We start from the raw sequence: 57671 nt of genomic DNA on the forward strand, positions 1-57671 counted from the left end.
CTGGGGACTGGGGAATAGATAGAAAATTATGCTCCCCTGCTCCCCTGCTCCCCTGCTCCCCTGCTCCCCTGCTCCTCTGCTCCTCTGCTCCCCTGCTCCTCTGCTCCTCTGCTCCCCTGCTCCTCTGCTCCCCTGCTCCTCTGCTCCTCTGCTCCCCTGCTCCCCTACCTGTTCCCTATTTCTGTGCCATTGACAACATCAAATCAATAACACGGTTGGAATAACCCCACTCGTTGTCATACCAAGAGACAACCTTAAAGAAATTGGAGTTTAATTCAATTCCTGCACCAGCGTCGAAAATGCTAGAGTGGGCATCACCTTGAAAATCAGTAGATACCACTTCTTGATCGGTGTAACCCAAAATGCCCGCTAACTCACCCTCAGCAGCTTTTTTCATTGCTGCACAAATTTCTTTGTAACTGGTAGCTTTGGCAGTTTTGAAAGTCAAGTCAACCACAGAGACATCAGGTGTAGGCACACGGAAAGCCATACCAGTTAACTTACCTTTCAACTCCGGTAACACCAAAGCCACAGCTTTAGCCGCACCTGTGGAAGAAGGAATAATATTTTGAGCCGCACCTCGTCCACCGCGCCAGTCTTTTTTACTTGGGCCATCTACCGTGGGTTGGGTAGCTGTCATCGCGTGAACTGTAGTCATCAACCCTTCGGTTAAACCAAAGTTGTCATTGATAACTTTAGCAATCGGGGCTAAACAATTTGTAGTGCAACTAGCATTGGAAACAATTAAATCCTTTGCTGGATCAAACAAGTGATGATTTACACCCATCACCATTGTTTTAACCTTGTCTGGTTCTTTGGTAGGTGCAGAAATCACAACTCGCTTTGCACCTGCTTTTAGATGATTTTCTGCCCCTGCATAGTCAGTGAAAAGTCCCGTAGATTCAACAACATAATCTACACCCAGTTTACCCCAAGGTAATTCCACCGGATTTCTTACCGACACACAAGGGATAAAATGACCATCAATCACCATGCCATCTTCTCTAGCTTCTACCTTACCTTTTAACCTACCGTGTGTAGAGTCGTACTTTAAAAGATAAGCAAGATTATCGGGTGGTACTAGGTCATTAATACCCACAAACTCTATGTTAGGGTTATTAATGCCTGCCCGCAGTACAAGTCTGCCGATACGACCAAATCCATTGATACCAACTTTCAACTTCGCCAAAATTTAACCTCCTGCTGTTTGTAGAGATGCAACCAAGGATAATTGGCCGGGTTAATTCTAATCTGACTTAGCTGATTCTTACAGTTACAAAAGACATAAAGCCGATTTAACTGGCATATTTTAAGGTTTTGTTATGACTCATTAGTCATTTATCATGAGTTAGGGCTTACCCAAAACATCTCTCAAGTTGTCATTTCTCCGTATCGCACTATTCGCTTCAATCTGGGAAACCCTTCTACAGCTAGGCTTCCCAGCCTACGCAATTTACTTAAATTTTATTTTACAGCATTAGTCAAAATTCCCATAATTTTAGGGACATCATTTAAAAAATACTCAGCTAAATCAACCTGCACCCGTTCACCCGATAACTTTAAAAATTTCCAAATTTCCCCAGTAGTCACTACACCATAAATTTCTGTAATTTCATTTTCTTCTCGTTCATTAAATAACTTAGCGGCATACATTTCCGCTATACATTGCCCTAAACCACCTTTAATATTTTCCTTCTTGGCTTCAACAATGAAAATTACAGGTGCGTTAATCAATAAAAACTCAGGAGAACGAGTAATAATAAAATCGCAATTTCCGCTTAAACCCTGACTAGGATCAATATTAAATTCTACACCAGAAAATAAACTAATCTCTTGAGATTTCTTTTTGGTTAACTCTAATAAAATTGGTGTAATAATCATCTCAGAACGAGATTTTTCTGTATTACTAGCCAAAGCAAAAGGAACATTATAAGCTAAAGTTTCCTGTAAATAATCACTAACTAGTAATGGTTCAACATCAGCAAAAATATTATCTCTCGCAAAAATATTGAGATGCAGGTTTTTTTTGACAGTTTCTAAAGTAAAATCACTGTAAGACATTTAAGACTCCTATTTGATTTTTACAGCTTCAGAATCAGATAATCATCACATATAGCAGAAGTCACCGAGTCAGGATAAAAATTAATTATTCCCAATTCCCAGTCCCCAATCCCCAGTCCCCAATCCCTGATAAAATTTTCAAGCACTACAGCCCTTTCATCCCTATGCTAACTGACTGGAAAACTGTTAAATCTTACGAAGATATTCTGTATCAAAAAATCGACGGTATCGCTAAAATCACCATCAACCGTCCCCATAAACGCAACGCATTCCGCCCGAAAACTGTCTTTGAGTTATATGAAGCTTTTTGTAATGCCCGTGAAGATACAAATATTGGTGTAGTGCTGTTTACGGGTGCAGGACCCCACACAGATGGTAAATATGCTTTTTGTTCGGGAGGTGATCAAAGTGTACGCGGACAAGCTGGATATGTTGATGATGCTGGTATACCTCGCTTGAATGTTTTAGACTTGCAACGTCTGATTCGTTCTATGCCCAAGGTAGTAATTGCCTTGGTAGCTGGTTACGCTATTGGTGGAGGTCATGTTTTACATTTAATTTGTGACCTAACTATAGCTGCGGATAACGCCATTTTTGGACAAACAGGCCCTAAAGTTGGCAGTTTTGACGGTGGTTTTGGCGCAAGTTACCTAGCGCGGATAGTCGGACAAAAAAAAGCGCGAGAAATTTGGTTTCTCTGTCGTCAATATAATGCCCAACAAGCTTTAGAAATGGGATTAGTTAATACGGTAGTTCCTGTGGAAGAACTGGAAGCCGAGGGGATAAAATGGGCGCAAGAAATATTAGAAAAAAGTCCTATTGCAATACGTTGTTTAAAGGCTGCATTTAACGCTGACTGTGATGGACAAGCAGGTTTACAAGAACTTGCTGGCAACGCCACCCTACTCTACTACATGACAGAAGAAGGTTCTGAAGGCAAACAAGCATTTCTAGAAAAACGTCCCCCGAATTTTCGGGACTTTCCCTGGTTGCCTTAACTATCCTCAAAAGCGCACCTTGACTAAAGGTGCGATGTTTGTCATATCTTCAAACTTACAGCACCAACAAATTTTAAAGGCAAATTTTATGTTTAGTGGTCTTAACGCGGAAAAAAAAACTTATTAAAGTAATAACAGGCAGTTAAATAACTAAGGCTTTGGTTTTTATCTCTGGTAATGAGGAGGCCGATATTTCTTCAACTGGCGTAAGTGTGAGATTATCTAAATCGGAATTTAAGGTAGCAGCAACAGGTAAAATTGGTTTTGCTACTGGTAAACTCCAAGCATCTTCTAAAGATTCCCATGAAGGTGCAAAGGCAGGGATCGCTAAAGAGCAAGCTTTCCAACCCGCTTGTACTGGTGCGCTCAACTGTTTACACATACCACCACGACGACCCTCTGGTTGGTAATGACGGCAGTATCTACAGGCAGATGTTACAGGGTTAATTGGTTTCATGAGCGTTCATCTTGAGTGCGATTTAGGGCTACTTATCACACTTATATTTTGCTTCTATGACAAAATAGGTATAAAAGCCAAAAAGTTATTATCTTATCAGGGTTCTAGCTATTTTTTATTAAAAAAATTTTTATGATGTCTTTATAATTCTGTTATATATGTAAATGATTCCTAGAGTAACTACATACTTGTTTTTGCCTAAAACGTATTGGGGATCAAGGTTAAGCATCTAGTTTTAGATTTACTCAATGTTTACAACTCATTCTTTACATACCCGAAGTTACTGTTTATGGTAACAAGTTACATGGGCAGAGAGCAGGGGAGCAGGGGAGAAAATTACAAATTACGTTGGCGTAGCCTGCCGGAGGCACTATTACGAATTACGAATTATGAAAGTTGCACAGGGAGAACAAACACCCCAGCGTTGGAGTTCACCGGGTGGGGAGGGAGATTGACACTGGGGACAAAGGGGCAAGTTGTGCGATCGCTTTTGTCTAGTTCTCACCCAATCTTCAAAAGCCGTTTTCGCATTCTCGGTAGTGGGTTTAACTTCAGAGTTAGATATATCCTCACCCAAGTAACTGGGGTGTTCTTGGGGTGAGAGAGTTGGTTGCTGGTTGTCTGGTAATGCTGTTTGCTTCCATTGGGCAGTGGAAAACCGAATATCTATCAAAGGCGTAGGTAGCTTTTGATTTAACTTTAAAAGTAGGGCTTTACGTCCAAAAGTCAAATTTTGCGCCCAAGCTGCACTAGAAGTTGCTACCCACAAAACATCACGCTGAATCGACAACGGGCGAGTTTGTGCGGACACCTTAGCCCCAACAACTTCTCCCCAACAGTTAAGCAGGCGTTGAAAAGGTTGTTCCTGCCTTATGGCTTCCAATTTGAGAATTCCTAAAATATCATTAACTGATTTAAATGACATCTTTTCCAATAAAGCAAAAATTTAGCTGGGATCTGGAACTTATAATACAAGGTAATAAAATTCATTCAGCAGTATCACGTTTAAGGCATTGTGGCAATGAGTCAAAATCCCATCATCGATTCTGGTACTCAGTCTTCTAAAATCTCTGGACTAAAGCCAGCACTAGCCACAGCACTAGGAAATTTGGAAGTGCAGCTAGATCAAGAGTTAACTCGATACCGACGCGCACGCAATGGAGTGAGGCAACAAAAAAAAGTTAGTGTACAAAGTTACATTCCTAATCCACCCCAAAAGTTACAGAGTATGACTGGGACATTGGGAAAAACTCAGCCAGCGGTGGCAGAAGTTAACATTAACTCCATTCCTCCAGAAAATCCAGCCTTAGAAATAGTAGAAAAACAGGAAGAAATAAATCCTTTGCAACTGTCTTCTGCCCAACAGTCTACCAAAACACAAACCCCACCACCACCCCCCAAGTCCATCAGTAGTATAGTAACCACAAAACCCAGGGCTGCTGAAACTAAAACTCTCGTCCCAGCAGATGAAATTCCCAAACACCCAGATGATTATTTAGAATCGAGTGAAGCACTGCTGCGAAGTCTCCAAGAAGAACAACCACAAACCAAGAAATCAGGTAATTCCAGCGACACTCTGCTGTCACCTTTGGGTATTGGTTCTATACTGCTGCTACTATTGGCGAGTCTGACTTTAGGCTATGTAGTATTTAATCCCCAAACTTTGCCACAGTTGGATTTAGGCAAATTATTTAACCGTAGTTCCTCAACAACTAAGGAAAATTCTGGAATCGCTGAGAGTAATCCTTCACCTATAGCCCAACCAGAAATCACGCCTATCCCCAAATATCCTAACTTAGCTGCTCGCGAGTTTCCACAGGTTAGAGATCCTAATGATGTGGTGGGTTTAAAACCTAAAGTCAAGCCAACCCCGACAGCTATTCCCAAACCCATAGCCATCGAAACACCAATAAATCCAGTAGTTCTGCCAACTTTACTTCCTAATGTTTCAACGATACCAAAGTCGCAGAAAACCTTACCAGGACTAAATGCAGAAATCAAACCATCAGCCGATGGGTACTATTATTTAGTGGCTGATAATCAAGGCGATGGTGTTTTAGCAGCGGCGCGGCAAGTTGTTCCTGATGCTTATTTATCAGAGGGACAAAAGTATATTTATCTTGGTGCGTTGAAGACTAAAGAGGAAGTAAATCAAAAGTTGCAGCAGCTACAGGCAAAAGGCATTAAAGCCCGTGTACGGCAACCATGATGGGTTAATTCATAATTCATAATTCATGATTCATAATTGAAAGAATCCCAAATTTGCTGGCTGGTAAAAAGTGAATGGAGCATAGCCTAGTATGGAAGTGATGAAGCGCATTCTGCGGGTGATTCGTGCTAACGTCAATGGTTTGGTGAACGGTGTCGAAGATCCAGAAAAAATTTTGGAGCAAACTTTTTTGGAGATGCAGTCAAATTTGGTGCAGTTGCGGCAGGGGGTTGCTTGTGCGATCGCTACCCAAAAACGTACTGAACGTCAAGCACTCGCTGCCGAGTCCCAAGCCCAGGAGTGGTATCGTCGCGCTCAACTGGCTCTGCAACAAGGTAACGAAGTCTTAGCACGGGAAGCTCTCACCAAACGTCAAGGGTATCAACAAACTGCTACAGCCCTGTTTGAGCAAATAGAGCAGCAAAAACAGGTGGTAGAGAAGCTAAAACAGGACATGGGTCGTTTGGAGCTAAAAACCGCTGAGGTGAAGACCAAAAAAGATATGTACATTGCTCGCGCTCGTTCTGCTGAGGCATCCTCTAAACTTCAGGAAATGCTGGGGGGAATTTCTCCTACATCCAGTCTGGGCGCATTAGAACGAATGGAAGATAAAGTATTACAGATAGAAGCTCAATCAGCAGCCATTAGTCAACTGGGTGGTGACAATCTGGAAACAAGATTTGCTAAGTTGAATTCTATTAATGATATGGATGCTGAACTAGCAGCAATGAAAACCCAAATGTTAGATCAGGTAAATAACACCCCGCCACAGAATACACTCTCAGAACGGCAAGTACCCACAAAGCCTAAAACTCCAGAGTGTTAAATGTGATGAGTTAAGGTAGCTCAATTATAGAGTGATGATTCAGAATGGAGAGAGGATACCATTCCAGACTGAGAAGATTAAATTGAAATAGGTAGCTCTTAAACAGTAAAAAAGCTCACTGTCTAACCAAGCGCGTAAACCAAGAAAGGAAAAACAAAGTTATGGGATTATTTGATCGCATTAAAAGAGTAGTTGGTGCTAATGTTAACGATTTGATCAACAAAGCTGAAGATCCAGAAAAAATGCTGGAACAAGCCATCCTGGAGATGCAGGAAGACTTGGTACAGCTACGTCAGGGGGTGGCTCAAGCGATCGCCGCCCAGAAACGCACTGAGAAACAGTACAATGATGCTGTAAATGAAGTTAATAAATGGCAACGTAACGCCCAACTAGCTCTGCAAAAGGGTGATGAAAACCTGGCACGTCAAGCATTGGAGCGCAAGAAAAGTTTTACAGATACCTCTACAGCCCTGAAAATTAGCCTGGATCAGCAAAATGTTCAGGTAGATGGCATCAAGAAGAATTTAATCCAGCTAGAGAGCAAAATTTCTGAAGCCAAAACCAAGAAAGAAATGCTCAAAGCGCGGATTACTGCGGCTAAAGCCCAAGAGCAAATTGGATCAATGGCGCGTGGTATGAATACCAGTAGTGCAATGGCTGCTTTTGAGCGGATGGAAGAAAAGGTATTGATGCAAGAAGCCCGCGCTCAGTCTACCGCAGAATTAGTAGGTGCAGATTTGGAAAGCCAATTTGCCCAATTGGAATCTGGCAGCGATGTAGATGATGAATTGGCAGCTTTGAAAGCAAGTATGCTACCACCTGCAACTCCTGCCAATCAACCGCAATTACTCCCAGAACAACAAACCACTACTGCTAAACCTGCTGAACCTGTAGATTCTGACTTGGAAGCTCTCAAAAGACAATTAGATCAAATGTAACTTTTGCAGACAACATACTTGAGAGAATCCCACACCTCTTGGTAGTGGGATTTTGCTTCATTAGTCAGTTGTCAGTTGTACCTATTCCCTGAGAACTGACCCTCAAATTAAGATAGAGTAATCTCTGTGTCAACTTGGAACGATGCCACCTAATGGAGACTTTAATGAGTAAGGGTGTAATCACTATCACTGATGCTGATTTTGAAACTGAAGTTTTAAAAGCCGAGCAGCCTGTATTAGTTTACTTTTGGGCTTCCTGGTGTGGTCCTTGTCAATTGATGTCGCCAATGATTAATCTAGCTGCTAGTAAATACAGCGATCGCCTGAAAATTGTCAAAATGGAAATTGACCCTAACCCCCTAACTGTAAAGCAGTATCAGGTGGAAGGTGTCCCCGCACTGAGGTTAATTAAAAAAAACCAACTTTTAGAATCAACTGAGGGAGTTATCAGCAAAGATAAATTACTCAGCCTCTTGGATCAGCATTTAAATAGTAATTAGTCGATGGTCACTTGTAGGGGTTTAGCATTGCTAAACCCGTACTATCAGACTGATAACTGATGACCAATGACTAATGACCAATGACTAATGACTAAAATGCAATTTGCAAAGCGTTTACAACCCCTACAATCTAATGTATTTGCTGATATGGACCGGGCTAAGGCTGTGGCTGTAGCTGCGGGACGAGAATTAATTGATTTGTCTCTGGGGTCTTCTGATTTACCAGCAGAGAATCATGTGATTGATGCGATCGCTAAATCTCTCTATGACCCCAGCACTCACGGTTATTTGCTGTTTCGCGGAACTCAAACATTTCGTCAAGCTGCGGCTCAATGGTATGAGCAAAAATTCGGTATTAAAGTTGACCCCGAAACTGAAGTTTTACCTCTGATTGGTTCTCAAGAAGGAACGGCTCATTTACCGTTAGCAATTCTCAATCCTGGTGATTTTGCCTTATTATTAGACCCTGGTTATCCTTCTCATGTCGGAGGAGTTTATTTAGCTAGTGGGCAAATTTACACAATGCCCTTAAAGGCAGAAAATAATTTTTTACCAGTGTTGACTGATATTCCCGCTTCAGTTTTAGCTCAGTCACGGATGATGGTGTTAAGCTATCCCCATAATCCTACCAGTGCGATCGCTCCTTTATGCTTTTTCCAAGAAGCTGTAGCTTTTTGTCAAAAGCACAACATTGTTTTAGTCCATGATTTCCCTTACGTGGATTTAGTTTTTACCGAGGAAGAAACTTTTAATCCAAAATCCTTGGTTCCCTCAATTTTGCAAGCTGACCCAGAAAAAAGCGTTTCTATTGAATTTTTCACCCTGTCCAAGTCTTACAATATGGGTGGTTTCCGCATTGGTTATGCCATCGGTAATGCCCGATTAATTCAAGCTTTAAGGCAGGTAAAAGCAGCGGTTGACTTTAATCAGTATTTGGGAATTTTGAACGGGGCGATCGCGGCACTGACAGGAAATCAAGATGGTGTAAAAGTCGCTGTTGATACCTTCCGCCAACGTCGTGACGCTTTCATTAATGCCCTACATCGCATTGGTTGGAACGTCCCCACACCGGAAGCGACAATGTATATTTGGGCAAAATTGCCTGAGCCATGGTGTAATAATTCTATTAAATTCTGTACGGAGCTAGTTAAACAAACTGGTGTTGCTGCTTCCCCTGGTGCTGGTTTTGGTCAAGCTGGTGAAGGTTATGTGCGTTTTGCTTTGGTGCAAGAACCAGATGTGTTAGAAACTGCGGTAGAGAGAATTGCTGAGTTTATTAATTACAGCAGAATTCAGGAGTCAGGAGTCAGGAGTCAGTAGAGACGTTCCGGCGGAAAGTCTGTAAAGGAGTAAAAGTATGAGTGTGCCATAGCTTTGTGATATCAAATTAAATTTTTGACCTCATGTACCTGCAATATGCTGTAAATAATTAATTGTTAACTAGGGCTTGTATTGCCTACGTAATTAGACGTAGGCAATTACGCCATAATCCCTTATTTTTCTATTCAAAAAACACAGTAACTTTATGTAAATATCGCCTCTATACTTGTATAGTATATTTATGTGTTGAATTACTAAACAGGGAATAGCGGTCTGGCTTTCCCGTAACCCTATCACCAAACGACCAATATATATATTTGGTTAACTCGGCTAAAACATAGAAACAGTATTAAACTCGACTCTAAAAAAAATGAAAAACACTTTTGGGAAGATTGTAATCGGTGCTTCAATGGCTATTAGTTTAGGTGCAGTTGCAGCTAACCCAGCACAAGCAGGAACCCTCACTGGTGCAACTATCGGTGGAACAGCCGCAAATGATTATTTAGTTTATGGATCGGATGGTACTAACACATTTGTTGTACCTAATACTCTGGGAAATGTTGCAGCATCTTTAACTGGTGATGCTGGAAGCCCTACTGGTAACATTGAGTTAAGAGGCAGCACTGAAGCGGCAAGTTTTAACGCTATCGAGTTCGGCAAAAACACAACATTGTCAGGACAAATCGGTGGTAAAGATATTACCTTGAGCAGTTTAACATTTGCAGACTGGTTTAGCACTGCACCAAATATCACAAGTACAGCCTATGGCGCAAATAACCTGGCTAATAGATGGTTTAATGAATTTATCACCAGGGCTGGATATGGATTATCTGTTGGTACTACCCAAGCAGCAGGAATGTACCTTCAATTTCGGGGATTGGGAGGATTTGAACGTACTAGCGACCCTAATATCTCCTACGTTAACCAAGATGACACGACTGGCTTGATTAAAATAGGTTTAGCAGGTCACTTTGATTTGAAAGCCGCTTACTCTCAGTCTGGCTCACCATTTGCTCCATTTGCAAGCTTTCTACCTAATGGATTCCAAGCCAGTGAAGTTGTCAAATACACCTATAATGGAGTTACTGACTATCTCTACGGTTTCACGGCTACCAATTCCGGTTTAAATTCTAACGATACTACTAACTCCCACAATGGTAATTACGAAGTTACCATTCAAGGTGATCATCAAACAGTCCCCGAACCTTCTGTAATGCTGGGTTTATTTGGTGTTGCTGGTATTGTAACTGCACAACGCAAGCTGAAAAAAGTTTCTGCGTAAGACTGAAATTTCAATATTTTCAATGAAAAAATAGTCGGTTAAAACCGACTTTAGCTATAAGACAGGGAATTAATTCCCTGTCTTACCTTGACGTTCTCAATTCCGTCAGCCAATTTCCCCAAAATATTTCTTAAAATAAAGAAGGGTATTTTTGTAAAATTACCTAACTTTAGCCGTGACACTATCTTCGTCAACACTACCACTAGTTAAAAATCCAGACAAACTAGAAACCCGTTTAACAGAAATTCCTGCTGAACCGGGGGTTTATTTAATGAGAGATGGGAGCGATCGCATTATCTATATAGGTAAATCCCGCAAATTGCGATCGCGTGTCCGTTCCTATTTCCGTGATGACCGCAATAAAACGGAACGCATCAACACGATGGTTAAGTTGGTGACAGAGATTGAATTTATCGTCACTGATACGGAAGCAGAAGCATTAGCACTAGAAGCAAATTTAATCAAACAGCATCAACCATATTTTAATGTCTTACTCAAGGATGATAAAAAATATCCCTATCTCTGCATTACTTGGTCAGAAGCATATCCGCGCATTTTTATTACCCGTAAACGTCAGTTAGGTAAAGAAAAAGATAAATTTTACGGACCCTATACAGATGCGGGTTTATTGCGGGAAATTCTGCACCTATGTAAACGCATATTTCCCCAGAGACAAAGACCACAACCTTTATTTAAAGACCGTCCTTGCTTAAATTATGACATTGGTCGCTGTCCGGGTGTATGTCAAAAATTGGTTTCTCCTGAAGAATACCGTCAAATTGTGCAGAAGGTAGCGATGGTATTTCAAGGAAGAACTCAGGAACTAATTGATATTTTGACAGCACAAATGCAAGCTGCGTCTGAAGAATTGAATTTTGAAACAGCAGCAAAAATCCGTGATCAAATTGTTGGATTAAAATCTTTAACTGCACAGCAAAAAGTATCTTTACCTGATGATACTGTATCACGAGATGCCATTGCTTTAGCCGCAGATGATCAACACGCCTATATTCAATTATTTCAAATTCGTGCAGGTCAGTTAGTAGGAAGATTGGCTTTTGTTGCTAATTCTCACGCTGAACCTGGAGCTATTCTACAACGAGTGTTAGAGGAACATTATCAAACTGCGGAAAGTGTAGAAATTCCCACAGAGATTTTAGTACAGCATGAGTTACCAGATGGAGAAATTTTAGCAGATATTTTGACACAACACAAAGGTAGAAAAGTAACAATTATTGCGCCTCAACGCCAAACTAAGGCAGAATTAATAGAAATGGTGGAACGTAACGCCCAATTTGAGTTACAAAGAATGCAAAAATTGGGTGCAAGTAATCAACTTTCTCTAGAAGATTTAGCTGCTATTCTCGATTTACCAGACTTACCGAACCGCATTGAAGGTTATGATATTTCTCACATTCAAGGTAGTAATGCGGTAGCTTCTCAGGTGGTATTTATTGATGGTTTACCAGCGAAACAATATTACCGTCACTACAAAATCAAAAATCCCCATGTTACTATCGGACACTCTGATGATTTTGCCAGTTTAGCAGAAGTTATTCAAAGACGATTTAGAAAATATATTGAAGATCCAAAATTAGCAAGATTGGGAAATTCAGACTGGCCTGATTTAATTATGATTGATGGTGGTAAAGGTCAGTTATCTGCCGTTGTTAGTATTTTGCAAGAAATGAATTTGTTAGCAGACTTGCGGGTTGTAAGTTTAGCGAAAAAACGGGAAGAAATCTTTTTACCTGGAGAGTCTTTACCTTTAGAAACCAACGCAGAACAACCAGGAGTACAGTTATTGCGAAGGTTGCGGGATGAAGCACACAGGTTTGCTGTGAGTTTTCATCGTCAACAAAGAAGTGATAAATTAAAGCGATCGCGTTTAGATGAAATTCCCGGTTTAGGACACCATCGGCAAAAGTTACTATTAGCTCATTTTCGTTCAGTTGATTATATCCGTCAAGCTACACTACAACAATTAACTGAGGTTGCGGGAATTGGACCTAGATTAGCACAAGAAATTTATGATTATTTCCATCCGGGTTGAGGAATATGGTTTTATATAAGTAAGTCGGCGGGAAAAAACCGTAGACGCGTAGCGGCTTCTCGAAGAGTAGTATGTAACAAAAAGTAAATTCACCAAAACCCTCTTCCCCGTTCCCCGTTCCCTGTTCCCTTGTCATAACGACAATTTTTAACGCCCACTTACTTACACTTTATAGCTTATTTTCGTTCAGTTGATTATAAGCTGTTGTGCAGCTAGACCACAATAATTAACTGAAGTTACGGGAATTTGTTCACGGTTAGCGCAGGAGATTTATAATTATTTTTATCCTGATTTAAATGATAAGAAATAATGGGCAATTAATAATCACGAATGTCTATTACTAATTACCCATTTCTCATTACCCATTACTAATCACTAGATTAGCAAAGGTAGCTGAGGGCTGTAATATCTCATATTGGAAGTTTTGCTTAAATTATGTGCAAGTATGTGCAAGAAATCAGGAATCATGAGTCAGGGTGTCTCATCTCACAATGAAAAATCCACAGCAGTGCTGTATCAATTCTATCTTTATGAGATAATGAACCTCAAAGAAACATTAATAAAATATAAAAAAATTGTTTTTGTGACTTAAACTACAGTTTTTCTCCGTTTGTAACGATTGAATACAAATATAACTTATTTTTAAAGATGAGGATAAACAGGCTTATCTCAAAGATTACACTACAGGGATCACCACGAATAGAGACAAAAGTCACAGCTAAAGTAAATTTATATATCTAAAGCGTGACGACTAAAAATATTAACACTAAGATAATGAGTGAGAATTACAAACTTTTTTTCATTCTTAAACTTTGTTAAAAAAAATAGCCCATCATCAGGCTAAAAATATTGACAGGCTAGAGTTACACAGTTTTCCAAAAAATTATTTAATCCAGGGATTTTAAAATGCAAGTCTTACAAAAAATTCACTGCCCAAATTGCGGCAGTGCAGCTGAACGTCACTACATTGCTGATAGTCAAGTTACAAGAACACAATGCCCTACTTGTGATTATCTGATGATTACCTGTACTCGCACTGGTAAAGTAATTGAGGCTTATGCACCAGGCATTTATGCTAGAAAGTAGATGACAGGTGACAGGTAACAGGTAAAAGTTTTTACGAATCACGAATTACCTTTTACTTGTTCGGAGTTGTCCACAAGCAGCATCAGCTTCTAAACCGCGAGAATACCTGACGCTAACAGCAATGTTTTGTTGTTGAAGAACATTAACGAAGGCTTGTATTCTATCGCGGTTTGGTCTTTTATAATCTACTTCCTCGATGGGGTTGTAAGGAATTAAATTGACATGACTTTGAAAACCGCGCAGACGTTTTGATAGTTCCAAAGCGTGTTCTGGTAAGTCGTTGACTCCAGCGAGGAGGATGTATTCAAAAGTAACCCTGCGCCCTGTTATTTCTACATATTCTCGACATTCTGCGAGTAAATCTTCTATGGGGTAGGGTTTAGCACTGGGGATGAGTTGTTCTCTTAATGCTTGGTTTGGTGCGTGGAGACTGACAGCAAGAGTAATTTGTAAATGGTGTTCGGCTAGTTGACGAATGCGATCGCGGATGCCTACAGTAGAAACAGTGAGAGATCGCGCTCCTATTCCCACATCTTGATTTAAAGATTTTAGTGCCAAAAGTACATTTTCCGTATTCAACAACGGTTCACCCAAACCCATAAACACCACATTACTAACCCGTTGTTGAAAATCTTCCTGTACAGTCAAAACCTGATCTACAATTTCTGCACGGCTGAGATTACGTTTATATCCTCCCTTACCTGTCGCACAGAAATCACAAGCCATCGGACAACCGACTTGAGTAGAAACACAGACAGTTAAACGCTTATCACTGGGAATACCGACAGTTTCAATAATTTCCCCATCTGCTAATTTGAGCAGATATTTTACAGTGTCATCAGGGGCAACAGCACGGTAATGTAGAGATGAACGACCTATAGGAATATCTGTAACGTTTTCTCGCCAATTTTTCGGAAATACAGAAATATCAGAGAGCGATCGCACTCCCTTATCATATATCCAATTATGTAGCTGCTTCCCCCGATATCCAGGTTGTCCCTGCTGTTGTACCCAAGCAGTTAACTCAGCTACCGAAGCACCAAGAAGAGGGGGAACAAGTTGAGAATTTGCAGAGTTTGGTGAATCTACCGGAGATACAAGGGGTGTAGCAGACATAAAAAAACCATTAGTTGATCCTGGATCTCTATCCTACACCTGCGATCTCAACTTGTGTAGGCTTTCTGACTCAAATTAATAGGAATTTCAATGATAAATTCTGTTCCCATTCCCGGTTCAGATATACACTCGATTTTACCACCATGCTTGTCTACTACAATTTGATAACTAATAGATAATCCTAAACCTGTGCCTTCACCAACGGGTTTAGTTGTAAAAAAAGGATCAAAAATCCTTTGTTTAATCTCTGAACTCATCCCCATACCATTATCTTTAATCGAAACACTTACCCAATCATCATTGATAATAGCTGTGCAAATTTTAATTTGACTAAAATAACCTTCTCTTTCTGCTAGGGCTAAATTCTGCTCATGTTCATGTAAAGCATCAATCGCATTACTGAGAATATTCATAAACACCTGATTTAGTTGAGAAACATAACAGCTAACTAAAGGCAATTCAGCATAATCTTTAATAAGTATATTTTGTGAATATCCTAACTTTTCTTTAAACCGAGGCTGTAAAAGCATTAATGTACTTTCAATACCCTCATGGATATCTACAGGCTTCATTTCAGATTCATCAAGACGGGAAAAATTACGTAAACCCAGTACAAGCTTACGAATACGATCTGCACCTACAGACATTGAATTTAATATTTTTGGTAAGTCTTCGATGATAAAATATAAATCTATATCTGCAATCTTTTTCTGAATTAAAGATGTAGCCTGGGGATACTCCTGGTGATAAACATTGATCAAATTTATCAAGGCTTCAATATAGTTCTGAGCATGATAAACATTAGCATAGATAAAATTTACAGGATTATTAATTTCATGGGCAATACCAGCAACTAATTGTCCTAAACTAGACATTTTTTCTGTTTGAATCAGTTGCAGTTGTGTAAATTGTAATTCCCGGAGGGTTTTTTCTAGGTGCAAATTTTTTTCATTTAATTCCTGGGTTCTATCAGCAACTTTTTCTTCTAATTTACCATAAAGTTGGGCGTTTTCTAAAGAAATAGCTGCTTGGGAAGATAATAGTTTTAATATTTTCAATCTTTCAGGGGTAAACGCTCCCACAGTTAAATCATTTTCTAAATAAATAATGCCTATTAGTTGACCATGATTTAAAATAGGATTACAAAGTATAGATTTGGGTTGGCATTTAATAATATAGGGATCGATAGCAAATATTTTTTCAGCAGTAGCATCGTTAATCAGTAGATTCTTTTGGGTATTAAAGACATAGTTAATAACGCTTAATGGTAGGTCTTGACTATCATTAATTAGTGTAAATTCCAACCCGCTTTTCTGCTCTTCTAAACATTGTGCTACAATAATTAATTTACCCTCTTGCTGTAGAATCAAAACAGCCTTCTTTGCACCTATATTTTCTACAATTACGTCCAGTAAAGTATGTAGTAATTTTTCTATTTTAATTTCCGAAGAAATTGCTAGAGATGCTTTAGTAACAGTTTCTAAATCTAACATAGCTGATACACCGTTATTGCTAGAATCCGATATAATCTTACTAATCAGAGCAGGTGCTTCACTTTCTATCGCTTTTTGCTTGAGAATAGGAGCAAGTAACTGAGGATAGCATTTTTCTAAATCTTCAACTTTAGCTTTAGCACCCCAATTTACATAACAGTAATAAGCATCTATTAAATAAGTTTGGGCAATTTTAGCTTTACCACAGTCTAGATAAAATTGAGCAGCTAATTCATTAGTAAGTGCTTCTTCTTGGATATATTTATTTTCTTTGGCTCCAGCAATTGCTTGGTCATAAAGTTCCAGTGCTTGCCAATTATGCCCCAAGACTCTTGCTTTCTCCGCTTCTACTAAATCATACTTATGCTGAAAATTTTGTGGTGCATAAATAGCCCAGTTTTTCATCTGTACTTGATTGGCTAAAACCGTCTCTAAATATTGTTTTTGTGTATCTATAGATTGATGAGGATATTCAGCTAAAACCGATAGTGAATAATAAAAATTATATTGGCTAACAGTTACTTGACCGACCACAAAATCTAAATATTTCGCACCCTCAATTGAGCTATTAAGGGCTAGGTTTCTTTGGTTGAAAAAATAATAAAATATAGTTTTTGTTAAATATAGCGAAAATAAAGTTGTAGAACTTTTTGTGGCAATTAAACTGGGCAATTCTAGATATTCATTAAAGCAAGAACCACTAAATTCTTGACGACCATCATGACATTGCAGAAAATTATTAACTAGCTGTTGCCAGACCTTATGAAGAATCATAGTACCTTGCTGGTTTAAATTTTCCATGAGAATTATGTAAGATTCTAGTTGCTCATATATATAACCTAAACTTTCTCCACTCAGCATGAGATTTATAGTATAAATTGCAGAAGAATAACCGACATTTTCTAAATCTCCTACTGCCATCCCAAATCCCATCCCATTTAGTAAACTATCTATTGTTGCCCGAACATGATTTTTCCAGAAATTAATATTAGCATTCCACATCAATAATACTTTACATTTGATTGCTTTATCATCAAATTTATCTAATAAACTCAAAGCCAATTCACCATAGCGATATCCAGTATCAATATCTAAGAAAAACCCACACAATAATACACCATAATTAACATACCCATGAGCAGAACTTGAACAATTACCATATTTAACCGACAAATGGATCATTGTAAAAATAATGGCTGTAAATAATGCCGGGTCAACAAAATAACTAGCAGCAATCATGTTAGCTAATATCCGCATTACTGCAATTTTATCTGGAGCAGTCATGATCGGTAAATTTATTAAATCATCAACATTCAAGTTGACTGGTGGTTCTTTTTCTAAGTTAACTCCCAATATCTTAATGATAGTTAAACCTGTTTCAATGGCTAGTTGAATTTGCACTTGAGCCATATATATTTGCATTTGTGCTTCATAAACTTTCACTTGATCGAGTAGACTAGTTGCATTTTCTTTAACTATTTTTATATAAGTTTCTGCTTGCTCAAAGTTGATGTTTAAAAATTCTGCTTCGACAGCTTCAACATAAAGATTCAAAGTCAAATCATACCGATATTGCCAACTATCTGCTGCCAACAGTTCTAAGCCCACTTTTAAATATCTCACAGCAGCTTCATAAGCTGTAGCTAATTTAGCTTTCTGACCTGCAATTAAATTGAGTTGAGCTAGTTCATATTTTTCTGACTGACTAGTAACTAAGTCAACACCAATGTTAATCTGGTTGACTATCTCAAATATTTTTTCTTCTAATTCCAGAGAATTAGTATTTTTGAGAATTAATTGACCAATTTTTAAGTGTGTTGCTTGTTTCTCATGATCAGGAATCAAGAAATAAGCAGCTTGTTGCACTTGGTCATGGAGAAAATTATATTTAACTGTCAGCTTTTCAAAATTATTCACTTCTAAATCATAGGTAGATAAAGAAATGCTATCTGCATAAAATTTATAACCTTCATCTTGTGGTAAAATCAGCCCTTGTTTCAGCACATTCCATAAATTCGATGCTATTTCTAATTGGGATTTTTCACAGACGATAGATAAAGTATATAAATCAAATTGATTACCTACACAAGCTGCTATTTTTAATATGTTTTGTGTATCACTTGGTAATTTTTTTATTTGCGCTCCTAAAAACTGCACAATATCATCATTCTGATATATAGCCTTAGCTGCATAAATATCACACTGCCAATAACCAAGTTTAAAATTAAAACTAATAAACCCATCTTCATACATGGATTTCATTAATTGATTAGTAAAAAATGGGTTTCCTTTGGTTTTTGTTAACAATAATTCAGTTAAAGATATGGCTTGAGATTCTGGACAACATAAAGTATCTGCTATCAGCCTATTTAAGTTTGATTTATCTAAGGGTTGCAGGTTGATTTGATTGATGATCACATCGGCTTTACGAATATTATCTAAGGTGATCATCAAAGGATGTCCAGCATAAACTTCATTATCTCGATATGCACCAATCAACAACAGATATTGAGTATCTATGCCGCTGATTAATAATTGTATTAACTTCAAAGAAGCTGCATCAGCCCATTGTAAATCATCTAAGAAAATTACCAATGGATGTTCTTTGGTGGCAAATATTTGAATAAATTTACCAAATAGTAAATTGAAGCGATTTTGAGCAGCACTGCCTGTAAGTTCTGGAACTGAAGGTTGCTTACCAATAATATTTTCTAATTCAGGAATGACATCAATGATGACTTGTCCTTTGTCTGCTAGTGCTGATAAAATCTTACTTTTCCATTCTTGTAACTGGTCTGTACTTTCGGTTAAAAGTTGCTGTAATAAACTATGCAATGCTTTTAATAAAGCCGAAAAAGGAATATTGCGTTGAAATTGGTCATATTTGCCAGAAATAAAATAACCTTTTTGGCGGATAATAGGTTTATGTATTTCATTAATGACAGCAGTTTTACCAATTCCCGAAAGCCCAGCTACTAACATTAATTCTTTATTGCCATTGCTGATTCTATCAAAAGCATTTAATAAAGTTAACGCCTCAATTTCTCTACCATAAATTTTGTCAGAAATTAGAAATCTGTCGGCTATATCTCCCTGTCCTAAGTCAAAATTGCAAATCTCTACCTGACTTAATAACATCTGTTGACATATTTCTAAATCATGTCTAATTCCCCTGGCTGTTTGATATCTTTCCTCCGGGGTTTTTGCTATTAACTTCATAATCATATCTGCAACAATCTCAGGAATCAGGGGATTAAGTTCCCTGGGATTATCAGGTGTTTTCGCCAGATGGCAATGCACCAACTCTAAAGGATTATTGCTAATAAAAGGTAATTGTCCTGTGAGTAATTCATAAAATGTCACACCCAAAGAATAAAAGTCAGTCCGGTAGTCTATACCGCGATTCATTCTTCCCGTTTGTTCTGGTGACATATAGGGAAGTGTCCCTTCTAATACATTAGGGTTTTTGATTTCGGCGACTTCTTTAGGTAAAAGACAAGAAATACTAAAATCTATCAGCTTAATGTTCTTAGTTTCGGGATTAATAATAATATTTTTGGGCTTGATATCTTTATGAATAATTTTATGGCGATACAAAAACTCTAGCGCCTTAACAATAGGAATAGCGATAGTAAAAAACAAATCTAAGTCCAATGGTTGTGACTTAGCATATTGATGTAGAGATATTCCGCCAATATCCTCTAAAATTAGGGCATAACTATTACCATATAGTTCTAAACTATAGCAGGTTATAATATTGGGATGTGCTATTTGTTGGGTAATGGTGAACTGATGTTTTAAGGATATCAATTCGCGCAATTGGGGATATTGTGCGTTTAAGGTTTTGATGATGACGGGAGTCTGAGTCTTCTTTTCCTCACCACGGTATACAGTAGTTCTAGTGCTAACATGAATGACTTCAGTTATTCGATAACCAGGAATTAAGATCCCAGAAATGTTACTCTTGCTCATAAGGTTGGAAACTGGGAATTGGGGATTGGGAATACATTGGTTTCTTTGTGATGTTGCTCTAGCGCAAAATGCAACCGTTGGATTTTCACATCTTGCACCACATTGAAAATAGTGCAAGATGTTAGAAAAGTGCTTTTACTTAAAAACCTGAAGAGGATGTTTTAAAAGTCCTCTTGTGAGTAGAAAACCGTTCTATATCCCCCTCCTCTTTCAAAAGGGGAGCCAGTTCGTTGGGCAGCTTCGCCGACTTGTAATAAGTGCCTAAAATCACAGCAACCCACTTCTGAAACAACCTTAACCAAAGGTTGTACCATTCCAACCCCACATTGCACCTTTGGCATCTGCAAACTCTATATAAATTCGATTTTTAGGCACACCCAACACTTGATTGATTTGTTGACAGAAATCCTGACTCATCGCTGAAGTTTGTTCAGGCTTCATTGTGCCAACACTTTTGATTTCAATATAGCAAACTGGGTCTGTAGTTCCCGCAAAGGTCATGGGTATTTCTGGTTCAAAAGCTGTCATCACATAAGATTCTGGTTTGCCTGTATGTTTAGCTAACTTAGCTGACAATCCTTTGAGCATTGACTCAATTTCAGCTTTTTTTGGGGCAGATACAGAAGTTTGGACTTTAATTAATGGCATAATCAACAATTCAAAATAGAGCCTATGGCTTCTGTTAGGGATACAAAATTGAAAATTGAAAATTGCTAACCTAGATGGTGGCAATTATTCTATTAATTTTACCTATTTAGTGATGAGATGAACGAAACAAGTGATTATGTTCAGGATGGTATAAACGCGATCGCCCTGTTGCTGGTAAGAGTGCGGGGCTAATTATATAAAGTGTAGTCCGCAGTAATTCTTCTTGGTGTGTACAATGTGCCATTTTTTCAAGAGAAACAACCCGGATTTTTTCATCAGGCCATCCGATGCGAAAGCAAATTGCTACTTGGGTTTGTGCTGGGTAATGTTCTAAGAGTTTGGCTTGGGCATCGGCAACATGACGCGCACTCAAATACAAGCACAGACTAGCCTGATGTGCTGCTAAACTGGCTAATTCTTCTCTAGAGGGAACTTCTGTGCGTCCACTGATGCGCGTGAGGATGATAGTTTGCACCAAACCAGGGACAGTTAACTCTACTTTGAGTTTAGCGGCAGCAGCTTGAAAGGCACTGATACCAGGAATAACTTCAAAAGGGATATTTGCCGCAGCCAAAAGCTGCATCTGCTCATGGATAGCACTGTAGAGACTGGGATCACCAGAATGAAGACGCACCACAGATTTATGCGATCGCACCCCTTCAATCATTATTGGTAAAATCTCTTCTAAAGTCTTATTCGCTGTTCTGATCATCTCAGCATCTTGCCGACAGATATCTAAAATCTGTTCTGGAATTAAAGAATCAGCAAATAAAATCACATCAGCCATAGCGAGAAGTTTCTGCGCCTTAACCGTTAATAAATCTGGATCTCCAGGACCTGCTCCCACAATGTACACAGCTGATTCTAAGCGTTGCATCATAGTTGAATTGCTCCAATTTTACCCGTATTTATTTATACCTGTAGAACCCAGAATTCCGGAAAAAAATTTTTGGCATTTCTTAACTACCCTTCCGGATTAACTCCCTTTGCCTAGTAGAAAGATATGGTAGATGCACCCTGGTTAAGCCCTGGAGAACACTCTGGGGCATTTTTTATTTTTAGTCAGTTGTCAGTTGAAGAAGGCAAAAGACAAGAGAAGAAATTTCTCCCCTCCCCATCTCCCTAGTCCCCAGTCCCCATCACCCCATCACTTTTAGAGGGGGAAACGACATCAGGTAAAGGGCGTTTGAGTACATAAAGCCAAGCTAAACCAGCTAATCCTACAGTAATTCCCGTTAAACTGACTATTTGTGCAATCCTCAGTGGTCCTAGCATCAAGCTATCTGTGCGTAAGCCTTCAATCCAAAATCGTCCCAAGCTGTAGGCTACCCAGTAAACTAGAAATAACGTCCCTACCTTGAGGCGTGGCTTGCCAGATAAAGCCCGAAAAAATAAAGTCAGCAGCAAAGCAAAAACCATTAAATTCCACAGAGATTCATAAAGAAACGTGGGGTGGAAATATTCAAAATTAGCCAAGCTGGGGGGACGACGATCCGTAGGAATATAAAGCTTCCAGGGTAAATCTGTAGGTCCGCCAAAAGCTTCAGAATTGAAGAAATTACCCCAACGTCCGATTGCTTGCCCTAAAATCAGCGAAGGAGCCACTAAATCTGTTAATTGCCAAAAAGATATCTTTTTGAGTTTGGCAAAGATTAACGCCGCTGCCACACCGCCAATAATCGCCCCGTGGATGGCAATACCTCCTTGCCAAATGGCAATGATCCGCTCTGGATGTTGGGAGTATTCTGACCATTGAAATAAAACATAATATAACCGCGCGGCGGGAATAGCCCCAATTACCAGCCAAATTGACAAATCACTGATTAACTCAGGATTAACGTGACGACGCTTTGCCAGGTATTGAGAAAGGCTAACGCCAATCAAGACGGATGAGGCAATCAACAAGCCATACCAGCGGATAACTACCGGGCCTAGTTTCACTAAAATAGGTCCTGGAGAAGTAAATTGAAACCCCAAGGGCAAAGCGGAAAAATCCAGTGCCATGCAAAATTACCTAAAAGATTTGATTGACCACTGCTATATAAATCCTAGACAAGTCTAGACATTTACTTCTTACTTCAACGTGAACAAGAGAGCGGTTATCCCAGCCTTCAGGAAGGAAGCCATAACCTATAACCTGTCACCTTTTCCCAATCCCCAGCACGGAAATGCTAACTTTAAGTAAGTTTAATCAATTTCTGTCGCTATAATTACCTAAAGCAGTTTGATGTATATGAATGATCGCTATTTATCCTGGGAGCTTTGATCCTATTACTTTGGGACACCTTGACCTTATTCAGCGAGGTAGTCGGCTGTTTGATGAGGTGATAGTGGCTGTATTGCGAAATCCTAACAAAATGCCACTGTTTACGGTGCAACAACGGTTAGAACAAATTCGTCTGGCTACAAAACATCTCCCTAATGTGGAAGTAGACAGCTTTGATGGGCTGACAGTTAACTATGCCCAAATGCGACAAGCACAAGTTGTATTGCGTGGTTTACGAGCGGTTTCCGACTTTGAGATCGAGCTACAAATGGCTCACACTAATAAAACACTTTCTACTCAGATCGAGACAGTTTTTCTGGCCACCTCGAATGAATATAGTTTTTTAAGTAGTAGTGTGGTAAAAGAGATTGCAAAGTTTGGTGGCTCTGTTAATCATCTTGTTCCCCCACACATTGCCCTGGATATATACCAATGCTACAACCAAAACTCTCCAGCCCTGAATCCAATCACAACGGAAACCACGTCCCACCTCAAGAGAATCCGAATGGACAAGGAGGTGTAGACATTCTGCAAGAACTCAACCGTATAGAGGACATAGTTCTCGCTGGTCTGGAAATTCCCCTGGTAGGACGCACGCTGATCAATGAAAACAAGCTACTCGAACAGCTTGATTTTGTTCGTGTTTCTTTACCGTCGGTGTTTCAAGAAGCAGCAGAACTCCTCCAACACAAGGAAGAAATCATGCTGGAAGCGGAGGAGTATGGACAGCAGGTTGTAGAAGCAGCACAAGCCAAAAGAGCGCAAATTTTGGCTGATAGCGATATTATCAGACAGGCAGAACGGGAAGCTGAACAACTGCGTCGCAAAGTGCAGCAAGAGTGTGACACGATGATGCAAGAAACTCTGGCAGAAATAGAGCGCAAGCGACGTGCCTGTATGCAAGAATTGGAAGAAATGCGCCAAACTGCGATCGCTCAAGCTCAAGAAATTGAAGATGGTGCTGATCAATATGCCGATAATGTTCTAGAAAATATCGAGCAAGATCTTCAGGAAATGTTGCGAATTATTACTAATGGCCGCTTACAACTGCGAGGAGACATACCAAAGCAGCGTAATTCATCCCATCCTAAGAAGAGATAATTATCTGATCACTTTGTGATTTAGTGTTTCTGGTTTTTCGGGGGCTATGAACTGTTTTACAGTTAGACACTGTTACCCTAGACTGTGTTGAAAGTACCGTCATCAAGTACATCAAAAACATGAAATCTAGGGGTTTTAACATCTCTCTTTTATCTATAGGCAGCAGCCTAACAGCTTTGTTAGTTATTGCTGGCAGTTCCATGCTTCTGCCTAGTCAGGTAAACGCTGGTTCTACTCAGGGTTTAATTGCACAAATTCCAGCCAGTGCCACGGTGATTTATGTTAATCCTGTGACTGGTCAAGATCGTAGTGGTGCTGGTATTACCGCAGAAGCGCCCTACAAAACCATTACCTTCGCTCTCTCGCGGGCGCAATCAAATACAGTTATTAAACTAGCTCCTGGTAGTTATACCAAGGATACAGGGGAAACTTTCCCTTTACTGCTCAAACCAGGAGTAATACTTCTGGGTAATGAATCTACCAAAGGTCAAGGAACAGTAATCATCGGTGGTGGTTATTACACCAGTCGTACTTTTGCTAGACAGGATGTGACAATCTTAGCAGAAAATAACACCACTATTACAGGCGTAGCAATTACTAATCCCAATCAACGGGGTACTGCTGTGTGGGTAGAGTCAACTAATCCCACTATCAAAAACAATACTTTTAGCAACAGTGCCAGAGAGGGGGTTTTTATTACAGGTACAGGAAATCCCAAAATTGAAAATAACATCTTTTTCAAAAATCAAGGCAATGGGGTTTCAGTAGCTAAATCTGCTCAAGGAGAAATTCGCAATAACTCATTTGAGGATACTGGTTTTGGTTTGGCTATTGGTGGTACTTCTACACCATTAGTAGAAGGAAACCAAATTATCCAAAACCAAGATGGTCTGTTTGTCTCAGAAGCTGCCAGACCCATACTGCGTAAGAATGTCATTCAGAACAATAAGCGGGATGGTATTGTGGCCACTATCGACGCTCTCCCCAATCTTGGTACTGATGACAATCCTGGTGGTAATCTCATTCGTAATAACACTCGTTACGACTTGAATAATTCCACTAGAACTAACCGCATTGTTGCTGTTGGCAATGATATTGATCAAAAGCGGATTTTAGGTGCAGTAGATTTTGTGGCGGCAACTGTTACCCCTCCTGCTGGTAATGGTTCTACTGTATTTCAAGATGTGTCTACAGGTTATTGGGCAAAAGCCTACATTGAAGCTTTAGCTTCCCAAAATATTATTGCAGGTTTTCCTGATGGTACTTTTAGACCTAATGAGCCTGTAACTCGCGCCCAATTTGCGACTATTATCACTAAAGCTTTGACACCCCCAGCTAAACGTACAGCCATTCAGTTTAAGGATGTCAAAAGCAATTTTTGGGCTTATGGAGCAATTCAATCAGCTTACCAAAGTCAGTTTGTGGCTGGTTATCCTGATGGGACTTTTAAACCACAGCAAGAAATTCCTAGAGTGCAGGCTTTAGTGGCTTTAGCTAACGGGTTGAATCTCACTGCTAACAATAACAGTATTGTCACCGTTTACACTGATGCTGCTCAAATTCCTAATTATGCAGTTGGACCTGTTGCGGCTGCAACTGTTAGGCAATTAGTGATTAATTATCCGATAGTTCAACAGCTTGATCCTAATCGTCAGGCCACTAGAGCAGAAATTGCTGCCTTTGTCTATCAGGCACTTGTCACTATTGGTAGGGCGCAACCAATTCCTTCTCCTTATTTAGTCACTGCTCAGTAATTTGTAATTACCGCATATTGCAGGTAAATGAGGTACAAATTTTCATCACAGAGCTTGGCAATAAAAGGGTTTTACTGCTGATGCCTGAAAGCTGCTGTAATTAAAAAGGTGGGCAATAATGCCCACCTGACAATTAACTATTAACTATTACCTGTTTCCTGTCACCTGTGTTTGTCAGGAGAATTAGAAGAACAGCGGTTAAACCATTCTTCATACTTTTGCTGTTGTGACTGATTTTCTACTAAAATCGTGATTTTGACTTGGTGACAGCCGTGATTTTTTTCTTGAGCGATCGCATTTAAAAGCAAACTAGCAATTTTCGGTGAACTAAACTCTCCACTAACAATTAACCCAGTGTCAAAATTGGTAACTTTTCGTATTTCCTCTTCGATTAACTCAATACCAGAAATCTCACCCTGACCTAAATCAATTTCTGCTAGTTTTTTGTGATCGGGACTAACTTGTTCAACAATCAACTTTTCCCGTCTCACAGGAACTTGGATCATGTGAGTTTCGATTTCCTTGCGAACAATAACCTCTCCCACCTTTTGTTTGTGATTATCAACAAACAATCTTTCTTCTAAGAGAGGAATAATTGTTTCTTCCTTTGTGTTCTTTGTGTCTTCGTGGTTCATTAAATTAAATAGATAATATTTATTTCAATAGATAAGAGAGTAATTAGCCCGCTGATGCGGGCTTTTTAAAATTTATTAATTCATAATTCAAGATTCATAATTAAAAGATTCATCTGGGTCTAGAGGTTTAAATCTGTGACCAACTTTTAGAAAGTTAGTCTTATCTTACCCATGCAAATCACAATTATGAATTATGAATTATGAATTTTAAATTATCGTTCTTCAATTGGTAGATTAGGAGCATTGATATCTAACTCTTCCCGACGCACGGTGTCTTGAGTTTCAACCGTATCTTGCTCTACGACTTTTTTGATGTTCACTTGTTCCCTCACAAAAGCTTCTTTGCGAACTTCTGGAGTTTCTTCGTGGATTTCCATGCGAGCAACTTCACCTTCACGGAAGTTAGCTTCACGGGGAGAAACTGCTCTCCCTGCATTTTCAGGAGTGACACGCTCAATAACAACGTGTTCTCTTTCTACTGGTACTGATACTCGTGCAGTTTCGGTTTCTACGTGTTTACCAACTGCTACTTCTCCCACTTTGCGGCGATTTTTACTAGCAATCAGCCGTTCTTGATACAGTCTCAGAGTTTGATGATCTCGCTCATTTAAATCGAACAAATCAGGCTCATGTTCGTAGCTGTAAGTATCAGGGGTGTAAGTTGGTGTAGTTCTGGCTGTAGAGGTTCTTCTTTCTACTTCTGTGGAGTCTACAGGTGTTGGTGATTCTACTGAACCTGATGCTTCTAGAGGTGTGGTGCGGTAGTCAGATCCACGATATACTCCGCGCACCTGTTCTTCATAGTTGTAATCTGTTGTTAGACGTTCGTTAAATTCTGGTAACTCTTCTGCTTGTTCTCTTGTTAAACCAAGAGCATAAACGCGATCAGTATTATAATCGATACGACTGCGACCAATGGGTAGCAAGACTTTTTTACCAAAAATCCAGAAGCCTAAGTCAACTACTAAATAGCGAAAATTTCCTTTTTCATCAACTAAAGCATCATGGACTGTACCGATTTTTTCATCGGTTCTTTCTGTATATACTCCCAGTCCTTTAATATCTTTGCCTTCAAAACTATTTCGGTAATCAGGTTCAAAATCTTCTAATTTGTAAAGAACCATTATCTTTTTCCTCAACCTTTTATATGATTTCTTACTTTCAATGATAGTAATTTATGCTTCTTTTTCCCTCTTTCTCACGAATGAATTACAGGGAAATAATTTTATCAAAAGTCAGAGATATTGCTCAAACACAAGTAGCAGAAAGAGGTCAACATAATTCCAGATTCAACTCTCTGCATAGGAGATATATCCCCAAATTCCTGGAAAATTTGGAGATATATAGGACTCCTATTTGATTTGGGAAAAAACTCCGTGTACCTGAATTTTTTGAAACCCTTTTGCCTGCCTACGCAAATAATTATGGCTAGGCCTCCCGTAAGGGATACAGATATCAAACGGATTCCTATATATCCTATATATGGATATTATGTTTTAGAAATTTGCGCTACTTAGCAATAACAAATTCTGAATTACAAATGATTCAATCCAGTCTCATGAGCAGTTTGCAGTTAGCATGGGTAGCCAACCACAGACTTGCTTTAATTAACTCAATTTCCTAGTTAAATTCTGGGTAATTAGTATTATTGAGCCATCATTAATTCAAACAGATTCATTCATGAACTTCTACACTATTTCCCTTGACATTTAAATTACCGGAAGTATCAATATCTAATTCTTCCCGGCGAATCGTGTCTTGGGCTTCCACAATATCCCGATCTACCACTTTTCTAACTCGCACTTCTTCCCGAACAAAGGCTTCTTTATGAATTTCTGGAGTTTCTTGATAAACATCTATGTGTGCTACTTCCCCTTCTTCAAACTTGATTTCGTTGGGATCTACCACTGTACCTATCTCCGGGAGTTGAATTCTATCAATTACAACACGTTCTTTGGTAATAGGTACTGTAACCCGTGCGGTATCAGTTTCAATGTGTTTACCAAGGGCTACTTCTCCAGTTTTCACACGATGTTTATTAGCAACTAAGCGTTCCTCATAAAGTCTAAGAGTTTGATGAGATTGCTCATTTAAACCATATAAAGTTGGTTCTTGTTCGTAGTCGTAACTTTCAAGTTCATAACTTACAGCACCCAGGGTAGAACGATAAATACTGCGTACCATTTCTTCAAATTCTTGATCAACGATGGTGTTGTCCTGGTACTCTGGTAAATGTTCTACTTGCTGCTTGCTGAGTCCATCGACATAGACACGCCCAGCGGGATAATTGATGTGAGCTAGTCCAATGGGTAGTAATATTTTTTTACCAACAGAATCTAAGCTGGTATCAATAACTAGATACCGAAACCTGCCATTCTGATCAACTAAAGCATCCGCAACGGCACCAACTTCGGTTCCTCCTTCCGTATAGAGATTCAAACTCTTAATATCATCTCCTCCAAAGGTTTCTCGATAGTTTGGGTCAAATTCTTCCAGTTTATAAAGAGGCATATCCTATTTCCAAGTTGTTGAATATCAATATCTATTCACAACAGTAGAAGTAAGTTGCCTATTTTTCCTCTTGCTGATGACTGAGTTCCAGTGAGATATGCTATAGTTTTTATCTCATACTTTGAGTGAACTTTTAGTAAATAGTCAGCAGCTATATTGCTGATAGAAATATATCTAGGGATAGATACCATAAAAAACTGATTGATTAGAACATACCCAATTTCTGTAAGAGTCTTATAGCCAAAGTTCACTTTAAAGGACTGAATATATATAAGTAGGTAGACACAATTAAATATTCTCGTTCCCATACTCTGTATGGGAATGAATTTTCAAGGCTCTGCCTTAAGTGACCGCAGAGGCAGAGCCTCTATGATAGCATTCCCAGTCGGAGACTGGGAACGAGGAAAACGAGGAAATGTCAACTGTCACCTACTTCCACTCACCTTGTAAGGTAAAAGCCGCCCAATAATCTGGTTTGGAAAATTTCTCATTCTTGAACATTTCAATCTGCGCTTGTCGCAAAGCCGCAGCAGGTTTTAAACCATCTTTGAGCATTTTTTGATAAAATTTCTGCATTAATAATGATGTCGCTTCATCATCCACACTCCACAAACTTACCACAACTCTCGGACTACCTGCATACATAAATCCTCTGGTTAATCCTACTAATCCTTCGCCTTTTATTTCCTGTCCTAAACCTGTTTGGCAAGCACTCAATACTACTAATTCTGCCGACAAATTCAGGTTGAAAATATCATGTAATCGTAAAAAGCCGTTTTGCGGTTTTCCTTGTTTATCAAATAAGGATAAAACTACACCTGATAATTCTGGTTGTTCACTATTCAAAATTCCATGAGTTGCAAAGTGCAATATTCGATATTGGCTAATTTGAGAGTTAGTAATAAAATCTCGATTAGCGGCAAAATCATAAGCTGGTAATTTTTGATTTTCGGGGATTAGTTTTAAAATTGTTTCTGCTTCTTTGCGGGTGAATATTAATCTTTCAAATTTGATATCTGTGTTGATAGCTGCTCTTTTTAATGCTAGATTGTTGAGATTATTATTATTTGCACTGTTGTCTCTTGTAACTTTGAGGCGTTCATCATCTTTTGAAAATACAGGATCTGCTAATAATGCTAAAGTTTTATTTGCAGGTTTCTTTGTTAGTTGTTCTTTTCTCAGTAGTGCTATTGTTGAGGCTGATGGTAAGGTGACAATTTCGTGATTGACTATTAACGGTTGATATTCTTGGGTATTGGGTGTGGTTAAAGCTGCAAAAGGTAAATATTGCAATGCACCATCACCAACTATCGCTAAACGTTTTTTTCCTAACTGTGTTGCTACTGGAGATAACAATATTTGTGTTAAAGGTTCTGCGGCTTTGGCGACGGTTTTTTTATTTGATGTGGGTTTCACAATTTCGTTACGGAATTTTCTAACTAAAGTTTCTATTTCCGCACTTTTAGGAAGTTCGTAACTTGTCATTCCTGTTTTAGAAATTGCCCAAAGATAACTCTTTTCTTCCCCCAGAGAATATTCTAATAACAGAGTATTTTCATCTAATACTTGTCGTTGAATTTCTTTTAATGTCAGGGGTTCGGGTTGGGTAAGCGACGCATAACGGGGACTGGTGGCGCGAATTTTTGCTTGTATTTGGCGATATTGTTCTAATAGGTTTGTGGTTTCTTGTTTTAATGCTTGTTCTTGTTTGCTGCTGTCTGGTTTATTTGCTATTTCAATGCGGCGTTTTTCATTCGCATCTAGTTGTTGTTGCAGGTTGCGTTCTTGGGTGAGTAGTTGGGGATCTACTCCTGTACGAATGTCTGCGTTAGCTTCGTTAAGAATTTCTAATAAACTCCGGGCGCGGGCGCGTTCGCTGGTTTCTAATGCTAAAATATCATATCCTTTTGATGGTTGTTGTTTGTGCAGTTGCATCAACAGGTCTATGTAAAACTGGTAATACCTTTGAACTGTGGCAAAGTATGATGTGCGTAAGTCTTGACTAGTAACTTTGGTGCGGACACTTTCAACTATTTCAATTGTTTTTTCAATGGGAGTGAGTGCTGCTGAAAGGTTTCCTCGGTTGCGTTCTGTGAGGGCAATATAATAAAGTGTATCAGCTTCTCCGGTGCGATCGCCCAATTTTTGCCGCAGTTTCAATTCTTGATTATAGCTATCAATGGACTGTTGATACTGTTTTAATGAATTGTATGTTTTGGCAATATTACCAACCACATTAGCTTCGGCTACAGGAAATTCTATTTTTTGAAATCCAGATAAAGCTTGATTAGAAAAATCTAGGGCTTTTTGATATTCCCCTGATGCTAAATAAATTCTCCCTAAAAAAGCCAAAGCTGTAGCTTCATTCGAGCTATTTTTACGTTGACGTGATGACACCAATATTTTATTAGCAGCATCTAAAGCTTGAGGATAGTTTTTTAGTTCTTCGTTAACTCTAATTATACCTATTGTAATGGTAAATTCTCGATTAACATCTTCTAGCTTTTGAGCTATTGCTAATCCTTGCTGGTAATATTTCAACGATTCTGGATAATTTTTAGCTCTTCTATAAACATCTCCAATATCGTTGAAAGCTTGAGCAACACCGCTCATATCATTCATGCCTTCAAACTTTTTTAAGGCTTGTTTCAGAGTTTCAATACTTAACTGATAATTACCTAAATAATCATAAATATTAGCAATATAAATCAGAGTCTTTGCTTCTTCGGGAAGATTTTGTATTTGTCTTTGAATAGTTAATGCTTGGTTAGTAAGATCAAGTGCTTGCTGATATTCACCCATTGATTTATAAACATCAGCTATATTTACCAAAGTTCCTGCTTCGTCAGGACTCTTAATACGTCTTTGTAATTCTAACGCTTGATTGAGTAATTCAAGGGCTTTCTGCTTTTGACCTGTTTCTTCGTATATATTACTAAGATTATATAAAACTTTGGCTTCAAAAGATTCCGGTTGTAAATTAGAGTTGGTAATTTTTTTAATTAGAGAACGTGCCTCTTCAAAGGCATTTAAAGCCTTGGGATTATCATTAAAAATTTTATAGGTCGCACCTACAGTAGAAAGAATTGTTGATTGTTCCAATAAATTCAATTCTAATTCTGTACCAGAAAGCTTTTTCTGATTAGTTCTTTGGATTTCTAAAGCTTGGTTTAAAGCATTAATACTAAGTTCTGGTTGACCTACATAACCATAAAAAATTCCTAAAATTCCCAGAGTTTTAGCTTGTCCAGATAAATCTTTAAGTTGACGAGAAATTTCTAAAGCTTGATTGAAATAATTGATTCCTTGTTTTATTTCTCCTAAGTTTGCGTAATTAATTCCGATACTCTTCAAAGTTTCTGCTTCTCCAGATTTGTCATTATTAGCCCGCTGAATCGCTAATTGTTGATTATAATATTCTATGGCTGTTTTAGTGTCTCCAATACTTGCATAACTTTTAGCGATCGCATTCAACACAAAAATAATATAATCTTGCTCTTTTTCACCTTTAAGAATAGATAATGATTGTTGATAATATGCAATAGCTTTTTGTTTTTCACCTAGCTTTTCTTGACCATTACCGAGAAATAAAAGAATCGTTGCTTGACCTGTTTTGTCTTGTATTTTTTCTCGAATAGCTAATGCTTGATTATAATATTCTATAGACTTAGGAACTTGGTTTAAATCCAGATAAATCCCACCTAATCCTACAAGTGTAGCAGCTATAAAAGATTCTAGTCCTAGTTGCTGCCAAAGTTCCAAAGCAGCTTCATATTTTTTAATTGCTTGTTGTAAAGATTCTGATGTTCCTTGTTCTCGCAGTTTCCCAGCTTCTGCAAATAATTTTTTTGCCTCAGCAATGGCTTTTTGTTGTTCCGGGCTAAAAGTTGGTTGCTGGGTTATTAATAATGGATAGTTGATTTTTAAACTGTTAACAGATGCAATTACTGATAAAGGCTCTGATAATAATAGAAGAGTAATAGCTAAAATTTGACCACAGTTTTTTCCCTTCGCCATCACATCACCTTTGCTTGGTAATTTTGGGTATCAGTGGTCAATCCTAATTGTGGTTAGGTTTTTTGTCAAAATAATTTAAACAATGTTCATAACATATTCATAACATTCAGTATTACAGATCCCCGACTTCTTCAAGAAGTCGGGGATCTATGGTGGTGGTATATTTTCAACTAACCGCTATACTCCTACCAGTTGTCTAACTTGCGATTTCACAGCTTCCACAATGGCATCAGCATCAATTTTAGCAGCACGGAGTAGTTGTTCGGGAGTGCCGGAAGTGGGCATATCTCGCACTGCAAGTTTAATAATTTGTAATTGCGGGATTTTGTAGGCAGGAGTTGTACTATTACCAGCAAAGGCATCTAGCACAGCATCACCTAACCCTCCTTCTAACCAATGGTCTTCTACAACTACTAAATTACCATTAGTATCTTTTGCTGCTTGATGTAATGTTCGCACATCAATGGGCTTAACAGAATAAGCATCAATAACGCGAACTGTAATACCTTCATTTTTCAATCTGTCGTAAGCTTTGAGGGCTTCATGTAAAGTAATACCGGCGGCAATAACTGTGGCTTGATCTCTGTGGGAACGGTGTATAACTTTGCTGCCACCAATGGGAAATTGTTCTTTACCATCATAAATTACAGGAGTGCTTTCTCTGGTGGTGCGGAGGTAAACAATACCAGGTAAATCGCTCATCTGTGCTACTAGTTTAGCAGTCTGATTAGCATCACTAGGATACAATACAGTGCTATTCCACACAGCGCGAAAAGCTGCTAAATCTTCTAATCCCATTTGAGAAGCGCCATCTTGACCGATAGAGACACCCGCATGAGAACCAACTAAATTAATGTTGGCACGAGATACCGCCGCCATCCTGATAAAATCGTAAGCACGAGTTAAAAAAGCTGCAAAGGTAGAAGCAAAGGGTTTGTATTTTCGCACCTGCAAACCTACCGCAGCTGCTATCATTTGCTGTTCGGCAATGTACATTTCAAAGTAACGTTCAGGAAAGGCTTCGGCAAAATCTTCAGCATACGTGGAATTACTCACCTCAGCATCAAGGACAGCTATATCAGGTTGCGATGTCCCCAAAGCTAATAAAGCATCACCGTAAGCGCGACGGGTGGCAACTTTTTTATCTTTTTGATATGTGGGAAGTTGTAAAGGTTGAGGTACTCCTAGTGCAGCGGGTTGGCTTTGTGATTCTGGTTTATCAACTGTGATAGTAATGTCACGTTTTCCACCTAATTCTGTGATGGCTTGTTTTTCTTGTTCTGCTTTCAAAGCTTTACCATGCCAACCACCTAAATCTTCTAAAGCCTTTACTCCGCTGCCTTTTTTTGTCCTGGCAATAATAACTGTCGGACGGTCATTTATAGCTACAGCAGCACTAAAAGCTTGGTCAATCTCTGTTAAATCATGACCATCAATTTCTATTGCTTGCCAACCAAAAGCCTTAGCACGGTTAGCATAAGCTTGTGTATTCCAGCCTAATTCAGTTTGACCACGTTGTCCGAGGCGGTTGACATCAATAATGGCAATTAGATTATCTAAACTATAGTGAGAAGCGTGATCAAAAGCTTCCCAAACCGAACCTTCAGCCGTTTCACTATCCCCCAATAATACCCAAACATTGTAAGGCAATTGGTCTAAATATTTACCCGCTAAAGCCACCCCCACACCAATCGGTAAACCTTGCCCCAAGGAACCTGTAGCTACATCTACCCAAGGTAAAACGGGTGTAGGATGTCCTTCTAAACGACTACCAAACTGGCGCAGAGATAATAATTCTTGGTCAGAAATTACGCCTGCTGCTTTATACATGGAATATAGCAAAGGTGCAGCGTGTCCTTTGGAAAGAATAAAGCGATCATTATTTGGGTTATCTGGATGAGCGAAATCGTAACGGAGATATTTGCACAGTAAAACCGCCATCAAATCAGCGGGAGACATAGAAGACGTAGGATGACCGGAACCTGCAACAGTAGTAGTCCGAATACTATCGACACGCAACTGTTGAGCTAATTCTTGCCATTGGTGTAGCTGCTCTTGGGTGGTCATGGTTGTTATCCTAAATAGAAATTAAAATTATTGACTATAACTAAAAAAGTAATCTTGCAGGTAAAACTGTAAATTCTATCTTTGCTTAGATTTAATGTAGAGACTTGGTGTTATCAATACTTCTTTCTAATGGAATAACCACTTCTTCTATCTCAGGTTATATAAGAGTTAGTTGACTTCAGCTTAATTTGTATGTGTATAGCACAAAATATTATTGTATTAGATGACTTTAAAACCTAAATACCAATCAGCCCAAAATTATCAACAAGCTCAAGAAATATCACCTCATCATACACAAACTAAAGATGTATTAATAGATAAGAATTGGCAAAAGTAACAATATATTGGCATAGCAATTCTATTATTTGTAGGACTTACGCAAGATTGAACTCAAAACCTGATTCTTGCGTAGGGGTAATTCATGAATTACCCCTACTTCCGTTCTGTTTTGCGTAAGTCCTGATTTGGATTAATCGCAATCATAGGATTTTTCAGCCGTCGATTTGAATATGCTTTAATCTTTGCCCTGACCCTTAGCATGATATTAATTGTTTTCTTCCTGATTGTTTAAAAGATGATGAATCCCCCCCATTTATCAAACTGCAATTGGTAATGAGGCATAAAGCAGGGGAGTATAGGGAGAATAAGCTGTTAATTGATAGTAAAATGCAACCCAAGCATAGCCAAATCCCACAACCTCAAGATTGGGAACTTTGATATTATTTACCAGTGCATAGCCAAGCAACATAAACCCATGACCAAATATGTAGCTGCAATTGACCAAGGAACGACCAGCACCCGCTTCATCATCTTTGACAAGCAGGGTAAAATTGTTGACTATGCCCAAAAAGAACATCAGCAGATTTACCCCCAACCGGGTTGGGTAGAACATGATCCTCTGGAAATTTGGTCATGTACTCAAACTGTAATTAAAGATGCTTTATACCAAAGTAATATTACTGTAGCTGAAATTACAGCCGTTGGTATTACAAATCAGCGAGAAACAATAGTAGTTTGGGATAAGCAAACAGGCGAACCTTACTACAACGCCATTGTCTGGCAAGATACCAGAACTGACTACATCTGTAATCAACTAGCAGCAGATGGTGGGATAGACCGTTTTCGCGCCATAACAGGTTTACCACTGGCTACCTACTTCAGCGCCCCCAAAATCAAATGGTTATTGGAAAACATACCAGGATTAAAAGCCGCAGCCGCAAATGGTAATGCTCTTTTTGGCACAATTGACACTTTTTTGATTTGGCATTTAACAGGTGGTACAGAAGGCGGTTTGCATATTACTGATGTTACCAATGCCAGCCGGACTTTGCTGATGAATTTGAATTCTCTGGACTGGGAACCGGAAATTTTGGAAATTATGGGCATTCCCCGGCAAATGTTACCAGAAATTCGCCCTTCATCTGCTATTTATGGTCAAGCTACAGGTATTCTCGCAGGAGTTCCCATTGCTGCTGACTTAGGTGATCAACAAGCTGCTTTAATGGGACAAACTTGTTTTCAGGTAGGTGAAGCCAAAAATACCTATGGTACAGGTTGCTTCATGCTGCTGAATACAGGCCAGCAAAAGGTGATTTCCCAACATGGTTTATTAACAACCGTAGCTTACAAATTGGGTGATGCACCACCCGTTTATGCTTTGGAGGGGAGTATAGCTATTGCTGGTGCTTTGGTTCAATGGTTGCGTGACAATTTGGGATTAATTCAAAGCAGTGCAGAGGTAGAAGCTTTAGCCAGTACAGTTACAGATAATGGTGGTGTTTATTTTGTCCCTGCTTTTTCTGGGTTATTTGCTCCCTATTGGCGCAATGATGCTAGAGGTGTAATTGTGGGGATGACTCGCTACACAAATAAAGGTCATATTGCCCGTGCGGTGTTGGAAGCTACAGCATGGCAGACTCGTGAAGTTTTGGATGCGATGAGAGAAGACGCGCAGGTAAATTTAACGGCTTTGAAGGTAGATGGTGGGATGGTGTACAACAACCTGTTGATGCAATTTCAAAGCGATGTGTTAGGTGTGCCAGTGATTCGTCCGCAAGTAGCAGAAACTACAGCTTTGGGAGCGGCTTATGCTGCTGGGTTGGCGACTGGTTTCTGGAGTAGTTTGGAGGAATTGTCTGATAATTGGCTTTTAGATCAGACTTGGGAAGAGAAGATGGATGAGGTGGAGAGGGAAGGTTGTTATCTGTTGTGGAAGAAGGCGGTTAGTAGGACTTTTGATTGGGTATAATTAAATATTGAAAAAGAAAAAATATACACACAATGTCTATACACTCTATGCTGAGTACCTTCAATTCGATTTTGTTCGCATTAATTAGTGATCCCATTAAATCTATTGGTGCATTAGCTTCAATTGGTACGTTAATAATTGGCTGGAAAAATCTTACAAAGGATACTACAAGAGTAAGTGTAATTGTAAAACGTGCGTCCAATGGACCTGCCATACTTCAAGATCCTCAACAAGAGTTTTTGCTTTTTGAGGTATATAATCAAGGAATCTCTCCTGTTGTTATCAACGAAGTAGGAATTAAAATTTCTGGAAAGGTTTGGAGCAAAACTAAATTAATAAATTTGGTTGATTTACCTTACTCATATTTGAATATGGAAGATAACGATAGTGCAATAGGTACTTCTGAATGCGTAGGCTTACCTGGTACAGTACCAGCTAAGTCAAAAGGTATTTTTATGTTAAGTTATTCCAAAATGAGAGAAGCATCTAATAATTATCAAAAAAGGACTATTTCTTCTACCAGTCCCGAATTTGTTGGTAGTCAAAGATTAATCAAGACTTTCCAAGAATTCCAAAAGTGTGAGATGCTTCCAGGAAAAGGCTTGAAAATCACTCCATACGTTTTTACTGGTTGCGGAAAATATTATAGTGGTAAAATTGCAAATATTAAGCTTGGAAACTTAGGTGATGTAGTTACCTTTTGGGATTAAGTAAATCAAAACAACCAATTTGCTTTTAATTTTTTAACCGTTACTTCTGTCTGTTAATTATTTAGTAAAATATACGTACAATTCACGATCTTATATCAATAAGAAAATAACTAAACTAATCTTCAATTATTATGAAATACAACTTGACAGATAGCCAGAAAAACTTGCTCAAAGAACTGGTTGCACTTATCCAATCAGGTTCGGTAGATGAAGAGTTCCGGATTTTTTGGTCTGGCAATGACGCAACTGGATATTCAGCTACGTTAGTTAGCTCTAACAAACCTGGTAAGATACTAACTAATGCAACCAAAAGTGGAATAAATGCACTAGAAAGAAGTGGTTTACTTTCCTGTCAAGGAAGCTCCTCGCGTCCAATATGTGCGTTAACAGAACAAGCTTATACAGTAGTTGAAACAAACTTCAACGCTCCAGATACTTCATTTATGGAATATCTGACACCTATGAGTGGTACAAATGAGTTTGATGAAGAATTAAAAATGCGATGCTTACCACTTTTGGCAACAGGGGGTTCAGATCCTATGTTATGGGATTCTGTTGTAAGAACAGCGGGGGTCATCTTAGAAGAGCGACTAAGAGATGTGGGTTCTATATCTGACCCTAACCTAACAGGACAAGGATTAGTTAACAAAGTATTCAACAATAATGGAACATTGGCATCAAAATTTATAGTTGATTCTGAACGACAAGGCTATCGAGATTTGTATGCTGGCATTGTTGGATCTTTCCGCAACCCGTCTGCTCATAAGCTAATTGATCCAACTCCAGAAGAAGGGGGAGCATTCATAATTTTCCTCAATCTGCTGCTTAAAAAGCTTGAGGCTTTGAGATAAAAGTTAAACTACTTGTCAAAGTGCGATCGCTCACCTTTTCCCTTCTCTTTCAACAAGCGATCGCTACCGTGACATTTCTGGGTCTAATTTTGAAGACGCATAACAAATTCTAAATGTACTTTTAATGTCAAGCATTACAGGTTTATACCTAATCTTATTACAGCACAACCTTATAAAAGGTGAAATGGGAATTCGTGTGATATACGGACAATTACCATATCATAAATAATTATATGCAAGTTATATACCCGAAGCGAGTGAGAAATGGATATCCTTACGCTAAATCAACAAGATATACGCGAACTACAGAGGCAATGTCTTCATCACAACATTTTTCCCATAGACCTTTCCTGGTGTGCATTTACGAAAAGTCCTGAACCTGTATATCAGCTTCTCCAGCCTCTTCTTGATGAGTGTATAGAGAATCTTCAAATTCTTAATACAGACGAACTCCGTATCTTACTTGATGCCATGCCTCCTGGTATTCTTATGGGAATAGGTAAGATTGATACTCCACCATCACAACAACAATATAGACGCATCGCAAATCAATATATAACAATGTTAGTAGAGCGATGTTACTCACCATTACGTGATGTTATACACATTGATCCTAATTCCAGCAGTGTGCTTTTGGAATGCCCAGAACTAAAAAATTGTTTTGATGATGACGGTCTACTCATCTTAAATAAAGAGTTTACACTCCTACCCGGTGGTATCAAATATCGGGGAAAAATACTTCACTACCACCAATTCCTACGACGATCATTCTCAGCCGAACCCAATTTTGATTTCCTTGAGCGGTTTGCTGATCATTCTCGAATAACGAACAATCAATGCCGGATTGCTATAGATCATCGTAGGATTATGTCTGAAAAAGAATATCGGCGAATTATGGAGTATGATCATTGGTACGGACCTCTAGTATTTGATACTTCAAGAATTGATGATCTGAATTATGTGGGTGTCACAGTAAAAACGAGAAAACATCCATCACCATTTGATAACAATTATGTTCTTGATCATACAGAAATTTATTGGAAGTCAGATAGATCAACTTCGGTCAAAACATTGGAAATTGAAGAAATAGCTTCGAGCAAAGATAACTATGAGGGCTGGCATATCAATAGATACATACACTCAGAGCGTGATACAGCAAACAAGACTCTGCGGCACTTTGATGGTGCAGTTAAACTCTATTCTTCTGATAATTATAGGGATCGACACAACACCAATATGCCAAGCCATGCAAAAGCTAATCACTATATAAAAATGTTCCGAATTGACGGCAATATTGATCTTAACGAATGGGTAGCTCTTTTGAGCTTCTATTTTCGAGGTAATGAAATGATTACGGAGTATTTTGATCCACAAACCTTCGATCAGGAATTTCGACCAGTTATTGAGCAATATAAAAATTCTACAAACACAGCGTGCTAGATGATCCTAAAATTATATAAACTAAAGATTAAACCGCAGGAAAAATCATGAATTATCAAGACATTATTACCATTGAACCTGGAAAACGCAGTGGAAAACCTTGCATTCGCGGAATGCGTATTACTGTGTACGACATTTTAGAATATTTAGCAGGTGGGATGACAGAAGCCGAAATTCTGGAAGATTTTTCAGAACTGACATCTGAAGATATTAAAGCTTGTCTTGCTTTTGCTGCTGACCGAGAGAAAAGGTTATTTGTTGCATCTTTATGAAACTGCTATTAGACGAAAATTTATCAGATCGGATTGTTGATAAAATTCTTGATTTGTATCCTGATTCTCAACACGTTAAAACTTTAGGACTTATAAATACTGATGATGCCATTATCTGGGAATTCGCCAAAATGAATAGTTTTGTGATTATTTCCAAAGATTCTGACTTTCATCAACGTAGTTTACTTTATGGTCATCCACCCAAATTTATTTATCTGCGTATTGGTAATAGTCCCACATCAAAGATTGTGCAGATTTTGAGAGATAATTTGTCCACAATTACCCAATTTGATAGTAGTGACCTGGAAAGTATTTTGGTATTAACTTAATTACACTCCCAGATATTGGAGATTTATATTTTCTGATATACAAATCATGCGTAAAGATATTTTAACCAAAAGTCTCTGAAATATATTGTAAATGTTTCTGTACCGGAGCGATCGCTCTTTCCTTTCTCTCTGAATAAGCGATCGCACTGTATCTTGAACCAGACCCCATCGAATTAAAATCAGGAGCAATTTTGCGGGAGGTTTTGGTCGGATGACCCGCAACCGTCGCATGAATGCAGATGAAGTTGAACGTATTTTGCAGCGTTATGGATTTGAATTGATTTCTCAAAAGGGTAGTCATCGTAAGTGGAGAAATATTGATCGCCAACTACAAGTAATTGTCCCTTATCACAAGGGACACTTGCGTAAGCCCTATTTAAAGAAGTTTTAAATTTTTCATCTTCCTGAGATTAACTCTGGATGCTGATATTTTCATAACTGTATTTTTGTTAACTATTAGCTTAACAAGCTTGTATTGAATGCTACTTTCGTGTAACATTATTGATTGTTTGTGAAATAACCTTTTTTCTGGCTTTTCACTCAATTTCTAATTCCGTATCGTGCCAGGACTACTTGGTAAATTACCTGTACGTCTTATTTATTTTCTTCGCCAGGTGAAAAAATGCTATTGTTCTTAAAGCTGATTGATTATTTATTAGCAGCTGTTTTTATCAGTGCTGCCATCATCCTTTACTTTGATTCTAGCAATCAACAATATGTAATAGCTGGAGCCGGAGCTTTAGCTGTTGCCATTTTTTTGTTTCTACTCAACAGAAGCTCGGTTAACAATGCCCTTAAGGAATCACAACAGGCTGAACTACAAAAAAAAGCTGAACTCTACACCTCTTTATTAACTCATAGTAACTCTTTGGAAAACAATACAATCGTCCCTGCCAGAGCCAAAGCTTTAGAGTATTGTCAAGATTTGATTAATGATTACAGAGGCACTAGAAACTGGGCAAGAAATCTTTACTATGTCTTGCAAATTTCCACCGTTATTTTGTCTGGTGTCACACCCATTTTAGTCTTAGTAGATAAATTAGAAGCAGGACAAGCTTGGCTGAAGTGGCTCCCAGTAATTTGTCCGGCTCTTGCTTCTATTGTCGCTAGTATTGTCACCTCTTTCCCTTTTCAAAAAAATTGGGTTGCAGCTAACACAACTGTTGAATTGTTAGAAGCAGAACAAGAAAAATTTATTTTGGGTATTTCACCTGCTTATCGTTGTTATGATGTTTCTGGAGAAGCTGAACAACAACAAAGAGTAAGTCAAGCCGTCGAATCGTTTATCAACCAAGTAAATAACATTCACCTGCAACAAGTTCAACAAGCAACTGAACAACAACCGGAGAAGAAGAAAGAGACAACCACAACCGAAGAATCTAGTTCTGATAAACCCAAAACCGAACAACCTGCTTAAGGTATTACCAAAATATAATTTATTTAATCTTGTGGTGCGGGCATCTTGCCCGCTTTTTTAATTATTAGCAGATCCTGTTTCCGCAATTCTAAAAATAATTTCTTCCAATGTTCTCAACAAATCTTGTTCATTATAAGGTTTAGAAAAATAAGCTCTAGCTCCTAGTTGCATCGCTAGTTGACGATGTTTATTACTACTACGAGAAGTCAACATAGCAACAGGAATACTTTTTAAATCATCATGAGATTTCACCCGTTCTAAAAAGCTATAACCATCAAGACGCGGCATCTCAATATCACAAATTACAGCTTGCACTTTTAACCCACTCTCTAGCTTTTCCCACGCATCTTGACCATCTTTAGCCTGTTCAACCTGATACCCTCCCTTTTCCAGAGTTAGAGCTAAATAACGCCGGACATTAATCGAGTCATCGACAATCAAAATTATGCCTTTTTGATGAGTATATCTAGCTATAGGTTTAGGCTTTTGTGGTTTGAGAAAAGCTGTTTTTAATTTAGTTGTCGGTAATTTATTAGTTTTATGAGGACGTTGATTGTTTGTTGCCCAAGATACTAATTCATTAGTATTTACTAATGGCACTACCCGACCATCACCAAGCATTGTACAGTTACTAAAACCATCTGGTAAAGGTATATTTCCTTCAACTTGACGAATTGCCACTTCTTGCTCACCCCAGCAACGGTCTATTTGCACAGCTATGGGTTGATGATCATTTTTGATGATTAACACACTACTAGCGTTAATTCCTGTGGCACTTTCTATCTCTAAATGATGGTAGTGAGAACAATTAAATTCAAAGTAATTACCCAAACGCATTAAAGGTAGCATGGTATCTTGCCATTTGAGAAATTCCCCACCATCCATGGAGAAAACCTGCTCATTATCTAGTAAAAAGATTTCCGCAACTACATCTGTAGGAAATGCCAAGACCAGGCGATGGTGTGGATTGCTGCCAGTATCGCTTTCTACTAACAAAACTCGCGCTACAGACAGTGTGAATGGTACTGATAAAGTAAAAGTTGTACCAATTCCTAGCTGTGTATCAACTTTCACATCGCCCCGCACTAGTTGTAGATTATTACGAACTACATCCATTCCCACACCACGACCAGATAAAGCTGTAACTTGATCAGAAGTAGTAAACCCAGGCTCAAAAATTAGTGATAATAGTTCTTCTTCACTAGCAGTAGCTATCAATGCTGTATCCAAACCCATAGCTACAGCGCGGTGGCGAATTTTTTCTAAAGAAATACCTCTACCATCATCACTGATGGCAATGATGGTGCGATCGCTGCGATGATATCCTTTAATTTCAATCAATCCTTGTTCGGGTTTTCCTAAAGCGTAACGGGTAGCTGTATCTTCAATTCCATGATCAAAAGCATTACGTAATAAGTGCATTAAAGGCTCATTCAAAGCCTCTAAAATGCTGCGTTCAATTAAAGTTTTACCACCTTCAATTTTTAACTGAACGTTTTTGCCATACTCAACATTTAAATCCCGAATTGCTCTAGGAAAACGCTCGACTAAATCCGATAAAGGACGCATCCGCACTTGCGTTAATTTTCTCTGTACTTGCTTAGATGTTTTATTCAGCTTCCTCGCAATTTGGTCTGTATCATCAACACTGAGTTGAATATCACTAGCAACTTCTGCTACCTGAACAATAGTTTCCATTACATCCTGAGATAACAGGTTGAATTTTTGATAGCGATCTATTTCTATCCCATTCACCCCAGATTCTTTTACCATTTCTTCTGATGTTGATATTCCCGAAGAGATAGTTTGGGTAATAATTTTCTCATAGACCAAACGCACTTCTTGATTTTCTTGGTGAAGAGTTTGTACTCGTTGGCTCAGTCCCAAAACTAGTTTGCGTAATCTTTCTAATTGAGAATTTAATCCATTGCGCTGAATGAGTATTTCTCCAAATAAATCATTAATTTCCTCTAATTGCTTACTTGGAACTCGAACTGTATTTTCATGAGTTTCCTTATCTTTAGAAACTCCAATAATTTCGCCTTTGCGTTCAATATGTTTATAGTCTAGCGAGGGAAGTTGTTGAGTAAATGCTATATTTGGGTCAGGAAACTCAACAGCATTAATTTCTGGTGGTAATTCTATCTCTAAAGATTCTAAATCAGGAATTAGCTCCTCTTCTACTAAGGTAATTTCCTGATTTTTTGCTGGAATATTATTAACCTGTTGCTGATTATGGCTAACAACTACTTCAACTAATTCAATTTTTGTGGGTAATTTATCTCTTTGATTTGTCAGGACTAAAGCTTGCGATCGCCTCCATGATTGCAATGCTAACTGAGAAATTTCTACACAGCGATTAGACTGAGTTTCTAAATAATGACCAACTGACTCACAAAGTTGGGTAAAAGCAGGTAACTGAAGCATTTCTCCCAACCCACCCAACTCCGCAGCCATCACCCCCACTTCCGACTGTAAATCATTTGCAGAACTATTTGCTAATAGAGATTCTAAATGCTGCAAACATTCTTCAACTTCTGTTTCAAACAACAAAGGAATAATTTCTTGACCATCTTCTGGTGATAGCATGGTAGTAATATCCTCTGGAGAAGGATCACCCAAACGCTCATGCAGTTCATCAAAAATCGGGTAACAAAAAGTTCTCAACCATTTATCATCTAGAGATTTTCTCTCGGATAATAAATCTACAATTTGCCTTAACCAGTCAACTCCAGATAACAATAAACTCTGTAAATGAGTATCAATTTCCAGAGATTTTTTCCGAGTTTTTAAGACCTTAAAAGAATCTTCTAAACGATGAGCCAAATTACTCAACACTTTAAAACCCATCATGGCCGCACCACCTTTAATTGAATGTGCGGTTCGCATAGCGGCATTAATCTTGTCTAAATCGAGGTGTTTACTAGTATCGATTTCCAGCAAGATATTTTCTAAAGTATTCAAATAATCAGTTGCTTCTTCCAGAAACTGCATCTGAATTTCCAATTCTTTATCATTGGTCATAAATTATTATTCCTTAGTCATTAGTTACAGCAGGAGTCAGGAGTCAGTAGAGACGTTCCGGCGGAACGTCTGTACAGGAGTCAGGAGTAAAACTGGCTTTGTGTATAGGTTTCAATTTAAATTCTGTACCTCCTTGATCTGCAATCTGCTGTATTAATCATTCATTATTAGCCGAGAATAAATTACTGAATTAATTAATTTTAAAATTCTCAACCTGATTTTGTAGTCGCTGGGAAATCTCAGCAGTTTGTTGTAAAGATGCAGAAATTTGCCGGGAAGAATCGCTAGTGCGTTGTGAAATAGCAACAATATCTTTGCTCAATTGATTGACAATTTGTGATGTTTGCTCTGGAGAAACAGAAGCCGTAGAAATTGACTTGATAAAATCGTTGATTTGCTGCGAAATATCCACAAATTCACTTAAACTCTGCTGGGCATCTGCGGCGATTTGCGTACTCTCAATTACCTGATTTGTCCCCACCTCCATTGCTTTGACGACTTCAGTTGTATCTCGTTTAATTTTTTCGACAATTTGCTCAATTTCTTGAGTAGCAGAAGCACTACGTGCCGCTAACTCCCCTACCTCTTCAGCGACAACAGCAAAACCTTGACCTTCTTCTCCTGCACGCGCTGCTTCAATTCCTGCATTAATGGCCAACAAATTAGTTTGCATAGCAACTTGGTTAATTAAAGACACCACACGAGAAATTTGTTGGGAAGATTCTCCCAAATGCCTAACTTTTTTAGCAGTTTCATCCACAGTTTCTTGCAAAGATACAATATTTTTTACTGTCAAATCCATCGCTTTTACACTCCTGATAGTGGTGTATTTAGCATGATTAGCAATAGCAGTAATTCCTTGCGCGTCATTCGCTAACGCTTGCATATAATTGGTCATTTGCTCCACTGTGGCTAAAGTCCGGTTGAACTCCTCAAATTGTGTAGTTGCATCCTCTGAAAAATGATTAATAGCATTTTGATTCAAGCCAATATCTCTATTAATTTGACTTGCATTCTGTTTGACGTGGATAACAATATCCCGGAGGCTTTTTAAAATCGAATTAAACACATTGGCAATAGTACCAATTTCCCCATCTTTAACCTCAACCTGTACTGTCAAATCACCTTTAGCAGCATTTTCTACCTGACTAATTAACTGTAAAAGTTGTAAATGTAGCGTGTTTTTTGGTTGGTATTCTTGCTCAGATATCGATTCTTTTGCAACCTGAATATCCTGTTCTTTAACCCCAACAGGTAACACATCCTCTTTTTGATTTCCTAGTGTTTCTAAACTCGCATATGCAGAGAAATTTTGCTTTGTTATACTCTTAGCTAACCAAGCTGCAAGCAATGTCATCAATAATGCCATTATTGCTGTGATATGAGCAATCAGCTTCAGAAATTGTCTTTGCGGGTCTAAAGCAATTGCGCCATCTTTAGCCAGAATTAATTGCCAATTCAGCTTTGGTAAACCTTCTAATTTTTTCAATGGTGCATAACTAACCAGTTGTGGCGCTTGATAAATCGTCTCCACTCCTGTGAAAGTATCCAAATTTTCTCGGTTCAGCAAGTTAGCTAACCCAGGATATATTACTGTAGCTTCTTGACCTAATAAATCCTTCTGGAGACTGAGGAAAAACTTACCATCAGTATCAACTAAATAATAGTCATCGTTATTATCTACGTAATTTTTGATAGACTCTATTAACAGTTGTATGGATACACGTGTTCGCACTACAGCAGTAGTTTTTCCTGTCGCTACATCTTTAATAGGTGCAGCAATATAAATCACTACTGCATTATTTTTTAAGATTTCTGGTTGACTAATAACAGGAGCATTCGTTCGCAGAACCTCTTGAAAATATTTCAGGTTTTGTTCCTGACTAATAGTTCCACCTTTAGATTGGATAATCACTTTTCCATTGAGGTTAAAAACCGCCACATGGTCATAGCCTTGATAGGCTGTAATGAAACGGTTTAGCACTGCTTGTTTTTCAGCAATACTCGTACTTTTACTAAGTTCAGGATTGCTCAGAAATGGCAGAGATGAAAGGATTTGAATATCTCCATATCTGGCCAACATAAAACGGTTAATAATTTCACCTAAGCTAATTACTTCTTTTTCTTGAGTGCTGATAATTTGTTTACTAATCGATTTGCTACCCAAATTATAGGCAATCATACCAATTCCTAATACTGGTAATGTGCCGATAGCAATGGAAAAAATTATCGCTTTCGTACTTAATTTCAGTTGCCGTAAATATCTAATTACATTATTACCAGGATAATTATCAGATGTTTTTATATGAGGCTGTCCAATAATTTCCACTTTCTTATCAGTAATCGGCGCTGATGCCTTAATAGATGCTTTGTTGTTAGCATCACCAGTGTGAGCAGTATCGGTTTTATTAATCATAAATGAATACCCCTGAATGTCTGTAATAATAACAGTAAAAACTGATTTTTATGAACTTGATAAACTAATCACTACCTGCACTAGAATAATTTACAATATTACGTGCATCTAACACCAGCAATATTTCTTCTTTTTCTTCCACGCAGCCACACAAATAAGGCACTAAGCTAGTAGCCACTTGCCCCACAGGAGAATGAATATCATCAGCCCTCAATTTAGTAGTACCTTTGATTTCTTGCACAACTAAACCTAAAAGCTTTGATTCTACTTTGATAACGATAATATTATACTGTCTTAGAGGATGCTCTAGCCCTTCTAAATTAAACATTTTTGGCATATCAATTACCCAAATAACGCGACTACGCCAATTCATCAACCCTAATATACAGGAAGGCATATTAGGCATAGATGTCACAGATTCGACAGGTACAATAATCGCTTCTTGGGTGTGAGTAATGGATAAGACAGCAGTGGTTTGTTGATTTATTTGAAACTGAAGATAGCTATCTTCTAATGAGTTTTGTCCTGGTTGATAATAAAGGGTTAGTTGAGATTTTGTCATTGATTTAATTCAAGTAATTTAAAATTTATGTGTAAGAATTCAGGAGTCAGGAGTCAGGAGTCAGAATTCAGAATAGAATTAGTATAACTTGTCAGTAGTCTACTGACTTCCTCAATTTGGAGCATTAATTCTTTAGTATCGACCTATCCAAGATCAAGAGGAAGAATTAGATAGTAACGGCATTCTTCTAAGGAAGATTGTGCAATATTCATAAACCGTACTTTGTCTGCTGCTCCCTTTTTCTTGAATCCCTCTGCTATATTTGCTGCTATAGAAATTGCTGCTCTTCTAAATTGAGAAGTCAGCCCATATATTTCAGATTTGGAAAATAGTTCAGTAAATTTGTAGACATATAGAACAAAACCATGTGCTTTTTGCCAAACTATCAAATCTTCAAATGTCCGTGCTGGCTGTCTCATTTCTTCTGACTCCTGACTCCTGAATTCTTGCATTTATGTTCAGCTTAAGTATTGAAACTTTGCGAGGATACACTCTCACTAATCCTGAATAATAATACTTTCACTATTATTCAGAATCCTTCCAAAAACTATGTTTTTATTGTTGACATTTACTAAGTTCAGTAGGTGTGTGTGAAAATTTACAAATATATCATTGCGAGTGTAACGAAGCAATCACAAGGGTTTTGAATAATCCAAATTTTGTTACCTAGTGAGGTTTATTCATACCTACCTCCTTAGCTAATACCAATGTATTTAGACACCATTTTCAGCAAATCTGCTCTTGTGAAAGGCTTAGTTAAATAGCCAGATGACCTGACAATTTTAGCCTTTGCTTTATCCACAAATCCTGTTCTACCAGTTACCATAATAATGGGAGTATTTTTAAAGGATGAATGTCTACGCAATAATGAACATAGTTCATAACCATCTAAATTTGGCATTTCTACATCTAATAAAATCAAGTCTGGTTTACTTCTGATAATTTGCATTAAAGCTTTAATTGGGTCATTAATCATGACAACTGAAAAGGTCTTTTCATCTAGAAAATGTCTAATAGCATTCAGAACTGCTTGACTATCATCAATACAGGCAATTGTATACGATTTCTCACTCAAACTGGATGGCAAATTTTGTTTCAACTTCCGTTCAATTAAAGCAGCTTTTGCTGATTTATCTTCTAGTTGTTCTTCAGATGTTGTCTGAGTTTGAAAACTGCTATTAGAGGGTGTCTTTGACTGAAGATGTTGCCGATAACTTAATTGTTTTTGACAATGTTCTACTATGAATTGCAAATCCAAACTACAGAATTTTGGAAGTTCATTTAAAAAATTATCAGAACCCAGTTTATAATTACCTTCTCTTAAAGAAATAAATGACTCTAGCACCTCTTTGGCCAGTTCTTCTATCAACATCCCTGCTTGTTTAGGGGTAATATAGTTTTGATTTACTAGCCAGCAAATTGCATGATACTCAGAATTTGGTATTAACTGACTCTTATTGTCGGCCTCCGACATCAACCCCATCTGTTGATAAATTGCATTGTTGAAAGTAGGAATTTCTTGATTCAAGCGTTGTAAGTGACTTTCAAGACGTTGGAATACTTTGTCCGAATAAGTAGCGTAAGTTAGTTTACCTTCTTCTAAATAGAGTGACCAAGATATAAGTTCTGTAAATACACTTAAATGCCCTGTTACTTTCCTCGTGCTTAATTGTGCCAACAGAGAAAGTGGATGTAGTTTGTGAAACAACCTGTAGCTACCTAAAGGAGTTGTCATCATTTTGCTTTTACTTCAGCTAAATTAAAGACTTGTGATTTGAATTTGCATAGGAGATACATCACAATTACAATCAAGTATAAAACATCAATCATTTAGTAATCCTAAATACAAAGTCTGATATAGCATTTCCCAAGCTAGTGAGGTACAGAGTTTTTTAGTCTTAGGGAACAGGGAACAGGGAACAGGGAACAGTAAATAAATTAGGGTGTACCTCATGAGACTGAGAAAAGCTATATTTGATTTTGTATTAAGACTCAACCATATAGCAGGTGACAGAGTTAAAAGCTTGTTTGTGTCTAAGTTTTATCATCTGTTGATGTCCTAACTACCTTGGCCGTTGCTATAACAGCGTTAATTGAAAATTATCAAAACTTTTTTAGTCAATTTGTAGGTTTTCAATAACTTACTTACCGATACTGCAATTATTGGCCATTTTTGCTGAATCACGCCAAAAATGTCAACAAAAAATTATATTCTGTGTATTTAAATACTAAAAATTACCGGAAGCTGGATAGTACCTGGCTATTCACGGTATCAAAATATCTCTGATACTTTGATTTAGTGTCAGCTTTCGCTTGCGGTCTGATTCACCAAAGCTAGACTTATTGTGGTTATGCTGATTTGAAGATTTCGATATCAGCACACATAATATTGGCTTGTAAATGCGGATGAAAGGACTTGAACCTTCACACCTTGCGGTACTAGAACCTAAATCTAGCGCGTCTGCCAATTCCGCCACATCCGCATCAGTATTTTATAATAGCATAACAAATTATGGATGGCAATAGGTAATTGGATATTACAGCAGATTGCAGATCAATGAGGCTTCCGTGAGCGTCAGCCGATAGCTGGCGTGGCGTAGCCATACGGTACAGAATCTACATTGAAACCTATACACAAAGCCAGTTTTACTCCTGACTCCTGACTCCTGACTCCTGCTGTAGTCATTAGTCATTAGGTCATTCACCTCCACATCTTCCCAGTCAAGAGTCCCCATTCCCCAGTAAAGAGTCCGCTACATCACCGCTACACGGGGTAGACGATGCTTGAAGCCGCAAAGAATTTCCCAAGAAATCGTGTTTAATTGATTTGCCCAATCATCAGCTGTGATTTTTTCTGATCCCTGTTCTCCCAGTAAGGTGACTGTTTCCCCTTCCTGCACATCGGGAATAGAACTGACATCTAACATGATTTGGTCCATTGTAATTGTGCCTATTTGCTGCACACGCTGGCCACGGAGTAAAACTTGCATTTGGTTGGAAAGACTGCGAGGAACTCCATCTGCATAACCAATACCGACAACTGCAAGACGCATTTCTCTGGGTGCGATAAACTTATGACCATAGCTAACACCAGTTCCCGCAGCAATTGTTTTGACATGGGTAACTCTGGCTTTGAGTTGTAAAACTGGTTGTAGTTTGACTTTGTGTTGCAGGTGGGGAGCGGGATAAAGTCCGTAAATAGCTAAACCTGCACGCACCATGTCGTAGTGTAAGCTTGGATCTGCCAGGGTCGCAGCTGAGTTGGCTAAATGCAGACTGGGAATTTTAATTCCTCTGGCTTTGATTTGGGCGATCGCTTCCTCAAATCGTCTATGCTGTTCTTGCATGATTGCCGGATCATGACTATCTGCTGTGGCCAGGTGAGAATAAATGCTGGCAATATCCAAATGTGGTAATCCTTGTACTAACTGCACAAAATCACCAGCTTGCTGCCAATTTGTGCCTAATCTAGACATTCCCGTATCTAGTTTGATGTGTACAGGTATAGGAGAATTATATTTAATGGCTTCTAGTGTATTAGAAAATATTAAAGCTTGTTTAGGGCTGCAAAGTGTGGGTTGAAGTCTCCAGTGAGCGATCGCATGAATTTGTTCGGGTGTATGAGTTGCGCCTAAAATTAAAATCGGGGCTTTAATTCCACCTTCCCGCAACTGAATACCTTCGGGAACTGTAGCTACTCCCAACCAAATCGCACCTGCATCTAATGCAGTTTTAGCAACTGTTACCGCTCCATGTCCATAGGCATCTGCTTTTACCACTGCCATTAACTGGGTAGGTGATGATAAAAATCTTACTAACTGCTTGACATTATAGGACAATGCCCCTAAATCAATTTCTACCCAAGCACGTTGAGAAAACCAAGCGTAAGTATCACGCTCCTGATTATCAGCAAAACTGGGGGTTTGTTTGCTACTGAACATTGATCTTCACTCCTATCAGACCACTACCAAGCTTCCAGACTATCTAATGATTCTGGTTTGCAACCCTCAAAGCCATATCTATTTAATCAGGAAAGTTTACCTTTGATCCGGGAGTTAATATTTACAATTCAACAAGATGGTGGTGAGTGTTGAGTTTGAGTAATCCAAGTAAAAAAATGCTCATATCTGATTAAATAATCACCTATGATGAGGATATGAGTATCTTCACTCATCCTGTCACCTGTCACTAAATTATTTAGGTAGTATAAATTATTCTCATCTCCCCAGGAAGGTATATTTGTGTTAAAATATTTAAAACTAATACCTTGAGCTAATATCAATGGGGAAGGTTTTAGTCCTAAACGCCTCCTACGAACCGCTCAACATAACGAGTTGGCGACGTGCCATAGTTTTGTTGATTAAAGGCAAGGCAGAACACGTAGAACATAACGGTAAATTCATTTACTCGGATTTTCCTTTGCCAACCGTGATCCGGTTGCGCCATTACGTGCGTGTTCCCTACAAAGAAATTCCTCTGACGCGCCGGAATATATTGCATCGAGACAGTCATACTTGTCAATACTGTGGCTACACAGGAGACGAGTTGACTTTAGATCATGTCATGCCGCGATCGCGTGGAGGGGGTGACACATGGGAAAACATTGTTGCTGCCTGTGTACGCTGCAACGTTAAAAAAGGCTGTCGTACACCTCAAGAAGCCCGGATGCCTTTGCGCCATCCACCACGCCAACCTTATAGCAGCCTCTATTTTGAGGTGACTAAACATCTTAAGAGTGGACTTCATCAAGAGTGGCAAAAATATGTTATAGGACTTTGACATTAACACTGAACTAACTAGACAGCAGGGGGATAAGTCTTCACCTGTAGGTGTCGCTGTTTGACCTTAGATCAAAACAGTATACCACAATTTGCGGGTTTAACTTGCCCTTTGTTGGTAATTTTTTGCACCTTTGGAGGGGCATTTCCAACAGATGCCATAACTGTTTGCCTAAATTTCAGGATAACAAACAGACTCATCATTATACCTCATCTTTACGAGGGATGGATCACTATTCCCATAAATTATTGAAATTTATGCTAATCGGCGACCAGTTACGCTCAGAGGAATATTTTGGATAAAAATAGTTGTTAATTACTGATTAAACATAATAAATATATTAATAGTAGCAAATGTAAAATTCAGAATCGGTGTTGTGAAATCAAGAGGAGATTATACGTCAACTGAGATAAATATTCAAGTCCCAATCGGCTTTTAAGAAAAAGTCGCTTGGTTGTTTCCAGTCTCTATATGCACACAGATGTTACTAATCCCTGACTAATGGGCTTGACAACAAATAGACCAACATAATGCAGCGTCAAGACTGTAGATTTCTGCCAAGATCGTAATGTGTGGACAAGCCAGAGCATAACTGGTGGGAGCCACCACGCTGAAAACCAAATTCCCTATGTACTTGAATTCTCCCGTTACTCAATTTGAGAGTTTTTCATTGACCACAGAGCCGAATGGGGAGGAAGTTGAAATAGACAAAGATTCAATGGAACTTCCACCAATTACCCGGCCTTCCTTACCAGCAGCAAATGGTGATGGAGGTACTTATTTAGCTCAACGTGGCAATTCCCTCGCTGTTCAAAAGTCAGAAGAGTTGCAAAAAACCCTGCTGGCACATCGGCATGAGCGTCATCTTGTCATTCTGCAAGATTTTCCTGACCCTGATGCTCTCTCTTGTGCTTGGGCTTACCAGCTAATTGCCCAACAATACGATATCAAATGTGAAATTATTTATGCTGGAACCCTCAGCCATCAAGAGAATATTGCTTTAGTTAAGCTAACTAATTTACCTGCTCAACGCTGGACAATGCAAACCCTGAAAAGTAAAGATTTATTATCTTATCAAGGGTTTGTGTTGATTGATAATCAAGGAACTACATCTGGGTTACTACCAGCAGTACAACAGGCAGGAGTTCCCCTAGTAGTCCTAGTTGATCATCATAGTGTGCAGGGAGAACTAAAAGCCGAGTTTGTCGATGTTCGTCCTTATGTGCGAGCAACTGCGACAATCTTTACTCAGTATTTACAAGCGGGGTTATTAACATTAGATAGTAGTATTAGCCAGCACATTAAATGTGCAACTGCTTTAATGCACGGTTTGCGCTCTGACACCAATCGGTTGATGCAAGCGCAGGAAGAAGATTTTATGGCAGCTGCATATCTGAGCAAATTTTATGATGCTCAGTTGCTGAATGCCATTCTACAGGCAAATCGTTCTAAGCGGGTAATGGATGTGATCGAGCGATCGCTCAAAAATCGCATTGTCCAAAATAACTTTTCCATAGCTGGTGTTGGTTATTTACGCTATGACGACAGAGATGCTATACCCCAAGCCGCTGATTTTCTTGTCACAGAAGAAAATGTGCATACTGCTGTAGTGTATGGCATAGTTCACGATGAAGATGACGAACTAGAAGTAGTCATAGGTTCCCTGAGAACCACAAAACTAACCCTCGATCCTGACGAATTTATCAAGGAAGCCTTTGGACAAGATAGCACAGGGCGGTTTTTTGGTGGTGGACGCACTGGAGCCGGTGGCTTTGAGATTCCGATGGGGTTCTTATCTGGCGGTAACGAAAATTCTGTTTATGCGAAAATCAAATGGGAAGTTTTTGATTCTCAAATTAAGCAGAAATTATTGAAGTTGGTAAATCCTAAAGATAACCCGATTTAGTCTTAGGTCAACTTTTTGGGAAAAAATCATCTTATTCCCCATCCGTTCGTAGGTTGGGGATGGATATTTTCATGCTTGGTAAATAAACACCTTTTTGCAAAATACAAATCTCATCTTATTGACGTTGTATAGAATAACATATCAAGAATAATCGACCGCAGATAAACACAGATAAAGTCGGATAATTCAATTGATGTCATCATTTATTTGTCTATGCTTTTTGGAACTATAACAACAAAAAAAGAAAAAACCGCGAACCAGGTGGTTTCACGGCTTTCAGTATGGTGTGAGGAGCTTAACTAATTTCATCATAGACCCACCACTCAGGAATGAGGCACTCGTATCAATTTTGGTAACGAGATTTTTTGAGGATGAGGTTAGGATGAGGATAGTTGTCAGCACTTTGGCACAAACAACAAGATCCTCGATTTCTCTGGGAAGTCGAAGATCTAAACATGAGCGATTTTCACAAATAAAAACCGTGGAGATTTCAATCAATCCACGGCGGTTAGTGTGGTGTGAGGAGACTTAACCTATAACATCATAAGCCATTTCACTATGGGCTACTCAAACACCACAAAATTTGTTACATGATTATTGTTTGATGACATATAGCAGGAGTCAGGAGTCAGGAGTAAAACCCTTTTGTAGTGGGAGTTTTATTATCAATTGATGTCCTAACCACCCTGTCCATGGCTATCAATACATTTGTCATTTTTGTCTTCTCAAAAGTTTACCGAAGAAAGGCAGAGGGCAGGAAGCAGAAGGTTTTAGAAAATAATTCTTCCCTCTGCCAAAAGGGTTTAAAGCCCCTAAATTTATTTATGGGGATTACCTCCTGCCTCCTTAAACCAAAGCACCACCACAGCTAGAACCACAGCCAGCAGTACAACCATAGCAATAGTCAGAAGTTTGCACTTCACTAATCAAATCTAAACTACCAGCTTTTAACAATGTGCTAATTGTTAAGGTTTTCCCATTCTTGGTTTTTGCAGGTAAATTCATCATTTGGTTAAAGTCGCAATCATAAAGATTGCCCAAATAATCAACTGAAATTTCATCACGACACATGAGATTTTCAACTGTATCGGGGTTAAACTGCGATTCTAAAAACTGCAAATAGCTAGAATAAAGCTTTTTCCGTTCTAAATGTAACTTGGTTCTGCCGACGGGTAGATTAGTGATAGTGAAGAGGTTGTTAAAGACAATATCAAAATGTTCTTGCAAGAACGTTTTATAAGCAATTTCTAGATTTGTTTGTTCTGGAGTTAAGGAAAATTTATCATCCTTTGGTAATTGGGGATTGTACACCAAATCTAAAATTAAGTTTGGGTCTTTTCCATAACCAAGTTTGTTCAGCCATTGCAAAGCTTTAATAGAATCATCAAAAACACCATTACCCCGCATTTTATCTACATTATCTGCTAAATAACAGGGTAGAGAAGCTACTACTCTGACTTGATTTTTAGCAAAAAATTCTGGTAAATATCCAAAACTTTCAACAAAAAAAATTGTCAAATTGGATCTAACAATGACTTGTTTACCTGCTAACCTTGCAGCTTCTACTAATGGCTTAAAACCATAATTCATTTCTGGAGCGCCACCAGTTAAATCAACGATTTTAATTTCTGGAAATTTAAACAGAAAATCAATTAACTCTAAACAAATTTCTAAAGAAAGTTCCTCTGTTCTTTGCGGTCCAGCTTCGACATGACAATGATTACAAGCGAGATTACAGCGTTTCCCTAGATTGATTTGTAAAACATTGATTTCTTTTTTTGTTAAAGGTGAACTAATTTTTTCTAAAAAAGGTGTAATTTCTGTTTGTATCATCATTTATACCTGACGAAAATTGAGCATTGATTTGAGAGTTCAAAAAAATCAAAAAATTAACAGCACCCACCACCATCATAGTGCCAAGTGGAATCTGTTACCATGATTTCCGTTGGTTTTAAAGAAGCTAATTTAGCAGCAGTTTTATCACAAACAGCCGCAGGAATACCACGTTGTAAAATATGTCCAGCAGCGTCATCAAAAAAAGTTTCTGTACCTGCATAAATTGCTGTTTTACCTGTAAAGATACAAGCGCCATCTTCAGGAATTTGCACTTTAAAAGCAACGGAATCAAGACTTTCAAGCAGGAGATTTTTTTGGAGGTTATAAGTTTGTTTATCTAATAATCTATAAGGACGACGGGCGCGAATTTCAATTTGTCCAAACCCCGCATTGATAATTAGTTCGGTATACTCTTGATAGGTGAGAGCGCCAGATAAACACATAGCCCGTAGTTGTTCATCTTGTTGTAAATGTGGAGGAATAGGACTAGTAGCAATGGGGTCACTCATTTGCAATCTTCCACCTGGTTTTAATACCCGATATGCTGCTTTTAGGGCGCGAGTTAAATCTG

Annotated in this window: 44 protein-coding genes, 1 tRNA gene and 1 pseudogene (1 of these 46 running past the window's edge); 22 read left to right on the forward strand and 24 right to left on the reverse strand. The window is 38.5% G+C overall.

The annotated features are described in order from the left end of the window. Positions 1 to 175: 175 nt before the first annotated feature. Both gap and H6G06_RS22710 read right to left on the reverse strand, forming a co-directional pair. Positions 176 to 1189 carry a type I glyceraldehyde-3-phosphate dehydrogenase gene (gene gap, locus H6G06_RS22705; RefSeq protein ID WP_190564332.1) on the reverse strand — a complete coding sequence of 338 codons (1014 nt, stop codon included), beginning with the start codon at positions 1187 to 1189 and terminating at the stop codon, positions 176 to 178. Positions 1190 to 1464: 275 nt separating this feature from the next. Further along, positions 1465 to 2061 (reverse strand): hypothetical protein, encoded by a 597-nt coding sequence (locus H6G06_RS22710; protein ID WP_190564333.1) that lies wholly within the window; start codon positions 2059 to 2061, stop codon positions 1465 to 1467. 164 nt (positions 2062 to 2225) lie between these two features. Between H6G06_RS22710 and menB the strand changes: the two genes are divergently transcribed. After that, the gene (gene menB / locus H6G06_RS22715; protein WP_190564334.1) at positions 2226 to 3059 is read left to right on the forward strand and encodes a 1,4-dihydroxy-2-naphthoyl-CoA synthase; all 834 of its coding nucleotides are present in this window, start codon (positions 2226 to 2228) and stop codon (positions 3057 to 3059) included. A 142-nt stretch (positions 3060 to 3201) separates the two neighbouring features. On the opposite strand, the gene H6G06_RS22720 is transcribed toward menB, so the two are convergent. Beyond that, a complete protein-coding gene (locus H6G06_RS22720) occupies positions 3202 to 3516 on the reverse strand; it encodes a hypothetical protein (protein WP_190564335.1) in 315 nt (104 codons plus the stop codon). Between the two features lie 373 nt (positions 3517 to 3889). Next, a complete protein-coding gene (locus tag H6G06_RS22725) occupies positions 3890 to 4441 on the reverse strand; it encodes a DciA family protein (protein ID WP_190564336.1) in 552 nt (183 codons plus the stop codon). A 96-nt stretch (positions 4442 to 4537) separates the two neighbouring features. Between H6G06_RS22725 and H6G06_RS22730 the strand changes: the two genes are divergently transcribed. The 8 genes from H6G06_RS22730 to H6G06_RS22765 all read left to right on the forward strand — a co-directional run bounded on the left by H6G06_RS22730 (position 4538) and on the right by H6G06_RS22765 (position 13730). Further along, entirely contained in the window at positions 4538 to 5725 is a 1188-nt protein-coding gene (locus H6G06_RS22730; RefSeq protein WP_190564337.1) for a hypothetical protein, read from the forward strand. A 91-nt stretch (positions 5726 to 5816) separates the two neighbouring features. Beyond that, a complete protein-coding gene (locus H6G06_RS22735; protein WP_190564338.1) occupies positions 5817 to 6551 on the forward strand; it encodes a PspA/IM30 family protein in 735 nt (244 codons plus the stop codon). A 161-nt stretch (positions 6552 to 6712) separates the two neighbouring features. Beyond that, the gene (locus H6G06_RS22740) at positions 6713 to 7489 is read left to right on the forward strand and encodes a PspA/IM30 family protein (protein ID WP_190564339.1); all 777 of its coding nucleotides are present in this window, start codon (positions 6713 to 6715) and stop codon (positions 7487 to 7489) included. Between the two features lie 164 nt (positions 7490 to 7653). Then, positions 7654 to 7989: a thioredoxin family protein gene (locus H6G06_RS22745; RefSeq protein ID WP_190564340.1), complete on the forward strand. Its 336-nt coding sequence runs from the start codon at positions 7654 to 7656 to the stop codon at positions 7987 to 7989. A gap of 87 nt (positions 7990 to 8076) precedes the next feature. Next, a complete protein-coding gene (locus H6G06_RS22750) occupies positions 8077 to 9309 on the forward strand; it encodes an LL-diaminopimelate aminotransferase (RefSeq protein ID WP_190564341.1) in 1233 nt (410 codons plus the stop codon). A 370-nt stretch (positions 9310 to 9679) separates the two neighbouring features. Next, complete coding sequence (locus tag H6G06_RS22755) at positions 9680 to 10591, forward strand: NF038130 family PEP-CTERM protein (protein WP_190564342.1); 912 nt, start codon at positions 9680 to 9682, stop codon at positions 10589 to 10591. Between the two features lie 175 nt (positions 10592 to 10766). Then, positions 10767 to 12644 carry an excinuclease ABC subunit UvrC gene (gene uvrC, locus H6G06_RS22760; protein ID WP_190564343.1) on the forward strand — a complete coding sequence of 626 codons (1878 nt, stop codon included), beginning with the start codon at positions 10767 to 10769 and terminating at the stop codon, positions 12642 to 12644. 906 nt (positions 12645 to 13550) lie between these two features. Beyond that, positions 13551 to 13730, forward strand: coding sequence for a replication restart DNA helicase PriA (locus H6G06_RS22765; RefSeq protein ID WP_190564344.1), 180 nt, complete (start codon positions 13551 to 13553; stop codon positions 13728 to 13730). 45 nt (positions 13731 to 13775) lie between these two features. On the opposite strand, the gene rlmN is transcribed toward H6G06_RS22765, so the two are convergent. The 5 genes from rlmN to lgt all read right to left on the reverse strand — a co-directional run bounded on the left by rlmN (position 13776) and on the right by lgt (position 22963). Further along, positions 13776 to 14846 carry a dual-specificity RNA methyltransferase RlmN gene (gene rlmN, locus H6G06_RS22770; RefSeq protein WP_190564345.1) on the reverse strand — a complete coding sequence of 357 codons (1071 nt, stop codon included), beginning with the start codon at positions 14844 to 14846 and terminating at the stop codon, positions 13776 to 13778. 47 nt (positions 14847 to 14893) lie between these two features. Further along, positions 14894 to 20311: a trifunctional serine/threonine-protein kinase/ATP-binding protein/sensor histidine kinase gene (locus H6G06_RS22775; RefSeq protein WP_190564346.1), complete on the reverse strand. Its 5418-nt coding sequence runs from the start codon at positions 20309 to 20311 to the stop codon at positions 14894 to 14896. A gap of 294 nt (positions 20312 to 20605) precedes the next feature. Then, a complete protein-coding gene (locus H6G06_RS22780; RefSeq protein ID WP_190564347.1) occupies positions 20606 to 20959 on the reverse strand; it encodes a phenylpyruvate tautomerase MIF-related protein in 354 nt (117 codons plus the stop codon). A gap of 106 nt (positions 20960 to 21065) precedes the next feature. Then, the gene (gene cobM, locus H6G06_RS22785; protein WP_190564348.1) at positions 21066 to 21839 is read right to left on the reverse strand and encodes a precorrin-4 C(11)-methyltransferase; all 774 of its coding nucleotides are present in this window, start codon (positions 21837 to 21839) and stop codon (positions 21066 to 21068) included. A gap of 242 nt (positions 21840 to 22081) precedes the next feature. After that, complete coding sequence (lgt, locus tag H6G06_RS22790) at positions 22082 to 22963, reverse strand: prolipoprotein diacylglyceryl transferase (RefSeq protein ID WP_190564349.1); 882 nt, start codon at positions 22961 to 22963, stop codon at positions 22082 to 22084. A gap of 233 nt (positions 22964 to 23196) precedes the next feature. Between lgt and coaD the strand changes: the two genes are divergently transcribed. The 3 genes from coaD (at position 23197) to H6G06_RS22805 (ending at position 26080) form a co-directional block, all read left to right on the forward strand. Then, positions 23197 to 23748, forward strand: coding sequence for a pantetheine-phosphate adenylyltransferase (coaD, locus tag H6G06_RS22795; RefSeq protein ID WP_190564350.1), 552 nt, complete (start codon positions 23197 to 23199; stop codon positions 23746 to 23748). After that, positions 23658 to 24326 (forward strand): ATP synthase subunit B family protein, encoded by a 669-nt coding sequence (locus H6G06_RS22800; protein ID WP_190564351.1) that lies wholly within the window; start codon positions 23658 to 23660, stop codon positions 24324 to 24326. Before coaD ends, H6G06_RS22800 begins: the two co-directional genes overlap by 91 nt. Positions 24327 to 24445: 119 nt before the next feature. Beyond that, a complete protein-coding gene (locus tag H6G06_RS22805; protein ID WP_190564352.1) occupies positions 24446 to 26080 on the forward strand; it encodes a DUF1565 domain-containing protein in 1635 nt (544 codons plus the stop codon). Positions 26081 to 26241: 161 nt separating this feature from the next. On the opposite strand, the gene H6G06_RS22810 is transcribed toward H6G06_RS22805, so the two are convergent. The 6 genes from H6G06_RS22810 to H6G06_RS22835 form a co-directional block, all read right to left on the reverse strand. After that, positions 26242 to 26715 carry a YsnF/AvaK domain-containing protein gene (locus H6G06_RS22810; RefSeq protein WP_190564353.1) on the reverse strand — a complete coding sequence of 158 codons (474 nt, stop codon included), beginning with the start codon at positions 26713 to 26715 and terminating at the stop codon, positions 26242 to 26244. Positions 26716 to 26927: 212 nt separating this feature from the next. Then, positions 26928 to 27839, reverse strand: a complete 912-nt coding sequence (locus H6G06_RS22815) for a DUF2382 domain-containing protein (RefSeq protein ID WP_190564354.1) — start codon at positions 27837 to 27839, stop codon at positions 26928 to 26930. A 550-nt stretch (positions 27840 to 28389) separates the two neighbouring features. After that, a complete protein-coding gene (locus tag H6G06_RS22820; RefSeq protein WP_190564355.1) occupies positions 28390 to 29226 on the reverse strand; it encodes a DUF2382 domain-containing protein in 837 nt (278 codons plus the stop codon). A gap of 429 nt (positions 29227 to 29655) precedes the next feature. Further along, positions 29656 to 33243, reverse strand: a complete 3588-nt coding sequence (locus H6G06_RS22825; RefSeq protein ID WP_190564356.1) for a CHAT domain-containing protein — start codon at positions 33241 to 33243, stop codon at positions 29656 to 29658. A 177-nt stretch (positions 33244 to 33420) separates the two neighbouring features. Continuing rightward, a complete protein-coding gene (locus tag H6G06_RS22830; RefSeq protein WP_190564357.1) occupies positions 33421 to 35310 on the reverse strand; it encodes a transketolase in 1890 nt (629 codons plus the stop codon). Positions 35311 to 35905: 595 nt separating this feature from the next. Next, positions 35906 to 36058: a hypothetical protein gene (locus H6G06_RS22835; RefSeq protein WP_190564358.1), complete on the reverse strand. Its 153-nt coding sequence runs from the start codon at positions 36056 to 36058 to the stop codon at positions 35906 to 35908. 6 nt (positions 36059 to 36064) lie between these two features. On the opposite strand from H6G06_RS22835, the gene glpK reads away from it, so the two are divergent. The 8 genes from glpK to H6G06_RS22875 all read left to right on the forward strand — a co-directional run bounded on the left by glpK (position 36065) and on the right by H6G06_RS22875 (position 42577). Then, positions 36065 to 37558 (forward strand): glycerol kinase GlpK, encoded by a 1494-nt coding sequence (gene glpK / locus H6G06_RS22840; RefSeq protein WP_190564359.1) that lies wholly within the window; start codon positions 36065 to 36067, stop codon positions 37556 to 37558. Between the two features lie 32 nt (positions 37559 to 37590). Next, positions 37591 to 38268: a hypothetical protein gene (locus H6G06_RS22845; RefSeq protein WP_190564360.1), complete on the forward strand. Its 678-nt coding sequence runs from the start codon at positions 37591 to 37593 to the stop codon at positions 38266 to 38268. Between the two features lie 131 nt (positions 38269 to 38399). Next, complete coding sequence (locus H6G06_RS22850; RefSeq protein ID WP_190564361.1) at positions 38400 to 39119, forward strand: TIGR02391 family protein; 720 nt, start codon at positions 38400 to 38402, stop codon at positions 39117 to 39119. Between the two features lie 264 nt (positions 39120 to 39383). Next, positions 39384 to 40559 carry a hypothetical protein gene (locus H6G06_RS22855; RefSeq protein WP_190564362.1) on the forward strand — a complete coding sequence of 392 codons (1176 nt, stop codon included), beginning with the start codon at positions 39384 to 39386 and terminating at the stop codon, positions 40557 to 40559. Positions 40560 to 40606: 47 nt separating this feature from the next. Beyond that, positions 40607 to 40831, forward strand: coding sequence for a DUF433 domain-containing protein (locus H6G06_RS22860; RefSeq protein ID WP_190564363.1), 225 nt, complete (start codon positions 40607 to 40609; stop codon positions 40829 to 40831). Further along, a complete protein-coding gene (locus H6G06_RS22865) occupies positions 40828 to 41160 on the forward strand; it encodes a DUF5615 family PIN-like protein (RefSeq protein WP_190564364.1) in 333 nt (110 codons plus the stop codon). Before H6G06_RS22860 ends, H6G06_RS22865 begins: the two co-directional genes overlap by 4 nt. A 211-nt stretch (positions 41161 to 41371) precedes the next feature. Then, entirely contained in the window at positions 41372 to 41551 is a 180-nt protein-coding gene (locus tag H6G06_RS22870; RefSeq protein ID WP_190564365.1) for a type II toxin-antitoxin system HicA family toxin, read from the forward strand. Positions 41552 to 41782: 231 nt separating this feature from the next. After that, on the forward strand, positions 41783 to 42577 hold the full coding sequence (locus tag H6G06_RS22875; RefSeq protein WP_190564366.1) for a DUF4231 domain-containing protein: 795 nt from the start codon (positions 41783 to 41785) through the stop codon (positions 42575 to 42577). 57 nt (positions 42578 to 42634) lie between these two features. On the opposite strand, the gene H6G06_RS22880 is transcribed toward H6G06_RS22875, so the two are convergent. The 7 genes and pseudogenes from H6G06_RS22880 to alr form a co-directional block, all read right to left on the reverse strand. Then, entirely contained in the window at positions 42635 to 45601 is a 2967-nt protein-coding gene (locus H6G06_RS22880) for a hybrid sensor histidine kinase/response regulator (RefSeq protein WP_190564367.1), read from the reverse strand. Between the two features lie 190 nt (positions 45602 to 45791). Then, positions 45792 to 48017, reverse strand: coding sequence for a methyl-accepting chemotaxis protein (locus tag H6G06_RS22885; protein ID WP_190564368.1), 2226 nt, complete (start codon positions 48015 to 48017; stop codon positions 45792 to 45794). Positions 48018 to 48081: 64 nt separating this feature from the next. Next, positions 48082 to 48579: a chemotaxis protein CheW gene (locus H6G06_RS22890; RefSeq protein WP_190564369.1), complete on the reverse strand. Its 498-nt coding sequence runs from the start codon at positions 48577 to 48579 to the stop codon at positions 48082 to 48084. A gap of 53 nt (positions 48580 to 48632) precedes the next feature. Next, positions 48633 to 48998, reverse strand: a pseudogene (locus H6G06_RS22895) (four helix bundle protein). Positions 48999 to 49273: 275 nt separating this feature from the next. Next, the gene (locus H6G06_RS22900; protein WP_190564370.1) at positions 49274 to 50317 is read right to left on the reverse strand and encodes a response regulator; all 1044 of its coding nucleotides are present in this window, start codon (positions 50315 to 50317) and stop codon (positions 49274 to 49276) included. Between the two features lie 663 nt (positions 50318 to 50980). Beyond that, positions 50981 to 51062: transfer RNA gene (locus H6G06_RS22905), tRNA-Leu, on the reverse strand. A gap of 270 nt (positions 51063 to 51332) precedes the next feature. Then, positions 51333 to 52520, reverse strand: a complete 1188-nt coding sequence (gene alr / locus H6G06_RS22910) for an alanine racemase (RefSeq protein ID WP_190564371.1) — start codon at positions 52518 to 52520, stop codon at positions 51333 to 51335. 340 nt (positions 52521 to 52860) lie between these two features. On the opposite strand from alr, the gene H6G06_RS22915 reads away from it, so the two are divergent. Together H6G06_RS22915 and H6G06_RS22920 are read left to right on the forward strand one after the other, a co-directional pair. Then, entirely contained in the window at positions 52861 to 53358 is a 498-nt protein-coding gene (locus H6G06_RS22915; protein WP_190564372.1) for an HNH endonuclease, read from the forward strand. Between the two features lie 628 nt (positions 53359 to 53986). Beyond that, positions 53987 to 55264: a DHH family phosphoesterase gene (locus H6G06_RS22920; protein WP_190564373.1), complete on the forward strand. Its 1278-nt coding sequence runs from the start codon at positions 53987 to 53989 to the stop codon at positions 55262 to 55264. Between the two features lie 846 nt (positions 55265 to 56110). On the opposite strand, the gene arsS is transcribed toward H6G06_RS22920, so the two are convergent. Both arsS and arsM read right to left on the reverse strand, forming a co-directional pair. After that, positions 56111 to 57097, reverse strand: a complete 987-nt coding sequence (gene arsS, locus H6G06_RS22925) for an arsenosugar biosynthesis radical SAM (seleno)protein ArsS (RefSeq protein ID WP_190564410.1) — start codon at positions 57095 to 57097, stop codon at positions 56111 to 56113. Between the two features lie 56 nt (positions 57098 to 57153). Next, on the reverse strand, positions 57154 to 57671 hold the 3' portion of the coding sequence (gene arsM / locus H6G06_RS22930; protein ID WP_190564374.1) for an arsenosugar biosynthesis arsenite methyltransferase ArsM. The gene runs 451 nt beyond the window's last position; 518 of the gene's 969 nt are visible here — the last part of the coding sequence; the start codon falls outside the window, past its right edge — the gene reads right to left on this strand; it ends in the stop codon at positions 57154 to 57156.

The organism is Anabaena sphaerica FACHB-251 (assembly GCF_014696825.1).
In the GTDB taxonomy this organism is placed as follows: domain Bacteria; phylum Cyanobacteriota; class Cyanobacteriia; order Cyanobacteriales; family Nostocaceae; genus RDYJ01.

Coding starts and splice junctions, on each gene's coding strand:
- alr (WP_190564371.1), bottom strand. CDS start 52,520: ATGTTCAGTAGCAAACAAACCCCCAGTTTTGCTGATAATCAGGAGCGT.
- H6G06_RS22920 (WP_190564373.1), top strand. CDS start 53,987: ATGTACTTGAATTCTCCCGTTACTCAATTTGAGAGTTTTTCATTGACC.
- H6G06_RS22820 (WP_190564355.1), bottom strand. CDS start 29,226: ATGCCTCTTTATAAACTGGAAGAATTTGACCCAAACTATCGAGAAACC.
- H6G06_RS22800 (WP_190564351.1), top strand. CDS start 23,658: ATGCTACAACCAAAACTCTCCAGCCCTGAATCCAATCACAACGGAAAC.
- H6G06_RS22845 (WP_190564360.1), top strand. CDS start 37,591: ATGTCTATACACTCTATGCTGAGTACCTTCAATTCGATTTTGTTCGCA.
- rlmN (WP_190564345.1), bottom strand. CDS start 14,846: ATGTCTGCTACACCCCTTGTATCTCCGGTAGATTCACCAAACTCTGCA.
- H6G06_RS22730 (WP_190564337.1), top strand. CDS start 4,538: ATGAGTCAAAATCCCATCATCGATTCTGGTACTCAGTCTTCTAAAATC.
- cobM (WP_190564348.1), bottom strand. CDS start 21,839: ATGATGCAACGCTTAGAATCAGCTGTGTACATTGTGGGAGCAGGTCCT.
- H6G06_RS22850 (WP_190564361.1), top strand. CDS start 38,400: ATGAAATACAACTTGACAGATAGCCAGAAAAACTTGCTCAAAGAACTG.
- H6G06_RS22880 (WP_190564367.1), bottom strand. CDS start 45,601: ATGACCAATGATAAAGAATTGGAAATTCAGATGCAGTTTCTGGAAGAA.
- H6G06_RS22865 (WP_190564364.1), top strand. CDS start 40,828: ATGAAACTGCTATTAGACGAAAATTTATCAGATCGGATTGTTGATAAA.
- H6G06_RS22775 (WP_190564346.1), bottom strand. CDS start 20,311: ATGAGCAAGAGTAACATTTCTGGGATCTTAATTCCTGGTTATCGAATA.
- glpK (WP_190564359.1), top strand. CDS start 36,065: ATGACCAAATATGTAGCTGCAATTGACCAAGGAACGACCAGCACCCGC.
- H6G06_RS22745 (WP_190564340.1), top strand. CDS start 7,654: ATGAGTAAGGGTGTAATCACTATCACTGATGCTGATTTTGAAACTGAA.
- H6G06_RS22875 (WP_190564366.1), top strand. CDS start 41,783: ATGCTATTGTTCTTAAAGCTGATTGATTATTTATTAGCAGCTGTTTTT.
- H6G06_RS22885 (WP_190564368.1), bottom strand. CDS start 48,017: ATGATTAATAAAACCGATACTGCTCACACTGGTGATGCTAACAACAAA.
- H6G06_RS22720 (WP_190564335.1), bottom strand. CDS start 3,516: ATGAAACCAATTAACCCTGTAACATCTGCCTGTAGATACTGCCGTCAT.
- H6G06_RS22890 (WP_190564369.1), bottom strand. CDS start 48,579: ATGACAAAATCTCAACTAACCCTTTATTATCAACCAGGACAAAACTCA.
- H6G06_RS22810 (WP_190564353.1), bottom strand. CDS start 26,715: ATGAACCACGAAGACACAAAGAACACAAAGGAAGAAACAATTATTCCT.
- H6G06_RS22860 (WP_190564363.1), top strand. CDS start 40,607: ATGAATTATCAAGACATTATTACCATTGAACCTGGAAAACGCAGTGGA.
- H6G06_RS22815 (WP_190564354.1), bottom strand. CDS start 27,839: ATGGTTCTTTACAAATTAGAAGATTTTGAACCTGATTACCGAAATAGT.
- lgt (WP_190564349.1), bottom strand. CDS start 22,963: ATGGCACTGGATTTTTCCGCTTTGCCCTTGGGGTTTCAATTTACTTCT.
- H6G06_RS22710 (WP_190564333.1), bottom strand. CDS start 2,061: ATGTCTTACAGTGATTTTACTTTAGAAACTGTCAAAAAAAACCTGCAT.
- H6G06_RS22915 (WP_190564372.1), top strand. CDS start 52,861: ATGGGGAAGGTTTTAGTCCTAAACGCCTCCTACGAACCGCTCAACATA.
- H6G06_RS22835 (WP_190564358.1), bottom strand. CDS start 36,058: ATGTTGCTTGGCTATGCACTGGTAAATAATATCAAAGTTCCCAATCTT.
- H6G06_RS22725 (WP_190564336.1), bottom strand. CDS start 4,441: ATGTCATTTAAATCAGTTAATGATATTTTAGGAATTCTCAAATTGGAA.
- H6G06_RS22740 (WP_190564339.1), top strand. CDS start 6,713: ATGGGATTATTTGATCGCATTAAAAGAGTAGTTGGTGCTAATGTTAAC.
- arsS (WP_190564410.1), bottom strand. CDS start 57,097: ATGATACAAACAGAAATTACACCTTTTTTAGAAAAAATTAGTTCACCT.
- H6G06_RS22825 (WP_190564356.1), bottom strand. CDS start 33,243: ATGGCGAAGGGAAAAAACTGTGGTCAAATTTTAGCTATTACTCTTCTA.
- H6G06_RS22750 (WP_190564341.1), top strand. CDS start 8,077: ATGACTAAAATGCAATTTGCAAAGCGTTTACAACCCCTACAATCTAAT.
- menB (WP_190564334.1), top strand. CDS start 2,226: ATGCTAACTGACTGGAAAACTGTTAAATCTTACGAAGATATTCTGTAT.
- H6G06_RS22755 (WP_190564342.1), top strand. CDS start 9,680: ATGAAAAACACTTTTGGGAAGATTGTAATCGGTGCTTCAATGGCTATT.
- H6G06_RS22900 (WP_190564370.1), bottom strand. CDS start 50,317: ATGATGACAACTCCTTTAGGTAGCTACAGGTTGTTTCACAAACTACAT.
- coaD (WP_190564350.1), top strand. CDS start 23,197: ATGATCGCTATTTATCCTGGGAGCTTTGATCCTATTACTTTGGGACAC.
- H6G06_RS22735 (WP_190564338.1), top strand. CDS start 5,817: ATGGAAGTGATGAAGCGCATTCTGCGGGTGATTCGTGCTAACGTCAAT.
- H6G06_RS22805 (WP_190564352.1), top strand. CDS start 24,446: ATGAAATCTAGGGGTTTTAACATCTCTCTTTTATCTATAGGCAGCAGC.
- H6G06_RS22870 (WP_190564365.1), top strand. CDS start 41,372: ATGACCCGCAACCGTCGCATGAATGCAGATGAAGTTGAACGTATTTTG.
- H6G06_RS22830 (WP_190564357.1), bottom strand. CDS start 35,310: ATGACCACCCAAGAGCAGCTACACCAATGGCAAGAATTAGCTCAACAG.
- H6G06_RS22855 (WP_190564362.1), top strand. CDS start 39,384: ATGGATATCCTTACGCTAAATCAACAAGATATACGCGAACTACAGAGG.
- H6G06_RS22780 (WP_190564347.1), bottom strand. CDS start 20,959: ATGCCATTAATTAAAGTCCAAACTTCTGTATCTGCCCCAAAAAAAGCT.
- H6G06_RS22765 (WP_190564344.1), top strand. CDS start 13,551: ATGCAAGTCTTACAAAAAATTCACTGCCCAAATTGCGGCAGTGCAGCT.